The following is a 57,472-nucleotide window of genomic DNA, read 5'->3' on the forward strand; positions in this document are numbered from 1 at the left end:
GCCAATTCGGTGGCGAGAAGATCAGCATTTTCATGCATTATATCCTCACCCAATTGCCGGGCGGCCTGCGAGGCCTGGTGACGATCGGCATTTGCGCGGCGGCGGTGGCGACGACCAATTCGGCCCTCAACGCGATGTCGTCCGTCCTGGTGCAGGATTTCTACCGTCCCTGGCGTGATCGGCGTGGGCCGGTCGACGAGCATCATTTCGTCCAGGCGGGGCGCGCGGGCATGGGCGTTATCGGCTTTGCGATGTTCGTGATGGCCGTCGCGTCCTTCTATTGGCAGCGTTACAGCTCGATGGGTCTGCTGGAGTTCGCGCTTCAGGTCATGGTGTTCAGCTATGCCGGCCTGCTGGGTGTCTATTTCACCGCGCTGTTCACCACACGAGGGACGACCGGATCGGCGATCGCCGCGCTGCTGATCGGCTTTGTCACGATTGTGTTGCTGCAACCTGCCATTGCCAGGGCGATCGGTCTGCCCCTGGCCCTTAACGGGTTGTCCTTCCCGTTTCAGCTTTGTCTGGGCACGGCCGTCGCGTTTCTGGTCTGCGCCGCACCCGCTGGCACCGCTCCGCACCGAGGTCGTTGATATGATGAACACCGAAGCGCTCGATCCCCGTTTCCTCGATCTCGATCTCTGGCCGACCCAGTTCGCCGTCGAGGCGATGTTGGAGGGGCAGATGGCGGCCATCGCGGCCCTTCAGTCCCAGGTCGCCGCCATCGCGCACGCTGCCGAAGCCGCCGCCGCGCGATTGGGGCAGGACGGGCGGCTGGTCTTCGTGGGCGCAGGCACATCGGGGCGCCTCGCGGTCCAGGACGGGACCGAGCTTCACCCCACCTTCGGCTGGCCGATGGAGCGCATGATCTTTCTGATGGCGGGCGGCATGGGCGCACTGACCGAAGCGCGCGAAGGGGCGGAGGACGATGTCGACGCCGCGCGCAGGGACATCGACGCCTGCGGCATCACGCCGTCCGATGTCGTGATCGGCGTCGCCGCCAGCGGGCGGACGCCCTACACGGTCGCGGTGATCGAGCGAGCACGTGCGGTCGGTGCGCTGACGATCGGCATCACCAACAATCCGGGAATGCCGCTGACCGAGCGCGCCGAGCATGTCGTGGTCGCCGATACCGGCAGCGAGGTTCTGGCGGGCTCGACCCGGATGAAGGCCGGAACGGCGCAAAAGGCGGTGCTGAACCTGTTGTCGACTGCGGTGATGCTCCGGCTCGGTCTCGTCTATCGCGGGCGGATGGTGGCCATGCGCGTCTCCAATGCGAAGCTCTTGCAACGCGGTCGGCGCATGGTTCAGGATATTGCCGGAGTGGATGCCGAGGTGGCGACACGCGCGCTCGAACGGGCGGACAACGACATTCGACTGGGCATCATCGTCGCCAAGGGACTCCCCGTCGAGGAGGCTGCGGCGCTGCTCGACCGCCATCGCGGCAGCCTGCGCGGTGTCATGCGGGCGCTCGGCGAACGGGAGGCGTAACGGTGCGCGATATAGCCTGGACGCGAAGCGACGAAGCGACGCCGCTATACATGCAACTGGCCCAAAGCCTGCGCGAGCACATCAATGGCGGCGGCATCGATCCCGGCAGCGCTCTGCCCTCGGAACGCGAACTCAGTGAAATGGCGGGCCTGTCGCGGGTGACGGTCCGCAAGGGCCTCAAGCAGTTGATCGACGAAGGGGTGCTCATCAGCAAACATGGCTCGGGCACCTTCGTCGCGCGGCAGATCGAAACGGCGGGGGCGAAGCTCACCAGTTTCAGCGACGACACCCGGTCGCGCGGACAGGATCCGGGCGTCGTTTGGATATACAAATCCTATGCGTTGCCGACCGAGGAGGAAGCCGCCGCGCTGGAAGTGGCGCCCGATGTCCGCGTCGCGCGGCTTGGGCGTGTCCGTCTGGCGGGCAACGAGCCGCTGGCGATCGAACATGCGGTGATCCCGGCCATTTTCATGCCCGATCTCGATGCGCTGGGCGACTCGCTCTATCAGGCGCTGGACGTGCATGGTTTCCGACCGACATCGGGGACGCAGCGTATCCGCGCCTCGCTCGCGACCGAGACGGAAGCCGGAATCCTGAGCGTGCGACAGAATTCCGAGGTGTTGCGGATCGAACGTTGCACGCGGATCCCCGACGGCCGCGTCGTCGAATTCACCCGTTCGGTCTATCGCGGCGATCGCTATGAGTTCGTGACGGATCTGAACGTCGTGTGATCCCGCGCCTGCGCCGATCCGTTGGACGGCCCGGCGAGCGGGGCCATCATGGAACGGTTTGCGCGCCGCAACGCTTTTGTGTCGCGGCGCTGATGCTGCGCATGGGAAGGCTTGGCATGGCGGACGACAAGGTTGCGACCCTCTACCGGATGGTGCTTCCCGAGCATACATGCCCCTTCGGTGTCCGGGCGAAGGCGATGCTGGAGGCAGCGGGCTTTGAGGTGGAGGATCATATCCTCTCGACCCGCGAAGAGGTGGAGGCTTTCAAGGACGAGCAGGGCGTCGCCACCACGCCGCAGGTCTTCATCGGGAGCGAACGCATCGGCGGGAGCGATGCGCTGGAGGCCTATCTGGCCGGATGATCGCGGCGGCCCGATCACGCTGGCTGTGCCGCCAGGACGGACGCCGGCAAATGGCCCCGCCCTGCGGCAAGTGGCGGTTGAACGGACGAGAGCGCGGCATCTAGGGCGGCGGCGAGCGCCAGCGCGGCATTGCCCCGCACCATGGTTTCATGGTCTCCGGCGATTTCCCGAACCGTGATCCGGCCTTTCAGAACCGCGTTCCAGCCCGAGTCGCCATGCCGTGTCGTCGGCTGCATCAGCAGGACGTTTCCGCAATAGGGGGCGGCGACATAGGAGCGCGTCGCCTGCTCGACCCGCTGGCTGAAGCTGGCATCATCGGGCCGGATGCCGACCCGCCGTCGCAGCAGTTCGGCCATCCGCCGTCTCATCCCGCCCGCCCCAGGCCGATCCGCATCCAGCAGGGCGAGCAGGCCGACCTCGTGGCCCGCTTCCGTCAATTGCCGTGCCAGTTCATAGGCGACGATTCCCCAGCGGCACCACCCGCCCAGATAATAAGGGCCGTTCGGTTGCGCTGCCAGCAGATGACGCCGCAGCCGGGCCGCCACCGCTAAGATCGATAGCGGTCCGCCGCCCAAGGCATCTTCGTCAACGGGATCGATGTTGAGCGCGAAGACGGGCTGGTCGGCGGACAGGCCCCGCAGCATCGTCCGCATCAATGGTCCGGTGTCGAGCCAAAAGAGTGGCGGTCGATGGCCGTCAGGGTTGAGCAGCATCGCAGCCCCGTCCATCGGCTGGTTCCCCGCTGCGATGCGTGCCGCCATCGCCGACAGGGTGGAATGGCGCATCAACTCGATCAGCGGCAAGCGCACGCCAAAGACCGTCTCGATCCGGCGGCTGAGCCGCACCGTCATCAGCGAATAGCCGCCCAGATCGAAGAAATCATCGTCATCGGCGACGCGCGCCAGGCCCAGCAGGTCGCACCAGATCGCGCTTAATCGTCGATCGATGGCGTCGACGGCCTCGACCGGCACCGATGCCGGTGCATCGGTGGAAGGATCGGGCAGGGCGGCGCGATCGATCTTTCCATTGGGGGTCAGTGGCATCATGGCCAGGAAGACGATCCGATCCGGGATCATATAGCCCGGCAGATGGCTCGCGAGGAAGGACTTGATCTCGCGGGCATGAAGCCCTTGTCGGCGCGGCACGACATAGCCGACCAGAAGCGGCTCGCCCGAGGCGTCGGTCCATAATCGCACCGCCCCCCATGCCGCGTCGGGATGGAGGGCCAGTGCCGCCTCGACATCGCCCAGTTCGATCCGGAAGCCGCGCACCTTTACCTGATCGTCGATCCGCCCCAGGCAATAGAGTGCGCCGCGCTCGTCGAAGCGCCCGAGATCGCCGGTGCGATAGACCCGCGTCCCGTCCGCCATCTGGACGAAACGCTCGGCGGTCAGGTCGGGGCGGTTGCGATAGCCGCGTGCGACGCCGGTCCCGCCGATCACGATCTCGCCCACTGTGCCGGTGGGGACGGGGTTCAACGCCGCATCGGTGACCTGCACGGCGATGCCCGCCATCGGCCAGCCGATAGGTATGGCGTCATGGCTGGGCGTCACGTGGCATGCGGTCGACCAGACGGTCGTCTCGGTCGGTCCATAGATGTTCCAGAGTTCGTCGCATCGGTGCAGGAGTCGGTCGGCCATTGGCCGCGTCAGCACCTCGCCACCCGCCAATATCCGCAATCCCGGCTGGCCGCTCCAGCCATATTCCAGCAGGGATCGCCAGGTAGACGGGGTTGCTTGGACCAGATCGGGGCGATAGGCATCGAAAGCCGCCGCGAGCCGCGCGGGGTCGGCCGCTTCCTCCAACTCGATCAGCGCCAGAGACCCGCCGACGAAGAAGGGCAGGAACAGGTCCGGCACCGAAAGATCGAAGCTGAGCCGGGTGATCCCCATGATCCGTTCGCCGGTGCGAAACCCCGGGATGGCCGCCATCGTCTTCAGAAGGGCCACCAGCGAGCCATGCTCGATCTCCACGCCTTTGGGGCGACCGGTCGAACCGGAGGTGAAGATGACATAGGCCAGCGTGTCGGGCGTGACCGGCGGCGTAGGGAGGCAGAGCACGGGATCACGGTCATCCTCGGCGATCATCATCGGCACGCCCAGATCGCCCAGCATCGCGGCATAGCGTTGATTGGCGACGATCAGCGCCGGGCGGGCATCCTCGACGATATGGGCGAGCCGGGTCGGGGGTGTCGTGGCGTCGATCGGAAGATAGGCCGCCCCGACCTTGAGCACGGCAAGCAGCCAGGCGGGCAGATCGACGTCGCGCGACAGACAAAGGCCGATCAGGGGATGGTCCTCGGTCAGGGCATGAGCCAGCCGGGCTGCCAGTCGCTCGACCCGTTCCGCGAGTTCGCGATAGCTATATCGTCTTCCTTGCGCCTCGACAGCGGTTGCATCGGGTTGGCACCGGGCATGATGCTGGAATGTTTCGGGAAGCGAGCGCCATGCCCGCGACGCGACATGCGTGACCGTCTCTTGCTGACGCAGCACCTTCATCCCCTTCCTGTTCCCTCGATCCGGTTCTGACCGGTGAGTATTTCATCGAAGGAAGCGCCGGTCCGCGATATGTCGAATGATGCATTGCGGGGGGAACATGGCGGCTAGGCGGGAACCATGGTGTTTCCCTCCCTTTCCCGCGATGCGCTACCCCGCGAAGAGGCAGGGGCCGAGCGGCCGAAACTCTTCCTCAACGGCAAATTCTATTCCGGCGGGACGAACGGCGTTCACCGGGTGGCCGACCGGCTGCTGCGCGAACTCGATGCGCTGGCGATCGCGGGGGCGGCTCCGGCGCGATGGGACATGCGGCTGCTTCTGCCGCAGGGGGCCAATTGGGCCCCGAGCTTCGCCGCGATCACCCCGATGCCCCAGCGGCGCGGCCATAGCCAATATTGGGAGCAGGCGATCCTGCCTTTCACGGCGCGTGGCGGTGTGCTGGCCAGCTTCGCCAACCTCGCGCCAGGATGGCACCCGCGTAAGGTGACGATGGTGCATGACGCGCAATTCCTTCTGTCTCCCGAAAGCTATGCGCGCAGATTGCGTTGGGGATATCGGCTGCTCGTGCCACGGGGTGCGCGGTCGAGCCGGGTCGTGCTGACCGTATCCGACTATGCGCGCGACAGCTTGGCGACGTTCGGCATCGCCCCTGCCGCGCGCACCCAGGTGGTTCATAACGGGGCGGACCATATTCTGGACGTTCCGGCCGATCAGTCGGTGCTGGTCGAACATGATCTGGTGCCCGGCGCTTATGCCGTGATGTTCGGATCTGCCTCTGCCTATAAGAATGTCCGCATCGTCTTTGCCGCCTTTGACGATCCGCGACTGGCCGCAATGCCGCTGGTCGTGATCGGTCCTTCACGCCGGACGCTGGAGGCCGCCGGATTGCGGCCGCCAGCGGGCGCGGTGTTCGTCGGCGGGGTCGACGATGCCGGTCTGCGCGGCCTGTACGAAGGCGCGCATTGCCTGCTCTATCCCTCCCGCACCGAAGGTTTCGGCCTGCCCCCGGTCGAGGCGATGCTGTGTGGCTGTCCGGTCGTCGCGGCCCCGGCGGGGGCCATTCCCGAGGTGTGTCGCAACGCCGTGATCTATGCCGGAATGGACGATGTCGGCGAATGGGTCGGCGGCGTCCTGGCCCTGCGGGAGCCGGACCGGCGTGCCGCCAGGATTGCCGCCGGCCGGGAACGTGGTGGGCAGTTCACCTGGGCGGCGGCGGGCATCAGGCTGGCGGAGATATTGAACAGGGTCCTGACGTCCTGACGCGACGATCGGCCCCGCGCAGGTCGAGACCGAAATGGCTCTCGGCCAGCTGGAAGAGGCGCGCCGCATGACGTTCGGGCGACAAGAACTGGCGCAGCTCTTCCCGCCGCCGCGTCGGGGCGGGGGGCGAGCCCAGCATATGGTTCAGGCGTGCGGCGAACAGGTCGGGCTGCCCCGGATCGAATAGCTGTCCGCCGCCGAACCGGCGGACCAGTTCACCCGCGCCCGCGCGGGCCGAAACCAGCACCGGCACGCCGGCCGCCATCGCCTCGGGGACGATCAGCCCCCAGGTCTCGTTCCACAGCGAGGGCAGGACGACGACGGCGCAGGATCGCATCGCCGCCGCCATTTCCTCGCGCGGCTGCCATGGCCGATGGGTGATCCCCGATGTGGTACCAAGCAGCGGCTCCAGCGATCCCTGGCCGACGAACAAGCCCGTCCGGCCCGTGGTTCTAAGCGTCTCGACGAGCAGCGCGACGCCCTTGTCCGGTTCCAGCCGTCCGAAATAGCCGACATCATAGGCCGGTTTCGGCGCGGAGGCGGGCGCGGCGTCCGGGAATTGCAGGGGGTTGTAGAGCACGGCATGGCGCTGATCGGGCAGCAGCGGCATGGCGGTTCGCTGCGCATGTTCGGACAGGTGCAGGAAGAGGCGACGGTCGCGCGCGACCGGGATCGACATCTGCCGGACGGCGTGCCGCGCGAGGCGGCCGAGCTTCTGCACCCGACCCTGTCGGTCGCAGTTGGTCGTCAGGCAATGTCCGCTCATCGGCCGCCGGGCGCAGGGCTGACCTTTTCGAAAGTCGTAATAAATGCCGTTCGGACACGCCCAGAAATAGTCGTGCATATAGACCATGGTCGGAAACCGGCTGGCGATGCGCAGTCCGGCGGGGGACAGATAGCGCGTCCATTGGTGGAGGATGACCAGCGTCGTGTCACGATCCATTCCCGCCAATTCGCTCGCCAGCGCGGCGTTGGCCCGCGAGTTGTATATGGTGCGCAGCATCGATCCGGCACCGCCGCCACGCAGGTCGCCGCCGCGCAGGTCGCTGAACCGATCGGGCTCGATCCCCGCATTGCCGCCGAAGCCCGCAACGGCATGGACGTCCGCGCCCGCCGCTCGCAGCGCTCGATAACTGTCCAGCGCAGCATGACCGGCTCCGCCGCTGCCCGGCCCCTCACCGCCGATATAATCGGACAGCAGGATGACCCGTCCTTTACGCATGCGCCACCCGCCCCAGCCCGCTCGGCCCGCCTCGGGGTATCGGCGACAATTCGGCATAGAGCGCCGCCAGTTCGGCATTCATCCGCCCTGCAGTGAACATAGCCTCGTAACGGGCACGGCCCGCCGCACCCATGGCGCGCCAGGTCGGACGATCGTGGCGGGCGAGCGTCCGCATCAGCCGCGCCGGATTGTCGGGCGGCACGAGATAGCCGGTCTCTCCATCGACCACGATCTCCCGCAATCCCCCGACGTCCGAGGCGACGACCGCACAGCGCCCGCACATGGCCTCCAGCGCGACGAGGCCGAAACCCTCCCAGCGCGAGGGGACGACGACGACATCGGCGGCGGCGATCTCGGTCGCGACCTCGGACAGGGAACGCCAGCCCAGATATTCGATCTGCGGGCTGCGTTTGCGCGGGGCGGTGGCGGGACCGGCCACGGCCTTGCCGATGACCCGTACCGCGACCCGGTCCTGGATCGGCTCGACCGCATCGAGCAACGTGTCGAAACCCTTTTGCGCATCGAGTCGCCCGACGAATAGCACGCGAACCCGCTCATCCTGCCAACGCGCCGGACGTTCGCTATGCAGGTCGGTGATACCGTTCAGGACCAGCGTCAGCGAGGAAGGGGCGATACCGATCCGCGCACCCTCGCGCCGTTCATGGTCGGAGATCAGCACGATCCGGTCGGCGGCGGGGGCGAGCAGGCGTTCGATCCCCTCGACCAGACGCCGTTTCCACGCCGATGATCGTCGATCGAACGCCCAGCCATGCGGGCAATAGATGATGCGGAAGGGCGCGCGTCCCCAGGCCCCGTACATCAGCCGAAGCACCGCGCCCGCGAAGGTGGAATGCGCATGGACGATGGTCGGTTCGAACCGCTGGATCGCATGGCGGATCGCGGCGGCCAGCGACATCATGCCGAAGATCGAACGATGGCGCCGCCGCCAGGGCATCAGCATCCGCCGGTCGACTCCGCTCAGATGCGCGGCATGCTGTGCGGGGACCAGCGCGCGGACATGTTCCGCACCATAGCGCCGCGCCTGATCGTACAGGATTTCCGTCAGATAGGTCCCAACCCCGCCCTGCGCGGACTCGGCAATGTGAAGAATCCTCATCATGCCCTCCGAAAAGCCGGTGATGACCCAGGGCCTAACCATGGCCTGCGGCGGCAACCCCATCATTTGACGTGACCGTGCGAGGCCCGGCGTGATCGGATGGCGCATGACGCATTATGATGTCGGAGGAGGAATGGAGGGGGCGGTTCATCCGGTCGGGGTGGTGCCGACGCGGCGGACCTTGTGGACCGTCCAGGCGATGCGCGGGATCGCGGCGCTGATGGTCGTGATCGGTCATAGCCAAAGCGCGGCCGGACGGCTCATGGCCGCATCGGGCGAGCACTTCGTCCGGTCGACCGTCATGCCATGGGGGGCGGGGGTCGATCTGTTCTTCGTCCTGTCGGGCTTCATCATGGTCCACGCCTCGACCCGCCTGTTCGGGCGGCAGGGGGCTCGCAGCGAATTTCTGCGGCGGCGATTGGTGCGGATCGTGCCGCTCTATTGGCTGGTGACCACGCTGTTCCTGATACTGCTGGCGGCGGCGGCGCTGAAGGGCGGCGATCCTTTCCCCGGCATGGGGGCGATCCTCGCCTCCTATGCGTTTTTTCCGGCGGACACCTATAGCGACGGGCGGTTCTTTCCGGTCTTCGATCTCGGCTGGACGCTCAATTACGAGATGTTCTTCTATACGCTGTTCGCGCTTGTCGTGCCGCTGGCCCGTCGGCGAGCGCTGGCGGCGGTCGGGGGCCTGTTGTCGGTCGCCGTCGTCATCGGCATGTTCGCGCCGGGGCCGTCGCCGCTCTGGTTCTGGACGCGACCGATCATTCTCGACTTCGGGCTGGGGTTGATCGTCGGTGCGCTGGCGGGGCGGGGGGTGAGGCTTTCGCGCGGCGTTCGTATGGTCCTGGCGCTGGTCGGCGTCGGCCTTCTGGTGGCCGATCCGTTCCGGATCTTCAACGGGCCCGTCGGCATAACCGTGGGCAATGGCTGGCCGCGCGTGCTGTGCGCCGGGCTGCCGATCGCGGCGATATTGGCGGCGGCGGTGCTGGGCCCGGAACCGGCGACGCCGCGCCTCCTAAGGCCTGTTTCGCACCTGGGAGATGCCTCTTATTCCCTGTATCTCTTCCACCCGTTCGCGCTGATCGTGACCGAAAAGCTGGTGCAGAAACTGGCCTTCGCGCGCGGTGTCGAGGGGTGGCAGTTGGTGCTGTTCATGGTCGCCGTGGCGCTTGGCATCGCGCTGTGCGTCCATCGCTGGATCGAGCGGCCCATGACCGCCGAACTCGCGCGTCGCTTATCGCGCGCGGTCCCGCCCTTGCCGCGAACCGTCGCGGCGCATTCAGGAGAGTGACGATGCAGAGCCTGCGCCATCGATTGCGCCATTGGACCGGACGAGCCGACGCTTTCGCACCGGAGCCGGGGCTGGAGGCGATCTATCGCGATCTGTTCCTGCGCGAGCTGGCAATGCTGGGGGAGCGGGACCGGTTCTTCCCCACCGGTGGGGCGGCCAATTACAGTCTTCTCTATCTGATCCTGCGGATCGGGTTGGAGTTCCGGCCCACGTCCGTCCTCGATGTCGGGGCGGGGCAGAGCAGCCTGCTCTGGGCGATGCTGCAGAGACGCGGGCTGGTCGGCGAGGTGCTGACGCTGGAGAATGACGTTACCTGGGGTGAGCGGATCGCCGCACAGGTGACGCATGAGGTGTTGGTGACGCCGCTGACCACGCGTCAGGTCGGCGGACGTGCGGTGACGACCTATGACTGGGCTGCGGCGAAGGCTGGGCGCCGGTTCGAGGTGATCGTGTGCGACGGTCCGCGTGGTACGCCCAGCTATTCCCGTGCCGGTGTCTTGGCGATGCTGGAGGATCTGCCGCCCGACTTCGCGCTGATCCTCGACGATGCTGAACGCGACGGTGAGCAGGACACGGTGTCGGCGATCCATGCCCGGCTTCAGGCGGAGCGGATTGCCTATGGTGTCGGTGTGGTGCGAGCCGCCAAGACGCAGGTCGTCTTCGCGGGCGGACGATTCCTGCCGGCTACCTTCCTGTAACCGCCGTCTCCGGCGCCGTGCCGCGTGCCAGCAGCGCGGAGAGCGTGCGCCGGACATGCAGGTGAAGTGCAGCATAGCTGGCGAGCACCGTTGCGCCATATATCGCGGTCGCCCCGATCCAACCCGTCCAACTGCCCGGATGCGTGCCGCTGGTGACGGCGACCGCCAACACACCCGCGCCGGTCGCCAGAAGGGCAGGGGCCAGCGCCTTTGCGAGCCGGTCCGGGGTCAATCCGGTCAGGGCCACGGTCATCGTCAGGAAAACGAGGCTGAGCAGCGAGATGGCGGCGGTATAGGCCTGGACCATCGCCATCAGGCCATGCGGCAGGGTGAGGACGAAGGTCGCGATCAGGATCGCGGTGTTGGCGACGCTCAACAGGAATTGCGCGCGCACTCGCCCCGCGATCATCAGCAGGGCCCCGTTATACGACGCGATCGCCTGCAACGCCCCCGCCGGGGCCAGCCAGGCGACGATTGCGGGCACCGCCGCCCAATGGCCGGACAGGAGGCTATGCACCGGAAAGGCCAGACCGAAGGTCAGATAGATCATTGCGGGCGTGACAATCAGCGCCGTCGCGGACAATACGCCCTCCACCGTTGCCTGGGTTCGGGGCCCATGCGGGTCTTCGCCGCGCAGGGTAGAGAGGAGGATACCGCTGGTCGGCCAGGTGATCGCCATCAGCGGTGCCAGCATGAACTGATAGGCCAGCCCATACACGCCGACCGCCGCCGACCCCAGCCATGCGCCGATCAGCAGATTGTCGCTGTTCCGTGCCAGGAAGTTGAGGATGTTGTTCGCCAGCACCCAGGTGCCGAACGACAACAGCCCGCGTAGTTGCCCGAAGCCCATATTCGGCCGTAATTCCCGGCGCGTCGACCAGCAGAACGCCGCGACCCGCATCGCCTGGACCAACAGATTGTAGAGGACAAGCGACCAGACGCCCGCTCCCTGCCACGCCGCGGCCAGTCCGGCGGCGGCGGCGATGGCGATGGCGGCGGCCTCGATCTGCGCGATCCGGGCGTAACGAAGCTCGCGTTCCATCAGCGCGCGCGGGGTCGCGGCGGAGATGGAAAGGACGACCACGCCCGCCATCCCGGACATGATCGGGGCCAGCCCCGCCATGCCGATCGCCTGTTGCAGCGGCCAGGCCCCTGCGATTAGCAACCCGGCGCAGCCCACGCCCCCGGCGATCATCGCCCCCATCGCGGCCCCCGCCTCGTCGCGCGAAAGGGTCGGGGCGCGGGTGATGGCGCTGGTCATCCCCAGATCGGTCAGCATCGCGATCAGCACAAGGAACGGCGTGGTGAAGACGATCAGTCCGTAATCGCCGGGAAGGACGAAGGCGGCGATGACAATGTTCATCCCGAACTGAACGGCGTTGCGATACAGGCTGAGCCCCGACATCGAGAGCATGTTCTTGGCAAGCATGGCGATCTCCCCGCTTGCCCATGCCCTGACCATGGCGCGGCCCCAGGCCATGCCTCATTTGAGGCAATGGGGGACAGGCGGTGGCGTAAGCTCGGCGACATGGGCATCTCGACAAAGGGCGGCGTCGCCACGCCGATGGATCGCGATGGTCCGGGGCCGCGTCCGCTGCCGCTGGGCGCGATGGTGGCGCTGGCCGCCGCACTGGCCCTCAACTGGGCACTGGCGGCGGCGCTGCCCAGCACCCTGTTCTCGGGTCTGTCGCTGTTGCTTTTCGTGGCGTTGCTGCTGCTGGTGGGGCGGATCAGCGCGGCGGGACTGATCCTGCTTCTCCCGCTGGTCATCACACGCGGCGCGACCCTGGTATCGTTGTTCGTGATCGAAGCGGGGGCCTATATGCCCGAGGTCAACCGGGCAGGGGAGGCGGGGGACGCCAGTGCGTCCTTCGTCGCCTTCACCGCCTTGTTCTTCCTGATCTTCGCGCTGGTCTTTGCCCGGATGGAGCGGTGGTTCCTCGCCTACGCGCGATCGCCGCTCCTGGATCGGTTGGTGGTCTGGCTCGGCTGGCCGGTGGTCGGGCTATGCATGGCATTGGGCGGACTGGCTTTCCTGCACGGGCTGCAAGGCGGTTTCCCATTGCTCGCCGGGGTGGACCGGTTTCTCTATCGCCGCGAATATAGCAGCGGGCTGGTCCTGATCCTGCTCGACAACAAGTTCCTGTTCGCCGCGATGCTGGGGGCGGTTGCCTTTGCGCCGCGATACCAGCCGCTGCTCAAGACGGCGGCGATCCTGACCTTTCTGGGGCTGACCGGGCTTTATTTCCTGTTCGGCGACAAGTTCTTCACCATCCTGGCCGAGGTCGCCTTCTTCGCCATGCCGTTGCTGCTCGCGCGGCAGGGGCGTCTGGCCGGCACGATGATGAGGCTGGCCGTGCCGGTGGTGGCGCTGCTGTGCGCGGCGCTGGGCGCGACGCTGTATATCTATTCGGGCTATGGCCGCTTGCCGCTCGACCGCACCGTCACGCTGGTCGGCGAGCGTATCGCGGGACAGGGCGAACTCTGGTTCGTCGCGACCCGTGACGCACGCCGGATGACGCAGTGGGATGCGCATCTGGTCGACCGGAACCTCGATGCGCTGGGCGACAAGTCGCCGCCAGCCTCGGCCTTCGCCAATGGTGTCGAGACCTATTATTTCATCCAGCGTTATGCACCCGCCAAGCTGGCCGCCAGTTTCCGCAAGAATGGCGGCTGGGTTCAGTTGACCATGGGCACGGAAGCGATGGCGCTGGTCATGTTCGGCTATGCCGGTGTCGCGGCGGTCATGGCGTTTCTGGGCCTGCTGGTGGCGTTCGCCGCTTTGTATCTCCGCCGGGCCTTTGCGTCCGGCTTTCCGCTCAGCCTGTTCTTCGCGGTCTGGACCTTCCTCCAGGTCTATTTCTCGGCGCAACAGGCCTCGCTCTGGACCATCGCCGCGCCGGGGCAGATCAACCGCTTGCTTCTGTTCGCAACCATCGAGATCGTCCTGCTCGCGGTCAATCGGGCGCAGATCCTGTCCTATTGGGAGCGGGCCAGAGCGGCGATGTTCGCGGCGGGGCGAACGGCATGAGGGTCACGCGGCGGCTGATCCTCGGGGGCGGGCTGGCGCTCTCGGCGATGCCGGGACTGGCGGCGGCGCGGCGCTATCCGCGACAGGTGCTGGCCTTCTATTATCCCTGGTATGGCAACCCGAAGACGAGCGGGCGATGGGTCCATTGGCAGGGCCCGCATGGCGAGGCGCCGCGGCAGAGCCCGACGCTGAACCACCCCATTCTGGGCTTCTACGACAGCCACGACCCAAAGGTCATTCACACCCATATCGCACAGGCCAGGGCCGCGGGGATCACGGCGCTGATCGTCAGTTGGTGGGGCGAGGGTTCGTTCGAGGACAAGGCGATGCCGATGATCCTTGCCGCCGCGCAGGCCGCCGGCCTGCATGTCACCGTCTATCTCGAGCAACAGAAAGAGGGCGCAAGCGGCGCGGCGCGCGACATCGCCTATCTGACCCGAAGCTATGGCGACCATCCCGCCTGGTTGCGGGTGCGAGATCGGCCCGTGCTGTTCCTCTATCTGCAAGCGCTGCGCGACCTGCCCGCGCGGGACTGGCGAAAGGCGGCCGGGCGGGCCTTCCTGATCGGTGACGTGTCGCCGCGCGAGACTCAGGACTTCGCGGCTTGGGCCCCCTTCATGGATGGCATCCATGTCTATGTCCTTGCCCCCTATCTGAAGGGCATGACGCCGCGGCAGATAACGGCCTGGGCCGATAGGACCTATCCTGAATGGCGGCGCAAGACGGGGGGGAGGCTGTTCTGCGCGACGGTCATTCCCGGCTTCGACGACACGCATGTACCCGGCCGTCCTGCACCGCGCCCGACGGTCGACCGCCATGACGGCGCGACCTATCGCCTCCTTTGGGATGCCGCGATCCGCCACGAGGCCGACTGGGTGCTCGTGACCAGTTTCAACGAATGGCATGAGGGTTCCGAGATCGAACCCTCCACCGAATATGGCGACCGCTATCTGTCGCTCACCGCGCGTTTCGCGCGCCGGTTCATGGAAGGCTGAGCGATGCGCATTCTTCATATCAGTTCGGTCTATCCCCCCCATGTCGTCGGCGGCGCGGAAAAGGTCGTCGCGATGCTCGCCGAGGCGCAGGTCGCGCGCGGACATCAGGTAGGCGCGGCCTATCTCTCGCGGGACGCCCAGGCCCCCGGCGAGCGTCACGGCGTGACCGTCCTGCCACAGCGAAGCCGCAACCTCGTCTGGATGGAGGAGGTCTTCGCCGCACCCCGTCCGATGCGGACCGCGAACAAGCTGGGTCAGATGGTCAATTATCGCTGCACCGCCGATGTGGCGCGGGCGATCGGCAGCTTCAGGCCCGACATCGTCCACACCCATTCGATGGTCGAACTGCCGCCGATGATCTGGGCCGCGATCGCGGGCAGCGGCGCGCGGAGCGTCCACACGCTGCATGACTACGACCTGATCTGTTCGCGGGCGACCATGTTCCGCAACGGTCGCTCCTGCGACGGGCGACATGCCGCTTGTCGGATCACCGGCGCCTGGAAGGCGCGGTTCGCGCGCCGGATCGACGCGGTCGCGGCGGTCTCGCAACCGGTGCTGGACGAGCATCGGCGCTTCGGCCTCTTCGCGGATATGGACGGGACGCGAGCACGGGTGATCTGGAACGGCGTCGAGACCTCCCCCGATCATCGGCATACACCCAGGACCGGCGGTTTCGTTTTCGGCTTTCTGGGCCGGCTGGTCCCCGAAAAGGGGATCGAGACCCTGCTTGCGGCGTGCCGCCTGTTGCCCGGGTCCGGGTGGCAGTTGCGGGTCGCGGGCCGCGCACAGGAGGGCGATGCCGCCTATCGGAAGCTGGCCGAGGGGATGCCGGTCACGTTTCTGGGCTTTACGGATCCGGCCGCCTTCCTGCGCGGCATCGACCTGTTGGTGGTGCCGTCCATCTGGCGCGAGCCGTTCGGGCTGACGGTGGTCGAGGCGTTCGCCCAGTCGGTGCCGGTCATCGGATCGAGGCTGGGCGCGCTCGTCGATCTGGTCGGCGCTGTGGGCGAGGAATGGCTCGTCCCGCCGGGCGATCCCGCCGCCCTGGCCGAGCGGATGATGGCGGTGATGCGAGCCGGTCGGGCGGCCTTGCCGCCGCCAAGCGCTTTCGAGGGTGTGTTGTCGGTCGTGACCCCCGATCGGATGCTCGACGCGTACGACTCGCTCTACGCGGATGTCATGGCGTGAAGCCTCGCATCCTGCATCTGTCGAGCCTCTATCCACCCCATATCGTCGGCGGCGCAGAGCGGTCGGTCAGCATGCTGGCGGAGGCGCAGGCGGCGGATGGCTGGGACGTGGCGGCCGCTTGCCTCACTCCTGGCGAGGCGGTGGAGGAGGAACGACACGGCGTCACCGTCTTTCGCATGCCGCACGGCAACGACTTCTGGCTGGAAGACTGGCTGGCCTATAGCCCGCGCCAGCGTGAATGGGCCAAGTTCAAGCAACAGGCCAATTTCGCGATCGAACGCCGCTTCGGCGAGGTGCTGGACCGCTTTCGGCCCACGATCGTGCATACCCATTCGATGGTCGATATTTCGACCCGCGTCTGGCACGCGGCACGCGCCCGAGGCATTCCGATCGTGCATACGTTGCGCGATTTCGACCTGCTCTGCGCGGCCAGTTCGATGTATCGCGAGACCGGGCCATGCGCCGGACGGCATCTGAAATGCCGTGTCCTGACCTTCGCCAAGCAGTTCGACCAGCGGCTGGTCTCGGCGGTGACGGCGGTGGGGGAGGAGGTGCTGTCACGCCATCTCCGCTACGGCTTTTTTCGGCAAGTGCCCGTATCGCGGCGGCGGGTGATCTGGAACACCGCGCGGGTCGAGGGAGTGGGGCCGACCTATATCAAGCCGCCGCTTCGGGGGCCGGTGACCTTTGGCTATCTTGGTCGGATCAGCCCGGAAAAGGGCGTCGATACGCTGTTGCAGGCGGTCCGGCATTTGCCGCCGACCGGTTGGCGCATGCTGATCGCGGGCAAGGCATTGGGGCCGATCGAGCCCTATCGGGCCTTGGCCGAGAATCTGCCGGTGGAATTCATCGGGTTCCAAACGCCCAAGGCCCTGTTCGACCGGATCGATTGCCTCGTCGCGCCGTCCCTATGGGCAGAGCCGTTGGGGCGCACCGTGCTGGAAGCCTATCAGGCGCATGTGCCCGTCATCGGCGCGCGGAGCGGCGGGATTGCCGAGATCATCGCCGATGACGCATGGCTGGTGCCGCCGGGTGATGTTCGGGCACTGGCGGACCGCATGCGTGCGGTGCTGGAGGGCGGACGCCCCGGACCGCCCGAGGGGCGCGAGCGGGTGGTCGCCCGCACGACCCCCGAAGCGGTCGCGCGGGCCTTCGCTCAAGTCTATGCCGACCTGCTTCAATAAGCGCCCTGACCGGTAACGACGCTGCGCGCGGTGCCGAGCAGCACGCGAGCGTAAAGGCGCGGCGACATGTGGCGGGCCATCAGACAGTCCATCGCGACCCGGCGGCGATAGCCGGTGTCGTTGCGTCCGCTGATCTGCCAGATGCCGGTGATGCCGGGCCTGACCGAGCAATAGGCCACGAAATGGCGGCCATAACGCCGCACTTCGGCCGCGACGATGGGGCGCGGGCCGACCAGGCTCATCTCGCCGCGCAGGATGTTGAAGAGCTGGGGCAATTCGTCGATGCTGGTCTTGCGGATGAAGCGACCGATCCGCGTCACGCGCGGATCGTGGCGCAGCTTGTGGTCGCGCTGCCACTCGATGCGCGCGTCGGGATCGCTGGCGAGAAGGCGGGCGAGCCGGGCATCCGCATCCAGCGCCATCGAGCGGAATTTGTAGCACAGGAAGGTGCGACCATCTTTGCCGTAGCGGCGGTGGCCGTAAAGCGCCGTGCCACCGCTTTCCAGCCGGATCAGCAACGCGACGGCCAGCATGAGCGGCGATACCAAGACCAGGACGAAGAAGGCGAGGCCGATGTCGATCACCTGTAAAAATCGGGCGCGACGTCGGAGAATGGAGGCGTGATGGCTGTCGAGTCGCATGGTAACTCCCCTTTTGAGGATGCGAGCACGCAACGCGCCGGAGACCCCCTTTCGCCAATCATTTGATGGGCCCGATCGCCGAAATTGCGGCGGCCATTCTCAATGCATCAAAAGACAAAAATCCTCCCGACAATCGAAGAGAACCGTATAGCAGGTTAGTGTTTGTAAATCGCCGATGACTAATATGATTAACAGATCGTTAAAAAGGCGTATTCAGCGGATTACATGCCGATCTGAGCTACGGAAGCTTGCAAACATAGCTTAACTTTGGCGGCAGGGTGCCGCCGCATGACGCAATCGACAATTCTAAAACGGTGAGACATCGTCAAAGGAGGACGTATGCGCAACGGCGTATCGCGTAGGGGTGCGGCATGTCTGATGGCGGTCCTGATGGCCATCTGCCCCGTATCGGTGGTCGGTGGGCAAAACACCCCGTCGTCCAAGACCAGTACCGCGACGAACCTTCCCATCTATAATTATGTCCTGTCGGGTGGGGACCGGGTGCGGGTGGTCGTGTTCGGCGACCCCGCGCTGGGCGGTGAGTTCACCATTGCGGGCTCCGGGCTGATCGCCCTGCCATTGATCGGCGAGGTGGACGTACGGGGGCTGACCTCGACCCAGTTGCAGGATCGGATCGTCGCGCGTCTGGCCGACGGCTATCTCAAGGATCCGCGCGTCGCCGTCGAGATCCTGACGACCCGGCCCTTCTATATCCTGGGTGAGGTCAACAAGCCGGGCCAATATCCCTTCGCCAACGGCCTGACCGTGCTGGGCGCGGTGGCGCAGGCGGGGGGCTATACCTATCGCGCCAAGACCAAGCAGGTGTTCATCAAGCATGTCGGCCAGGATGCCGAGGTCGCAGAAGCGGTGACCGCGACCACGCTGGTGGCGCCGGGCGATACGATACGGATCAAGGAACGCTGGTTTTGATCGGTGCGATCGCGGTACGACGGGGGCCGCGGCTGGCACTCCTGATCGCTGCGGGGGCGAGTACGGCCCCCGGCGGTGCACAGCTTTTGCAGGATGCACGAACGGTCGTCGTCCCGCCCGAGCCGGTGCCGACGAACGGACGATCGGCCTTTGCCCGCGATCGCGATGTGGGCGTCGCCGACCGCGCGCTGCCAGCCTTTACGGCACAGGGGATCACGGTCGGGGCGTTCGATGTGTTTCCGGCGGTATCGGTCGGCGGACTCTTCACGTCGAATGTGTTCGCCAACAACGACAACAGGCGCGGCGATTTCGCGCTGGTCGTGCGGCCGGAAGTGACCGTGCGGACCAGTGCCGGCCCCTATCAGGTCACGGCCTATGGCCGCAGCGACCTGCGGCACTATGCCCGGCATAGCAGCGAGAATAGCGAGGAGGGACTGGCCGGGCTGGAGGGCAGCGTCGCCATCGGTGCGCTCAGCAGCCTGGCGGCGGGGGCAAGCTATGGCTCCTTCATCAATCCCCGCTTTGCCGCGGACTCGCCGATCGATGCCGCCAAGCCGCTCGAATATAATGCCTTCAATGCCTATGGCGGCGCGACGATCGAGGAGGCGAACACCCGCGTCGTCCTTCGTGCCGATGTCGCCGACCTGCGCTTTCGCGATGCGCCCGCCATCGGCGGCGGCACGCTGTTCACGCGCGACCGGGATCGTACCCGGTTTCAGGCGCTGGTCCGGATCGAGCGGGCGATCAGCCCGGCCTTCTCGATCTATGGGGCGGCCAGCATCAACAAGATCGACTTCCGCCTCGCCTCCAACGGGTCCCGCGATTCCAAGGGCTATGGCCTGTATGTCGGGTCGAGCTTCGAGGTGACCGATCTGATCCGCGGCGATGTGCGGGTCGGCTATATCCGGCAGGATTTCGATCTGGCCGCGATACGCCCAATATCCGGGCTGGGGGCGCTGGCCCGTGTCGCCTATGCCCCGACCCGGCTCTGGACGCTGACCGCCACCGCCGAGAGCAGCGTGCAGGATAGCGGCGTGCCCGGCACCGGCGGCTTCCTGCATCGCGGCGGATCGCTCCGATCCGATCATGAGCTTCGCCGCTATCTGATCGCGTCGATCGAGGGCGGCTATTACCGCGACACCTATCGCGGACTGCCCCGGCGGGACTCGCTTCCCTTTGTCGATGCCAGCCTGACCTATTTGTCGCGCAGCCATTGGAATGCGCGCCTCGGCTATCGCTACCTTTCGCGCAACTGCACCTGCTGGGCCGGGGTGACTAATTTCGACGATCATCGCGTCTCGGCGACGCTGACCCTTCAACGATGAGAAACGGGAGAACGAGCGATGGCTAGCCTGCCGATCCGTTACGAAAACGCCGCGCTGGACGGCGCGCGTTCGATGCCCGCCTATCTCGACCGAATGCCCAAGCCGCAGACCGGGCTGATGGACCTGATCAAGGCCTATCGCCGTCACCTGACCCTGTTCCTGGCCGTGGCGGGCGGGATCATGCTCATCGTGTCCGCCTACACATGGCTGCAAACGCCGCGCTATACCGCGACCGCGACGCTGGTCATCGCGCCGCACCCCGCCGAGATCGGATCGGAGCGGACCAGCGCGCTGAGCGACCCGGCCGCCGATTCCAGCGTCGATACGCAGGTGGAATTGTTGAAGAGCCAGACGCTGGCCGCACTGGTCGTCGATCGGCTGGGGCTGGCGGAGGAGCCACGCTTCACCGCGCTGGCTCACAATCCCTCGCCACTCGAGCGCATTCCCGGGCTGGCCCGCACCGTGCCGGCCTTGCCCGCCTCCGCCCGGCGGGATGCGGCGATCGACCGGCTGGCAAGCGGGATCCAGGTTCACCGCAATGCGCAGACCTTCATGCTCAGCCTGTCCTTCGAGCATCACGGCCGGCAACTCGCCACCGCGATCGTCAACACCTATGCGCAAAGCTTCGTCACCCAATCGGGGGCGGTGAAGCGCGAAGGGTCGGACGCCGCCGCCAGCCTGTTGCGCAGCCAGCTCGACGATGCGCGTCGCGAAGTCGAGGAAGCCGATGGCGCGCTTGGCCGGTACAAGGTGGCGCACAATCTGATGAGTGTGCAGGGCGGCACCATCGCGGAGCAGCAGCTCTCCTCGCTCGATGGCCAGGTGGCCCTTGCCCGCGCGGGAGAGGCGGAGGCCAGCGCCCGCCTGCAAACCGCCCGCCAGCAACTGGCACGCGGCTCGGCCGGCGACGATCTGGGGGAGGCGCTCGGGTCGCCGGTGATCCAGCAATTGCGCAGCCAGCGCGCGCTGGTCAGCGCGCAGGTCGCCGATCTGGGCGGGAAATACGGGCCCAAATATCCGCCGCTCGCCGCGGCACAGCGGCAGGTCGCGGACATCGACTCGCAAATCCAGGGGGAGATCAAGCGCACCATCTCCAATCTGGAGGCGCAGCGTGACGTGGCCGCCCGGCGTACCGCTTCGCTCGCGGGCAGTGCCGCCGGGGCCCGGTCGCAGGTCGTGACGAACAATGTCGCTTCGATCGCGCTTGGCGGGCTTCAGCTTCGCTCGGACACCGCGCATCAAAGCTATGCCCAGCTTCTGACCCGGCTGAATGAAATCGGGGTGCAGGGTGCCTCCAGCCAGTCGGATGCGCGCATCGCCAGCCTGGCGGCCGTGCCGGTCCAACCCAGTTCGCCCAATCGACCGATCAACATGCTGGTCGGCGCGCTGCTGGCGGTGGCGACGGGCTTGGGCGTCGTCTTCATGCGGCAGGGCACGGATCGCGGCATCCGTACGCTGGAGGATGTCGAGGGGCGGTTGCAGCTTCCCTATCTGGCGGGGCTACCGACGCTTCACTCGGCAGTCCGCCATATCGGTGGAAGCGACCCGATCAGCGCCCTGGTCGATCATGAGGGCTCCGCCTATGCCGAGGGGTATCGCAACCTCGCCGCATCCGTGCTGCAATCTGCGGCGGCGGGGACGGTGCGGACCATCGCGCTGACTTCCGCGCTGCCCAATGAAGGCAAGACCACGGCGGCGATCGGCCTGGCCCGCATCGTGGCGATGAGCGGGGTCAGCACCGTGCTGGTCGACGCGGACATGCGGCACCCCAGCATCGCCAATGCCCTGGGCCTGCGTCCCGCCGTCGGGCTACAACAGGTGCTGGAGGGCGAGGCGCCGCTGGCCGAGGCGTTGATCCGCGATCTGGACTCGCCGCTCACCATCCTGCCGATGCTGCGCGCGGGGCTGGGCGGATCGGCGGCGCTGGGCAATGGCAGCTTCGACGCCCTGATCGAGGATCTGAAGGCGCAGTTCGATGTGGTGATCTTCGACGCGTCGCCCGTCCTGCCCGTCGTCGACGGGCGATTGGTCGCAAAGAAAGCGGACTCGACCGTCTTGCTGGTCCGTTGGCGCAAGACGCCCGACGCGGCGGTCGAGATGGCGGTGCATCTGCTTCAGACATTGGGGGTGAAGATGACCGGCGTGGCGCTCAGCCGGATCGATCTCCATGCGCTGGCACGCTCGGGCTATGGTGACCCGGCCCAGTTCATGGGGGCCTATCACAACTATTATGCGAATTGATCATGGCCAGCCTCGCCTTGCGCCATCAGCCCGTGCCCACCCGCGCGATCACCAGCGAATTGCTGCTTCACCGCCTGCGCGTGTTTTCGCCGCTCGCGCCGCATGAAGTGGAACTGGTGCTTTCGCTGGCGGAGCAGCCCAAGAACCATGCCGCCGGCACCAGCATCTGTCCGCACGACGATGGCAGCCCCCATGCCAGGCTGATCGTCGGCGGCTGGGCCTGTCGCCCGCGCATCCTGCCCGATGGCCGCCGCCAGATGCTGGGGCTGCTGCTGCCCGGCGACATGATGGGCGACCGGGGGGAGCGGCGTCAGCTGGCGCTCAATCCGGTCGTGGCACTGACCCCGGTCCGCACCATCGGCATCGGCCGATTGATCCATGCGGTCCGCCACCAGCCCCAGGATCATCCCGGCATCGTCCGGGCGCTGGCCGCGATCGATCGATGCGAGGAGACGGCCCTGCTCGATCATGTCGTTCGTCTGGGGTGTCAAAGCGCATTGCAGCGCACGGCGCATCTGCTGCTCGAACTCCATCATCGTCTGTCGGTGATCGGGTTCGTCCATAACGGCACCTATCCCATGCCGCTGACCCAGGACACGCTCGGCGAATTGCTGGGCCTGAGCCTGGTGCACATCAACCGCATCGTCTCGCAGCTCCGGCGTGAGAAGCTGGCCGCGATACGTGGCGGGGTGGTGACGATCGAGGATTTCGCGCGGCTCGCCCTGCTGGCGGATCGGGTGGATCCGACCAGTCAGGTCGGGGATGGTTGAACGGTTCGGCCCGCTGCTGCCCTGCCTGACCACCCTGGCGGTGAACGACGGCAGGAGGGCCGATCTGGGGCGGGGACTGGCAATGGTTTTCGCCTCGTCGGCCCAGGACCGGGATATGGCGACCGCCCGCTTGGCCAGCGGATCGGTGGCCATAAGCCGAAGCAAGGCCTCGGAGTACCATGCCGCGGCATGGGCGCGGCGTGGGCGGATCGGTCTGGACATCGAATCCTTCGCCCGCGTCGCGTTGAACGCCAGCCCGGACGATCCGTGGCTGGCGGATGGCGAACGGCGGATGGTTATCGCCTCGTCCGACCCGGTGACCGAACTCGCCTGCCACTGGGTGCTGCGCGAAGCCTATGGCAAGGCGCTGGGCGTTGGGCTCGCCTTGCCGCTCGACCGGCTGGTGTTTCACGGCCGGGCGGGGCGGATTCGGCTCGACCTGCCTGGATGCGATGCCGGATGGGACTTCCGGCTTTATCGCCGGGACGATCTGATATGCGCCGTCGCCTATCATGCCGGGCCGGTCATGCCCCCTGCGGCAGGAATCCCCCTGGGCCGCTGTCCGACAGATAGAGCGCGGTCAGCACCTGTCGATCGGCACGGGTAAAGGGAATGGGGCGGCCTCCGGCGTCGAGCAGGTTGGAACTCGTCATGTCGCCACCGGGCAGGATCTGGTCGCCACTTTTGGTGCCGTCCAGGGTTGCCAGCATCACGCCGATCTTGTCGAGCATCGCATCGATGGCGGGATCGGCGGTGGACCGGTCATCGAGCAGCGCCCGGATCACGCCGCCATGATAGATGGAGTCACCCAGATGTGCGGTGACGGTCGCGGCAATGGACGCCTCCGGCTCGGCCAGCAGCAACCGGCGATAGGTGGCCGCCACCGCATTCTCCACCAGCAGTGCGCCGATCAGGAAATGGCTGTCGTCCGCATAGGGATCAAAACTCTCTCCCCCGGCGCTGATCCCAGCGCGGCGGGCGGCGAGCGAAAAGGCACCCGTGGGAGACGCCGACAAATCGATTGCGGGCTGACTCGCCGCCGCCGTGCCGATTTGCGCGCGAAGGGCGGTGATATGCGCGGCCTTGTCATCCGCCAGATCCGCAGCCAGTCGGCCGACCACCGGGTCGGCAAAGGCCAAAGACCGCCCGCCGGACACCGCCCCTCCTTGGCCGGTCAGCACCTGGGGCAGTCCGGCACCGCGCGACGCATAGGAGAAATACTGCCCCCCCAGATAGGCGAGGGTCAGGGGCACGCTCAAAGGATGCACTGGAGTAGCGGGTGGCGGGACGGCCGCAACAGGCGGTGCTGCAACGATCGGATCATCGCCGCCACCCCCGCCGCAGCCAGCGAGCAGGGCACCGGCGGACAGCGAGGTCAGAAGTTGCAGGACATGGCGGCGATTACGGGAAAGGTCGAGGCTTTTCATGGCCGCGTGCCCTTTGGTCGAACTCCTTGACGCAAGATTAACAAGCTTAAGAATGGCGTCTAACTACATCAAAAGATGCAGTAAATCGTGATTTTCTTCTATCCCTTCTGGAACTTCTCCACCGACGCGCTCTAGGGGGCGCCGATGACCGTTCCCATGAGCCTTGCCGATATGACCGGCACCCTGCAGACCGCGCTCGACGCCGCTTCCGCCTCCCGCAGCTCCTATACGATTCCGCCGGGCGGACACCGGCTGCTATCGACCGGGCTGGGCTATGCCAGCAATGCCCGCATCCTGGTGGCGGGCGATCTGTATAACGATCACGGTCCCGCCGTGGGCACGCATTACTGCCTGACCAACCGCTCGGGCCGGCGCATGTCGAACGTCACCATCATCGGTTCGGGCGGCGCCTTTGTGGGCAGCGACTCCGATCCGGCGGGTGCCACGCGCAAGGGGCTGGGAATTGTCGGCACCGATGGTTTCACCGTCATCGGCGTCCAGACCGCCGGGCCGCTCACCGGTTTCGGAATGGAGGTCAAGAATTCGACCGGCGGGCACCTCAACGGCCTGAAGCTATTCTCGGGCGTCAATCGTCCGGGGGCGGACGGCCTGCATTTCTTCGGCGCGTGCAGCCGGGTCAGTGGGTCGAACATCGTCGTTCGCAGCGGCGATGATGCCTTATCCTTCACCTCCGAAAACCACGAGTCCATCGATGCGGTGATGGCGCGGATCACGCTGACCGGCATGACCCTCGACACCGCGGCCTTTTCCTGCATCAAATTCTTCACCAGCACGACGACGGGCAAGGCGACGATCCGCAACATCACGCTCAGCGGTATCAAGGGACGGATCACGCAAGGGCCTACCGGATGCCCGCTGATGATGCAGAATAACGGCGTCGCGCAAGGCTGCGAAATTGCCGACATCACCATTGCCAATGCCGATCTGGATTTCGGTGCCGCGACGCAGGAGGGCCCCACGGCCTATCTGACCGACTGCCGCAACGTGACCCTGCGGAACGTCACCCTGCGCGGGCGCCGCAACGGGCAGTTCCTACGGGCCATCCGCTGCACCGGCCTCCGCGTCACGGGGGAGGTGTGGGACACCATCCCCGGCAATCCGATGAACGGCCTGGTCCAGTTGGAATATTGCAGCGATTACGACATCAACCTTGTGGTCCGCTCGGCCAGCGGTGCCCGGCTGGGGTCGCTTCGAGTCCGGAACAGCGGCGGCGACAGCATGATACGCTATATCGGCATGACGGGGGCCTGATCGCGTCCGAGCCACTTTTCGTGCGTCGGCATGTCGATTAAGCCATCGCCCATAGCGTCCCGGCGGTCTGCCGATCGGCGCTAAATGACGCCCATCTCAAGCCGCTCCGATGCGAGGGCTGCCATGCAAGGACTTCCGATGCGTCTTCCTCTTGCCCTTCTCCTCGCTTCGACCATGGTGCTTCCGGCGCAGGCGGCGGTTCATCGCTATGCCGGGTTGACGTTGGCGCCGTCGGGACGCGAAATCGCCACTGTCGAACTCGGCGAGGGCGGGCGTCCGGGCATCGTGGTTCGCAGCGCGCGCGACGGTCGGGTGGAGCGTCGGCTCGATCCTTGCGCGACCTGTAGCTATTCCGGCTTGACCTTCGCGCCGCAGGGCGAAGGCCTGGCGTTTCTGGCGAGCGATCGCAGCCGGGGCGTCGTGACCCTGATGATTGCGCGCGGCGACGCGGTGCGCCCGGTTGCGACGGTCGAGGGATTGGCCTCCACGCCCCGTTTCTCCCCCGACGGCAAGCGGGTGGCGATGCTGATTACGTTGGGCGCGACCAAGGAAGTCGGCGCGACGCAGGCGGGGGCGCGGCAGGTCGGTGAGATCGGCGTCGCCAATGACGAACAGCGTCTGGCCGTCGTCTCCGTCGGGGAAGCGGCGAACGCCAAGGTTACGCCGCTGTCGCCGCAGGGACGCTATATCTACGAATATGACTGGACGCCCGATGGATCGGCGCTGGTCGTGACGTCGGCACTGGGGAATGGCGATGCGAACTGGTGGGTTGCGACGCTCGACCGGGTGGACGCGACCACCGGCGCGGTGACATCGATCGCCAAGCCCGAGACCCAGATCAATATGCCGCGTGTCTCACCCGATGGGAAGAGCGTCGCCTATATCGGTGGATTGATGAGCGATTTCGGTTCGATCGGCGGTGATGTCTGGACGGTGCCGCTGGCCGGGGGCATGCCGACCAACCAGACCAAGGGGCAGCCGATCACCTTCACCTCGCTGAGCTGGACCAAGGGAGGGCTCCGCGCGGCCACGCTTCAGAACGACAAGATGGGTGCGGTCGCGATCGAGCCCGGCCGGGCTCTCCGCCCCTTGTTCGCGAGGCCGGTCGGCCTGTCCGCCGGAGACGGCCGGATCGCCTGGAATGCGAAGGGCGACATGGCGGCCAGCGTCGTCGAGGACTTCACCCATGCGCCTGCCGTCTATGCCGGACGCCCGGCGGCGTGGCGGCAGATCACTCATGACAATGATGCGGTCGAGCCCGCCGTCCAGGCGCGCAGCGTGTCGTGGACGAATGAGGGCTTTACCGTTCAGGGATGGCTGTTGTCGCCGCTGAACGCCACGCCCGATGCGAAGGCGCCGATGATCGTGCAGGTGCATGGCGGACCCGCAGCGGCGAGCACGCCGCGCTTCATCGAGAAGGGACTGGCGAGCGCGTTCGAGGATGCGGGCTATTACCGTTTCCTGCCCAATCCGCGCGGGTCCTATGGCCAGGGCGAGGCGTTCACGGCGGCCAACAAGCGCGACTTTGGCGGTGGCGACCTGCGCGACATCCTGGCCGGGATCGATGCGGTCGAGAAACTCGCTCCCGTCGACGAAGCACGGCTGGGGCTGACCGGTTGTTCCTATGGCGGGTTCATGGCGATGTGGGCCAATACCCAGACGAACCGCTTCAAGGCCATCGTCGCCGGGGCAGGGCTGTCCGACTGGGTCAGCTACTATGGCACCAACGGCATCAATACGTGGATGATCCCGTTCTTCGGCAAGTCCGTCTATGACGATTATCAGGCCTATGAGGACGTCTCGGCGGTCTATCATGTCAAGACCGCCCGCACCCCGACCTTCATCTATGTCGGCGAGCGCGACATAGAAGTGCCGCCCACCCAGTCGGTCGAATGGTGGAATGCCCTGAAGAGCCAGAACGTGCCGACCAGCCTCGTCATCTATCCCGATGCGGGGCATTGCGTACCGACCCAGGCTGCCGATGTGATGAAGCGGCAGCTTGCCTGGTTCGGCCAATATCTGCGCGAGCCCGTCCGGTAACCGCAAGGAGGATGTCCTCTGCGATCACCCGGTTCTGCCGTCGCTATGGTCAGGTCTGGAGACGGCCTGAGCTGTCCTGGAGCAACCAGAACCGGGTATGGCGCTGAAGGCGCGGCAGGATCAACCATTGCAGGATTGCGGTCAGCAACAGGGAGGATGGCAAGAGCTGGAGCGGCAAGGGCGCGTCCCTCAAGACCGTCCGAACCGCGAGGCTGATTGCCAGCAAGACCGGAAACACCGCCAGCCATGTCGTCACGAAGCGTTTCCACTTGGATGCGCTTGCGTCGCTCGGCAGGTCGAACGTGACGCTGGTGCCGGTTTCAGTCTGACGAAGCGCGGTCGAAAAGCGGTCTGCCACCGCGACATGGGCGACGACCGGCTTGTCATTATGCCAGGCGTCTGCGGCCTCTCGATCATCGAAGCGGAACAGCAGATGCTGAAAACCCGCCGTCTGTCCCAAACGGATCGCCGCACGGAAACCCGGTGCGGCACGGGCGAGACGGTCCAGTTCCGTCACCCAGCGTTCGAACTCCTGTTCGTGGCCAGCGCGTATGGCCCGGCTGGTGATGACGGTGGCGGTCTGTTCGGGATCGGCTGGCATGGACAGCGCAACGCGTCAAATGGCGTTCACGTTTCGCGAATATCCGGGAAGCTATAGGGGGACGGCGCGTCTTCCGCCGTTCCCCTCGCAAACACCGCCATATCGCCCGGTACTACCTCCAGCCTGGCCCAGCTGTCCCAGCCGATATGGATGAAGTCCGGTTCGCCGAACAGTCGCACGGCCCGGCCATATTCGTCGCCGCGAAAGCCCACGAAGTGCAGCGCCATCCGCGCGGCTCAACCGCCTTCGCGGCGGGCACCGACGATCATGCGGCGTGCGATTTCGCGAACCGCCTCGTCATCCTTGTCCGTGCCATGTGCCGGATCGCCCAGATGGTCCAAACTGGCCTCGAGGAAGTCGAGCAGACCGGGATGCTGCGCCTCGACATATTCCATCGTCTTGAACAGCAGATGCTCGGTCGCGATCTCGCGGCGGCGGGTCTGTGCGCTCGTGTCGTTCATTATCGCCTCCGTTCGATCAGCGGTTCGGGCGGGCAAGAAGGCGGGAAACGCCCAGACTGGCCAGCGCGCCGGCCCCTGCGAGGCCACCCGCAATCCCCAGCTTGAACAGGTCACGCTGCCGCGAGGTGAAGAATTCGCGCCGATTGTCGATGGCGCGATCGGTCGAGTCGCCGTCGATACGGGCGGGCCCCTTTACCGGTTCATCGAGATTGCCGGTCTTTGCGCCGACGGGATCGCCCAACTGATCCTCGGCAAAGCTGCTCGCCTGCCGATCGGCGAACCCCGGCGCCAGCGCCTGGGCGACCGCCATCTGAAAGGTCGATCGCCCGACCCAGATTTCGCGCTGGGGCTTTTCGATGGCGGAGACGATCGCCTCCGCGCAGACCCGGGGATCGAACAGGGGATCGGGCAGTATCTGCTTGCGCCCGGTGTGGTTGCGCGCCCATCCGGGTTGCGGTGTGTTCACGGCCGGCAGATAGACGACGCTGAGCGTCACCGGCACCTTGTCGCCGATCAGCTCGGACCGCAGCGAGTCGGTGAAGCCGGAGACCGCGAACTTGGCCGCGCAATAGGCCGCCTGAAGCGGAACCGCGCGAATGCCCAGACCCGACGACACCTGGACGATGGCGCCGCGCCGACGCGGCTTCATATGCCGCAACGCGGCGAGCGTCCCATAGACTTGGCTAAGATAGGTGGTCGCGGTCACCCGCTCATATTCGCTGGCGGTGATCCGGTCGGCGGGCGCGACCACCGTCGACATGGCGTTGTTGACCCAGGCATGGATCGGGCCGACTTCGCGTTCGATCCGGTCGGCGGCGGCGTCGATGGCGGCTGCGTCAGCGACGTCGGCACTGATCGCCAGAACCTTCCCGCCATGTTGCTCCAGCATGGCACGGGCCTCTTCCAGCCGGGCGGTATCCCGCGCGATGATCGCGACGTTCCATCCGGCCTTGGTCAAGCGTTCGGCCGTCGCCAAACCGATGCCCGCGCTGCCGCCCGTCACTACTGCCGTGCTCGCCATCATCCATCCTTTTCCCGTTGAAAGGATGGGACGCGTATGATCCAAATTGGTTGCCAAAGAAAAACATTAGCCGTCCGTGCGATCTTCGTCCGCTCCGAGCAGCGAAGATCAATGCAATATGCTTTTGAGTGAACGCAACAATTGTCGGCTGACGAAGGGTTTGGCGCAGTTGACCACGCCGGGATAGCGGTTCTTGATGACATCGTCGCCATATCCGCTGGCGAAGAGGAAGGGGATTTGCCGCGCGCTCAATTCATCCGCCACGGGAAAGGCCATCTCGCCGCCAAGATTGACGTCCAGCACCACGGCGTCGATCCGGTCCTCCCGCGCGATGCACGTCAGCGCGCACGCGACCGAAGGCTCGGGGCCGATCACGACGGCACCGGCATCTTCCAGTTCGGACCGAAGGCCCTGGGCGAGCATATACTCGTCCTCGACGACCAGGATCCGGTAGTTGGTGAGTGGCATGACCTATCTCCACTGGGCGCCGATTCGACACCGGCGAGTCATTGGAGCAGCGAATGGCATTCCCTGCCATAACGTAGGTCGGCTTTGCTTTTTGATGGATCCGAAACGGTTTTCCGATCCGCAATTTGCCGGAACGCGGCCTAGGCCGATGGTCGGGCGAGCCGATGCCCCCATAAGGCCAGGGCGGCAAAGCAGAATAGACTGGCGCCGTGCAGAAAATAATGAATCCCTCGGCCCGATCCCGAGAGGATCAGTAGCGCCATGTCTCCGATCGGGATGACGATCGTGGTTGCGAGTATGATGGTCAAAACCCGAAGCCGCCCCAACGCCATCAGCCCCATCAGATAGGCCGATACCGCCAAATCGCGAAAGCCGATGGCGCGAACATAGAGCAGGGCGGCGGGATCGCGGCTTGGGATTCCATAGAATGCCGACGCTGGCTCCGGCAGGCAGATGAAGGCGGCTCCCAGGACCACGAAAACGGCCGAGAAAAGTCCGGTCAGGATCAGGAAAGCGGACCTGCGGCACATGGATGGGCATCCGGAAAAGACCTTGCTTCGTAGGAAACAAGGGCTTGGTGGAACTTATGTTCCATGGCTTCGCTGGTCTGCCATGACACAGGACAGACAGGCATGGTCGGGGCGCGGCAAGCTGCTGCTCGGCGCGGCGATCGGGACTGGAACGGCGGGCATATGGTGGCTGATGCGGGGCGCGGCCTCGGACGCATCGGCCATTGCCTATCCCCCGGTCGACATGCCCAAGCGGCTGGCGGACAATGTCTGGATCGTCGACAGCGGACCAATCAGCGCGATGGGGATGAAATTGCCTATCCGCATGACCATCCTCCGTCTCGGCGATGGCGGCCTCCTGCTCCATTCCCCCACGCCGTATAGCCCCGCGCTGGGGCAGGCAGTCGAGGCACTGGGGCCGATCAAGCACCTCGTCGCGCCGACCGTGGCGCATTGGATGTTCCTGAAGGACTGGCAAAAGGCCTATCCCGAGGCGACGAACTGGGCCGTCCCCGCGCTTCGTCACCGGCCTGCCGTTCGGAAGGCGGGGGTGCGGATCGATACGGATCTGGGCGACGAAGCCCCGCAGGCCTGGGGCGACTCGATCCGGCAGGGCCTGGTGCGCGGTGGCGGTGGCTTTGAAGAGGCGTGTTTCCTCCATTCGGAGAGCCGGACGCTGGTGCTGGCCGATCTGGTCGAAAATCTGGAGCCGTCCAAGTTGCCCCCGGTGACGGCGGCAGTGATGCGGGCGACCTTGGCCACCAACGGAACCACCGGGCTCCATGTACGCGCGGCTATTCGCCTCGGCGGTCGCCAAGCCAAAGAAGCGGTCACGGCGTTGCTCGCCACCGATCCGGCACGCGTCGTCTTCGCGCATGGTGCTATCTTCGCGGCCCATGGCGCCGCACGGCTTCGTCGCGCTTTCGCCTGGCTGGTCTGACTTACGGTCGCGCCATCGGATCGGGCCACAGGAATTACCGAACTATCGTTTTAAGGCGATCCCCATTGGCATGAGCGAAGCCCCGGCGCGTGGCACCATCGAGCGCCAGACCCTACAAGAAATGACGGGTACCGCCCCCGGGGCTTGTATTAATATGGAAAGTCTGTCGAGAAGAGCAATCGTTCCGGTGCGACGATCTCCTGACAGAGCCGAGTATAGGCCTCGCTCCACATGCCGCTGCCCGTGACATGGAGAGTGTGCCGCGCATAGTCGGTCAACGGACGTTGTAACATAAGGGCGCGGTCGAACACGGCGGAAGTCCGCCCAAGACAGAGAAGCACCACTTCGCGCCAATGCTCCAGAATGATGGACTTTGCGGCCGGTGTCTTGCTGTCGATGCATCAGACTGGAATATCATAGGCGACGACAATCATCCCCAACTGATCCGGCGGCGGGCGGAAGTGAAGCGCCGCTCGACGGTGCGGCTGGGCGTCCGGCCATCGACGCTTCCGCGCGGAGTAACTGCCTTCCTCGGTGCGGCGCTTTTCGGGGCCGGTCGCAGGCCCTGATAGCCGCCTCAGGCGGTCTTCTGGATCAGCGGCTCGACCCGGAGATTGACGATGTCGCAGGTGGCGGGACGGGTGAGGATGAATAGGATCGTCTCCGCGACATCCTCGGCCGGAAGCATCCGGCCCTCGGCCACGGCGGCCTTTTTTTCCTCGTCGCTGCATTCCTGCATCTCGGTATCGATCGAGCCGGGCTGGATCACGCTAACCCGAATGCCTTTTTCAGCCACCTCTTTGCGCAGCGTTTCCGCAAAGGCCTGAATGCCCGCCTTGGTTGCGGCATAGACGCTCTCGCCCGCCGCCTTGATCTCCGCGCTGATCGATCCGACGAACACCAGATGGCCGCCGCCCTGGCCTTCCATGCGCAGGATGGCACCACGAGCGCAGGCCAGATAGCCGGTCAGATTGGCATCGATGACATAGCGCCACTCCTCGTCCGCCATCTCATGGATCGGTCGGGCCCCCAGGGCGGCGCAGGCCACGAGCATGTCGATGCCGCCCAGACGTTCGTCGACGGCGTCGAAGACGCGCTCGATCCCCTGCGCCGTCGCGGCATCCTCCGCGATCCCGGTCACGTCGCCATCGATGTCCGATAGCGCCGCGTCCAGCGCGTCCTGATGTCGCCCGAAGGTCAGGACGCGCGCGCCTTCCGCCGCCAGCATCGATAAGGTGGCGCGGCCGATGCCGGTGGTTCCGCCGGTCAGGAGGATGCGTTTGCCCGATAGGCTGGTATGGCGGCTGTCGGTCATGGTCATTCCCAGGTGAGGATCAGGCGTCCCTGTGCGGGGACGCGGTAATCGATGCGATCGGGGTCGGTCGCATCGGGCGCGATGATGTCGCCGCTGGCGGTGCTGAGCTTGCTGTCGGTTAGCTTGCGACGCTTCAGCCGGACGAGACGGAGATTGGCGATGCGTGTTTCCCCGCCGTCGAGCATGATGGACAGGGTTCGATCCCCGATCCGCTCCACGGTGCCGACCAGCATGTCGCAGTACAGATGGAACGGCGCGCCATCGACATGGTGGAACGCCCGCGATGCGAAGATGAAGGCGGCGCCCGCGCCATAGACCTCTTGCCCCACCTGTCCGGCGGGTTGCCCGTCGGGATAGAGGTCCTCGACGGGAAAGGAGAGGGTGCGATCGATATGCCCGTTCGCCTCGCGCTGTTCCTCGGCGATGGCCTCGGCGGGCAGCGCGTCGGGATAGTAGAACCAGGCCCGCGACAGCGCATAGCGGCAATATTCGTCGATCAGCATCCGCGCCCCGGGCTCCAGGTCGGGGCCGCCGTCATTGAGATATTGCTCGAACGCCAGGACGCTGTCGAAACATTCGTACAAGGCCATATAGGGCGCATCCTGGAGACAGGTGACCGCCATGAACGTCTCGTAGGACGCGGCATGGCCGATGTGGCTGTCCCAAATCACCGCATTGTGCAGGAAGCTGGCAAGATAGACGTAACTCTGCTCGCGATAGACGTCGCGATTGGTGATCCGCCACAGCCGCATACAGGCGGCCGCGCCCCAGGCGGTCAGATTGGCCTGGTAATTGATGTTGAACCGCAGGCCGATGGCGGCGTCGATCGCCGCGCGCGCCTCGTCCAGATAGGTCTTCTCGTCGGTGAGCTCGAACGCCAGCAGCATGACCCAGGCATAGACGCCACCCACGTCGGTCTGTCCGCGCCCGTCGACCGGCGCCGCCTCGGTAATGACGGAGAAGTCGGTCACGTCATATTGGATCGGCCAGCGATATTCGAAATGGCGCGCAGCCTTTACGCCATAGTCGAGCGATTTCAGGAACAACTCGCGCGCCTTGTCGTCGCCGAGCAGCGCCAGACCGCCGAGATTGAGCAGCGGGTGATAGAGATACCAGCTATCGACCGCATCGGCATCCTTGTCCTCCCCGACATTGGGCAGGTAACGCCGCAAGGTCCCCAGCTTGTCGTCGTAGAAACGCGACAGACCCGCCTTCAGTTCGGCCTCTAAAGGCACTGCTTCTCCCCGCCAGCGCCCCCATTGGTGCAGCGAGGCGATTACCGTCATCTGGACCATGATGTCGGGATATTCGGCACCGGTATAGGGGTGGATGTAACGGTGACCATAATGGCGGATCGTCGCCTCTGGAGCATTCTCCAGATCGCGTAGCGTGCGCTCGGCGCGGTCGATCCAGTCGCGATACGCGACCGGCGGCGGATCGAGCAGATCATAGGCATTGTCCAGCATCTGGATGAACTGGCGTGCGGACTCGCGCTCGTGCGGCGGGGCCTCGTGACGAAAGACCAGGATCACGTCGGACAGGGTGATGGTCTTCCGCGGTTCCAGCGCCACCTCGGCGGGGTCGGACTTGGGATCGGGGACGGGCAGCGCATAGCCGAGTTCGGGCCACGCCCCTGCCACCACTTCGCGCGGCACGGTGCCGGTCGCGCGGAAATAGTCGTTCGAGGCGGTCAGGTTCTGGATATAGAGGACATTGCCGAACGCCGGTTCCTCGATCCGGAAATAGAGCAACCCGGTGTTCAGCCCACGCTGAGAGGCCTCGACCTGTCCGACAGCATTCAGGGGATCGTCGCCGCTGCCCAGCGGATAGAGGTCGCGCGGGGCGAAGGGCAGGATAGTGGGCTGGGCAGGGGTGAAGCGGGTGATGATCCGAACTCGCTCGACCGCGTTGCGGTCCGCCACACAGGTCACGATGTGCTCGCCCATCGCGCTGGTCAGACGAAATCGGGCGGCTTCGCCTGGTCCGGCCTCTTCCGCATGGCATTCGAAAGAAGTCGGCAGAAAGGCGGTGCGCACCGCCAGGCCGCCGCGCCCTTCGCGCCGGATGATCGCGAACATGGAGTCCGTCGTCCGCTGCATGTCGACCGTCAATTCGCCGATGGCGAACTGACCGAGCGGCTTGGGGGCGGCGCGAAGCATTTCGCGCAATTCGAGCAGATGGGGGCTGATCGGTGGCAGCGTCTCGGCGGTTGCCGTTCGGGGCATGGGACCACTCCGACAAGGGAAAAGGGTGGTCGAGAAACCGGCCAAAAAGCGTTGGAGTTCCAGCAATGTCGTTACAAAACAGAAGGTTGGTAACCTGAGTCAGTGCATTCACATCCCTCGCGCCTGCTGCGCCCGTTTGAGCCGGATACGAAGCCGTGCGTCGCGCAAAAGAGCGCCGGGCAGATCGGTCGCGGCACGCATTCCGGCGACCGAGGAAATGTTGCGGATCGTCCGGCGCGTCTCGTTGAACAATTGTCCGACCATCGCCCTGCAATCGATCTCCCCTACCTCGCGCACCAATGACAGGCGATGAATGGCATAGGTGCCGATCAATCCGGCGATCAGAAAGTAGAAGTCCCAGGCGGTCAGCGTGACGGGCAGGGTGAAGACGCCATTGGGGCTGCGCCATCGCGCGACCAGTTCGAACTGGCGGGCGGCGAAGAACTGCGCGAGCAAGCCACCCAGGATCGGCGCGATGCCCGCGGCCAGCGCGGTGGTGATCGCATGGGTCGCCACATAAGCGGTCGCAGACCCCTTGGGCGAGAGTTTCAGCGCGATATTGGTGCTCGACAAGGTCACGCCGGCAATGGTCGCCCCCATGATCAGGTGCAACGCGATCAGCCAAAGCGCGACGATGGTGCGACCTTCCAGTTGCGACGCGCCGACCATCGCGACGATCGCCACGATATAGGCGGGCGCGCAGACCGCCAGCACCGACTTGTTCGCGAAACGGTCGCTCAGCCGCCCCCAGAGCCGCAGGGCCAGGATATTGGCGATCTGGCTTGCGACGCTGAGCAGCAGCACGAAGCTGACCGCAAAGTGCAACTGGCGGACGATGAACACGGTGAAGAAGGGCGTCGCCAGATTGATCGCGAACTGCCAGCTTGCGACGAACACTAGCAGACGGCGGAAATTGGGATCGCTTAGCGGTTGGCTCAACAGGGCGCGAAGATCCACCGTCCCTTGGGCGGGCGGCATCAGCGGCTCGGGCATCTTGGCAACGATCCGCGCGCTGATGAGGCCGGTCACGCATCCGGCGCCGAACATCGCGCCGAACACCATATCTCGTGCCGTCGATCCCGCCTGCGTCCGATCCAGCGCCAAGGCGGCGGCAAGGCCCAGCGCCAGGCTGATGACCGTCAGCCAGACCGTGCGCTTGGCGAAGACCTCGCCCAATCGCTCCTGCGGCGCCAGGTCGCGCATCCAGGCATTCCAGGCGCAACTGCCCACTGCGCCCAGTCCGCAGAGCAGCATCTGTGCCGCCAGAAAGAGCAGGAGTGCGGTGGTACCACTGGAAAAGGCCAGCACCGCCATCACCGCCAGCATCGTCCGCCCGATCAGGCTGGTGACGACCGCGATCTGCTTGCGCCGCCGCCATCGCTCGACCAGCTGGATGGCAGGGAGTTGCAGCAGTTGGGCCAGAAACGGCATGGCGGCGAGGAGGCCGACCATCACGTTCGACGCGCCGAGATGCAGAGCGAAGGCGGTCAGGATCACCCCGCTGGTGAGCGCCGCCGTGCCGCCGGAAAAACACGCTTCCACGATCAACAGCCGCAGTCCACGCTGCTGATCGGCGGCGGTCAACTCGGGTTGGGGCAAGAGCGACATCGGGACACCACAACGTGCCATGCGCGACGCGGGTTGCGCCCCCGGCCAGCAACCGCTGATCTATATCATTGAGAATGCTGGATATGATGGGACCGTCAATGCCACCTTTCGCGCGCTGATCGGTTTGCACCTTCAATGCCCATGACCCGCCCAACCCCGCCGAAAGTCCCTGTCATATGACGACGCTGCCGGATTGCCGGGTCACCCTGGTACTGGCCGGGGGCAATGCCCTTGGCGGCTATCAGGCGGGCGTCTATGAGGCTTTGGAGGAAGGCAGCGTTTCGCCCGACTGGATCATCGGGACGTCTGCCGGTGCCACCAATGGCGCGATCCTGGCGGGCAATCGGCTTGCCGATCGGCTCGACCGGCTGCGGGCGCTCTGGCGACCGGATCGGGTCCCATCGCTTGGCTATGGAGAGACCTTCGAAACCTGGCGGCGAAGTGGAGAAGCGATGGCGACGATGCTCGCCGGGCGGAGCGGTATGTTCGCGCCGCTCGGCAGCGCGCTGGCCGTTCGTGGTGAACCGGCGCTCTATGACACCGCCCCACTGGGGAGGACGCTGCAAAGCCTGGTCGATTTCGATGAGTTGAATCGCGGCGAGGTCCGCTTCACGGTCCAGGCCGTGACGCTCGACACCGGCCGGGAGGTGGTGTTCGACACGCGGCGCGACGTGATCGGACCGGACCATATTCGCGCCAGCGCCGCCATGCCGCCCGCCTTTCCACCGGTGGCGATCGAAGGGGTGACCTATGTCGATGGCGGGCTATCGGCCAATCTGCCGCTCGACCCGGTGCTTGCCGATCCTGGTGATAAGCCGCTGCTGTGCATCGCGCTCGACCTGATGCCGCTATCGGGTTCGCGGGACAGGACGATCGGACACATGATCGCACGGGCGCAGAACCTGGCATTTGCCGCCCAGTCGCAGCGGACGATCGCGCGCTGGCAGGATCGTTATGACCGTGATCCGACACTCGGCCGGCATGGGGTGACGCTCGCCCATCTGACCTATGCCGATCAACAGCGGGAGGTCGCGGGCAAGGCGATGGATTTTTCGGGTCTGTCGGTGCGGCAGCGCTGGGATGCCGGGCGTCGCGACGGGGCCGAACTGCTCGACCGCCTCCGCAAGGGCACAATCCCAATCGGCCGGGCGGGGCTTCACGTCATTCCGATTGCCGAAGGAGTATCGTCATGAAAGCCGCGCGCAAGACCGCCAATGGGCGTTTCGAGATAGCCGAGGTGGAGGAACCGAGTCTGCCCGCCGACGACTGGGTGAAGGCCCGGGTGCGTATGGCGGGGATTTGCGGCACCGACCTGCGCCATTGGGAGAAGGCGGAGGAGGAACTCCATTGCTGCATCATGGGCCATGAGCTGGCGGGGGATGTGGTCGAAATAGGGGCTGCGGTCGACCGGGTGGCGGTGGGCGACCGGGTGCTGATCGAGTCCGTGCTGGGCTGCGGGCACTGCGAATGGTGCCGCGTTCAGCAATATAATCGCTGCCCGGACCTTTATCCTACCCGCCGGGCCAGCGTCTCGCGCGCCTATGCCGAGTATGTCGTCGGACCTCAGCACAAGTTCCACAAGCTGCCCGACAGCGTCGGTTACGACGACGCCTCGCTGCTCGACACCTATGCCGTGGGGCTTCACGCCCAGCATCTGTCGGGGCTGACGATCGGAGCGCGGGTGGCGATCATCGGGGCAGGGCCGATCGGTCTGGGCCAGTTGATGCTCGCCAAGGCAAGCGGTGCGAAGGTCATGATCATCGACACGCTGCCCCATGCGTTGGCGCTGGCCGATCGGCTGGGCGCCGACCGGATCGTCCATTCGGAAGAAGAGGATCCCGAAGCCGCGATCCGGGCGATGAGCGACGGATGCGGAGCGGACATCGTGTTCGAATGCGCGGGCGGCACGTCGATGCCGGAAACGCTGCCGCTCGCCACACGGCTGGTCCGGCGCGGCGGAAGGGTCATCATCGTCGGCGGCTTCGACGAGGGAGAGATCGCGATCCCGCTGGAATGGCAGCGCATCCAGATGTCGGAGATCACCCTGATTCCCAGCGCCAGCTTTGCCTTTCACGACATCCATGCGGAACAGCTTGAAGTTCTCGACCTGCTGACCCGTGGGCTCCTCAAGACGCAGGAACTGATCACCCATCGCTTCCCGCTGGACCGGATCAACGAGGCGTTCGAAACCGCACAGGATCGCCGCCGGACCGAGGCGATCTTCGTCGGGCTTACCGTTTGAAGGGGGGGCGGCCGGGGATCGTGGCCCTAGGCCGCAGTGGGGCGTGACATCCGCGTTTCGAGCGCGGAGAGGCTGGCCGCCAGTTCCTCATTGCGGAAGGGCTTATTGAGCCGCGCCATGCTGGGGTCGATCCCATGGGTCTCGGCATAGCCCGACACGATCAGTGCCTTGAGCAGCGGCACCTGGGCCGTCAATTCGCGGACGAGTTGTGCGCCGCTGACACCCGGCATCAAATGATCGGTGACCAAGAAATTCGGCCGCAACCCGCCCCGAACGAGATCGAGCGCTTCCTGCGCGGAACTGGCCTCCACGACCTCATATCCCAGATCCGCGAGCATGTCGGCGGTGCTGAGACGAACCAGCTCCTCATCGTCCACCAACAGGACGATACCGCCATTGCGGACCTTGAATGCCTCGCGATCCTCGGCCGGTCGCTTCTCTTCCACCTTCAGATCGCTGAGCGGTAGCCACAGGACGATATGCGTGCCGATGCCCGCCGCGCTCTCGATCGTCAGGCCGCCACCGAGTTGGGCGGCAAGACCGTGCACCATCGATAGGCCAAGGCCGGTGCCCTTGCCCACGCCCTTGGTCGAGAAAAAAGGCTCGATCGCATGTTGGCGGGTCGCCTCGTCCATGCCGATGCCGGTGTCCCGTACGCCCAGGCAGACATAGGAACCGGCGGACAGATCCCCGGCGTCATGCGCCTCCACCACGCATTTCTGAGCCGTGACGATCAACTCGCCGCCGTCCGGCATCGCGTCGCGCGCGTTGACGGAGAGATTGAGTAGCGCCATCTCCAGCTGATTGGCGTCGGCCAGGGCAGGGGGCAGGTCGGGGTCGATGTCGATCTTCACCGTGATCGTAGGACCAACGGTCGATTCGATCAGGTCGGACATGCCATGGATAAGCAGGGCCATGTCGACCGCAATGGCCTGAAGCGGTTGGCGTCGGGCGAAGGCGAGCAGCCGCTGGACCAGCGTCTTGGCGCGTTCGGCCGATTGCAAGGCGCCATCGATCAGCCGCCGTTCCCGCGCGTTGCCGACACCTTTGCGCATCAGCATGTCGAGCGAGCCGATAATGGGCGTCAGCAGATTGTTGAAGTCGTGCGCGACCCCGCCGGTCAGGCTGCCCATCGCCTCGACCTTCTGGCTCTGCCGCAGGGCCTCCTGCGCGATTTCGAGTTCGGCCCGGGCCGCAAGCGCGGCGGAGACGTCGTTCGCCTGATGGAACGCGCCGATCACCCGTCCCGTATCGTCGCGCAGCGGGGTATAGGAAATCTCCCAGGCGGGTGTCCCGAACTCGGGACGCCCGAACGTTTCGGTCACGGTGAAGCTCTCGCCGGTCAACGCACGCTGCATCAACGCGCGCATCGTGGCGCCCTGATCGGCTTGGAACTGGTCGGGAAAGACATCGCCAATCCGTGTTTCGAACCCGTTGACGCGCCGGAATTCGCTTTGGTGCGCCCGGTTGAAGGCGATCAGGCGGTAGTCGGTGTCGAAGGCGCAGATGGGCGAAGAGGTCGCCTCGACGATATTGTGATAGCGTCGCAGGTCGGCCGTCCGCTCGATCACCTGCTGTTCCAGCGTGCCCTTGAGTTCGCGCAGGGCGGACTCCGCGCGGCAACGTTCGATGGCGACCTTGACGCGTTCGCCGACCTCCTGGACCAGGTCCTCCTCCGCCGAACTCCATATACGGGCGGTGGCATTCTGCACGGCGAGCAGGCCGACCCACTCGCTTTCCTGGAACAGCACCACGTCGATGAAGGCGCCCACCTCGCGCGCCTGAAGCCCGGCGCGAGCCCCGTCGCTCAGCCGTTCGTCCCCCGCCACGTCGCGGACCACGACCGGGGCACCGTCACGATAGGCGGCCAAAAGGTCCGGGCCAAAACTTTCCAGCGAATGCCGCCCGACGATCGAAGACACGCCGCGCGCATAGTCGCGCTCGACGGTCATCCACCCCCGCGTCGTGATCTCGGCATAGAAGACGCGGCTCGCACCCATCAGCCCGCCGACCCGTTCCGCCGCCAGCTCCATGATCGCGGTCGGATCTTCCAGCGCGCGCAGGTCGTCGGCCAGCTTGAGCAGAAAGGACGAACGCCGCCCGGCAATGACGCTCCCGGTCGTCTCGGTGACGATGCAGATCACCCCGGCCGGCGTTCCCGCGTCATCGATGACCGGCGAATAGTCGAGATGAAACCAGGCGGGTTCCGGGCGACCATTGCGGTTCAGCACGACTTCCCGGTCCCGATATTGCGCGGTCTCCCCCGCCATGCATGCCGCCATGGCGCGATCGTCGAACGCGATCCCGTCCGGCGAGCCATCCCCCATCCGGGATCCGAGCAGTTGCGGATGCCGATCGCCCAGAATGTCGGCATAGGCGTCGTTGTACAGCATGACGCCGTCGTCGCCCCACGTCATCGTCATGGGTACCGGCGAGCGGAGCACCATCGCCAGCACCGTCCGCAGACAGCCGGGCCATGCGTCGATCGGCCCGAGCGTCGTCTTGGTCCAATCGTAACGTCCGATGCGATCCGCACAGTCTCCGCTGCCCTGCAGGAACAGGGGAAGCCGCGATCCCGAAACCGCGGCCGGGCAGGGCCCGGCAGGCCCGCTCGACAAGGCGGCTTCGAAAGGACTGCGTGAGGACATACCAATCGATACCCTATCGCGGGCGAGGCCGTAACCCACTTTCCGTCGACCGGGTGAGGTACCGGGCTATTCGACCATGTGCCGCCGTCTTTGGGCGTCAGGAAAACGGACATCGATCAACGGTTGCAAATAAATAGATAGGCATCTATCTAAATTGCCGTGTCTGATTCCACCAGCCTTCGTCGCAACTTCTCCGCTCGGCTCGTTCCGATGGCGCGCGCCTATCGTCGTCACCTGGACAAGGGGCTGGCGGGCCTTTCCCTTTCTCATACGTCGGCGCTGGCCGTAATGCTCGTCGGACGGGCGGAAGATGGGATGCGGCAGGGTGCGCTCGCGGACCAGTTGGGGGTCGAAGCGCCGTCGGTGGTGCCGTTGCTCGATCAGCTTGAGCGGGCCGGTCTGGTCGAACGTCGAGTCGACCTGACCGACAAGCGCGCGCGGTTGTTGCACGTGACCGCGGAAGGTCGCGCGGTGGCCGCCGAGGTGGAAGAGCGCACCGCGACGATCCGGGCGGAACTGTTCGCCGGGGTGGACGACGCCGATCTGGTCGCGGCGACCCGCGTCTTCGATCATCTTTATGCCGTTTTTGGTGACGAGCGGGAATGATCGCCATGCCCCGCATCGGCCTGAGAGAGACGGTGTTCTCGGCCAACTGCTTCGCGGCGGCGATGCTCGCGCTGTTCGTGTCCTTTTCGCTGGGACTGGAACGGCCATTCTGGGCGATGGCCACCGTCTATATCACCAGCCAGCCCCTGAGCGGCGCGGTGCGATCCAAGGCGGTGTTCCGGCTTATCGGCACGATGATCGGCGGCCTTGTCACCGTGCTGTTGGTCCCGGCCCTGGTCAATGCGCCGGTTCTATTGAGCCTGGCGCTCGCGTTGTGGGTGGCGGGGTGTCAGTTCGTCTCGCTGCTCGACCGGACGCCGCGATCCTATGTGTTCATGCTGGCTGGCTATACCGCCGCGCTGATCGGCTTTCCCTCGGTCCTTCATCCGGAGGCGATTTTCGAGACGGCGGTGCTTCGCGTGCAGGAAATCGGGATCGGGGTGTCGTGCGCGGCGATCATCCATTCGGTGGTCTGGCCGCGCAGCGTCGCGGGCGTCTATGGCGCGCGCGCCAAAGCCGTCCTGGCGAATGCCGAAAGCTGGATTGCCGACATACTCGCCGTCGAGGAGACGGCGCGGACCACGCCCGAGCGGCGGCGGCTCGCGGCGGATGTCACTGATCTGCACGTCACCGCGACGCATATTCCCTTCGATACCGCGCGCATCCGGCCGACGCGCGGCCTGCTGACGGGTTTGCAGGATGTACTGGTCCAGCTGATCCCGCTCGTGTCCGCATTGGAGGACCGGCTTCGCAGCCTCTCGGCGGAGGGGGCGTTGCCGACCGATGTGTCGGTTCCGGTTGCGGAAGTGCGTGCATGGGTGCTCGATCCCACGTTGGATGCGCCCCGCATCCCGACACCGCCGATGGCGGCGGATTGGCGAGGCTTGCTGGTCTTCAACCTCAGCATCCGTCTTAATGAGCTGGTCGGCGCGCTGGGTGCGACGCGGGCGCTGGTCGCAGCGGTGGCGGATCCCGAGGCTCTGCGTCCGGTTGTCGCCCATGTCGGCGGGCGGCCATTGCATCGCGATTATGGGCTGGGCCTGCTGTCGGCGGCCGCGACGTTCCTGACCATCTTGGGCTGCTGCTGGGTCTGGATCGCGACCGGCTGGCCCGAGGGAGCGGTGGCGGCGATGATCGCGGCGGTGGTCTGCTGCTTCTTCGCGACGCTTGATGATCCGGTGCCGGCGCAACGGGGGTTCCTGATCTGGACGGTGTTTTCGGTGCCGCTCGCCGCAGTTTATCTGTTCGCGATCCTGCCGGCGATCAATGGGTTCGCCATGCTTTGCCTCGCTCTCGCTCCGCCGTTGCTGCTGATGGGCGCGATGATGGCGGTTCCGTCTTGGTATGGGCGGATGATGCCGATGCAGATCAGCTTTGCGAGCGGCCTGGCATTGACCAACCTCTACACGGTCGATGCGGCGAGTTTCTTCAACAGCAACGTCGCGCAGTTGATCGGGATCGTCGCCGCGATGACGATGACCCGGCTGGTTCGCAGCATGGGGGCGGGCACCGCGATCCGTCGTCTGCGTCGCGCCGGGTGGCGCGATCTGGCGGCGCTGGTCGAGCGTCCGTCGCAACTGCCGGTCTGGCGGAGCCGTATGCTCGACCGGGTAGGCTTGCTGGCGGGGCGTGTCGGGGAAGCGGAAGACGAGGATGCCGCGACGGCGGCTCTTCGCGAATTGCGGATCGGGCTTAGCCTGGCCCGGATCGCACAGGGGGAGCAACAACAGGCTCTGCGGGCTTCGCTGGCATATTGGTTCCGGCAATTGATGGACGGACGCGACCCTTCGCCACCAGCCGATCTCCTGGATGCGATTGACGGGGCGATCGAGGAAAGCCGCAGCGAAGGGGGCGACCCCGAACGTCTGGCGGCGCTGGTCGGCCTGCGCCGCAATGTCTTTCCTGCCGCGCCGGGCTGGTCGAACATGAGGCTGGCGGCATGACGGGGGATCTCGACCTGCTCGGCGTGTTCGTCCATCCGCTGCTCATCGCGGCCTTCCTGGCCTTTGTCGGGGCCGAACTGATCGGCTGGGCGCTGGCCAAGGCGCGTCTCTACCGCTTCGTCTGGCATCGCGGCCTGTTCGACGTCGCGCTCACCGTCATCCTCTGGGCCGGGATCGCCGGCCTCCTCACCGGCGGCAATCCCGCTTCGGCATTTTTCGGTTGAAACCCCTATGACTCTGCAACCCTCCCTGCGCGTCGCGGCGCGCATCGTCGTGACGCTGATCGTGGTGGCGCTGGCGCTGTTCGCCGCGCGCCACCTATGGGCGCATTACGAGACGGAACCTTGGACCCGCGATGGCCGGGTCCGCGCCGATATCGTCCAAGTCGCGCCCGACGTGTCGGGTCTCGTGACCGATGTTCTGGTCCACGACAATCAGCAGGTGAGCGTCGGCACCCCGTTGTTCCGCGTCGATACGCCCCGTTACCGCTTGGCGGTGTCGCAGGCCGAAGCCGCCGTCGCATCCCAGATCGCGCAGCTGGCCCAGGCGCGGCGAGAGGCGCAGCGCAATCGCGCGCTGGGCGATCTGGTGGCCGGAGAAGTCCGCGAGCAAGGCAATGCCAAGGTCGAGCAGCTCGCCGCCGCGCTCGACCAGGCCCGCGTCGCACTCGCCACCGCACGGCTCAATCTGGCCCGGACCGAGGTCCGCGCGAGCGTCGCCGGCACGGTCAGCAACCTCGACCTGCGGCCGGGCGACTATGCCAGCGCCGGCCACCCGGAATTCGCGATCATCGATCGCGGTTCGCTGCACATCATCGGCTATTTCGAGGAAACCAAGCTCCCCCGCGTCCATGTCGGCGATCCCGTGCGCGTCCGCCTGATGGGCGAGGATCGCGACATAACCGGCCATGTCCAGAGCATCGCCGGCGGCATCGAGGATCGCGATCGGAGCGCGGGCGCCAATCTGCTCGCCAACGTCAACCCGACCTTCAGCTGGGTTCGTCTGGCGCAGCGTATCCCGGTCCGCGTGGCGATCGATCGCCTTCCCGCCGGAGAGACGCTGGTGGTCGGTCGTACCGCGACCGTCGAAATCCTGCCGCGACAGGCGGGAGCGCACGCATGACGCTGCGTCGTTCCGCCGCGCTGCTGGCCAGCGGCCTGCTCGCCGCCTGTTCGACCGTGGGGCCGGACTATCATCGCCCATCGACCGCGGTGATCGACAGGCCGAGCGCGACCGCACCCTTTGTCGGCGGCGGCGAGGCGGCGTTCGCGGCGCTTCAGCCCGTGCCCGATCATTGGTGGCAACTCTATCGCGACCCCATGCTCGACCGGTTGGTGGAACAGGCGCTGGCGGCGAATACCGATCTGCGTGTCGCCGCCGCCAATATCGCGCGGGCACAGGCCTCGGCCGATCTGGTCGAGCAGGACCGTCGACCTCAAGCCAGTCTCCAGGCCGCGCCCGGCTATGCCCAGCGTTCGGCGGAGGAGGAATTGCTCCCCGGCGCGCCGTTGCCCAGCAACTTCGTCTATTCGGCCACCGCCGGAATTTCTTATCAGGTCGATCTGGTCGGTCAGGTCCGCCGTGCGGTCGAGGCGGCGAACGCCGATCTGGCCGCGACCCATGCCGCCTATGACGCGGTGCGCGTCACGGTAGTCGCGGATACGACGCAAGCCTATCTCGATGCCTGTTCGGCGGGGCGCGAAATCGGGGTGGCGGAGCGCGCGCTGGCGTTGCAGTCGCGCACCACTGCCCTGACCCGGCGGCTGGTACGCGGCGGCCGGGGTATCTCGCTCGACGCCACCCGATCCGCGGCGCAGGAGGCGCAGGTACGGGCCACCATGCCGGGGTTGCAGGCGGCGCGGCGGCTGGCGCTCTATCGCCTGGCGACGTTGACGGGACGACCGCCCGCCGAGTTCGACCGCACGGCGGCCGCCTGCGCCGTCGAGCCGCGCCTGACACAGCCCATTCCGATCGGTGACGGGGCCGCGCTGCTTCGGCGTCGGCCCGATGTGCGGCGCGCCGAATGGGAAATGCGCGCCGCCACCGCGCGGATCGGCGTGGCGACGGCGGCGCTCTATCCGCAAATATCGCTCGGCGCATCGATCGGTTCGGTCGGCCTGGCCGAACGGGCCTTGTCCAGCGACACCTATAAATTCTCGCTGGGGCCGCTCATCAGTTGGCAATTCCCCAATCGCGGGCGGGTCCGTGCCCGTATCGCGGCGGCTCAGGCGGAGAGCGACGCGGCCTATGCCCGTTTCGACGGTACGGTCCTGGGCGCGTTGCGCGAAACCGAAAGCGCGCTGACCGTCTATGCCCGCGATCTGGACCGCACCGCCGCGCTTCGCGATGCCAATGCCCAGGCAAGCAAGGCGGCCAAGGATGCCGAAACGCTGTTCCGGGCCGGGCGAACCGGCTTTCTGTCGGTCCTGGATGCGCAACGTACGGCGATCAGCGCCGAACAGACGCTGGCCGCCGCCGAGTCCCGGCTGTCGACCGACCAGGTCCGGCTGTTCCTGGCGCTGGGCGGGGGATGGCAGGAGGCTTAGCGGACCCAGTCCTGGCGCAGACGTGGTCCCGCAAGGCCCACCAGCAGCGCGGCGATGCCATAAAGGGCGAGTGCGTACAGCATCGAATGTCGCAGCGCGTCGTTGCCATAAACGGGCGTCAGCGCGTCGGACAGCGCGCCCAGTGCATAGATGCCGCCGCCCAGTCCGATCAGATTGTTGATGAGCAGGAACAGCGCGGCTGCGGTCGCGCGGGCATCGGGCGCCACCAGATGCTGTACCGCCGATACGACCGGGCCCAGCCATAGCAGGGACAGCGCCTGGGGCAGCAGGAACAGGACGAAGGCGATCCGCACATCGCCGCCATGGATGCCGCCCGCATAGAAGGGGATGCTGAGGCTATAGGCGATGGCGGGAAGATAGCCGAACCATGCCCGATCCCGCGCGCCCAGCCGGTCGGCCAGAAGACCCCCCGCCACGATTCCGCTGATACCTCCGATCAGCAGGATCGCGGCCAGGAAGTGTGACGTGCCGACCAGGTCCAGGCCGAAGCTTCGACGCAACAGGCTGGGCAGCCAGAAGGCGAGTCCATATCCGACCATCGAGCCGCTGGCCGCACCGAAGGATAGCAGCCAGAAGGACGGCTTGGCGGCCAGCGTCCGTGCGACGTCGGCAAAGCGCGGGGCGTCGGCTGAGGGCTCAGGGGGCGCGGCATTGGGTCGGTCGCGGACGATGTGGCGGACCAGCGGGGCGATCAGAATGCCCGCCAGCCCGACCGCGATGAACGCGGTTCGCCAATCCACCCGCGCGGCGATATAGCCCCCGGCCAGCACCCCCGCCGCCGATCCCAGTGGAATGCCCAGCGAATAGACGGCCAGCGCCAGCGCGCGGCGATGGGGCGGGAAATGGTCGCTGATGATCGCGTAGGAGGGAGCCACGCCGCCCGCTTCCCCGATCCCGACGCCCAGACGGGCGACGAAGATTTGCCAGAAGCCGCCCGCCAGTCCGCACAGCGCGGTGAACCCGCTCCACATGATCAGCGATCCGGTGATGATCCAGCTTCGGCTGGTCCGATCGGCCAGCCAGGCGAGGGGCACCCCTAGGGTCGAATAGAGAAGCGCAAAGGCGATGCCGCCCAGCAACCCCATCTGCCCGTCGCTCAGGCGCAACTCCTGCTGGATCGGTGCGGCCAGGATCGCCAGTATCTGCCTGTCGACGAAGTTGAAGATGTAGACGAGCAACAGCATCGCCAACACCAAGGGCGCGCGACGGTCGATGGGACCATGCGGGCCGATGATGGCGGCCGACGGGCGAGGGGAACCGTTCATCACCCGCCCATATGGCAAGATGGTGGTCGCGAACACCTGTCGTCGCGAGGGGTAGGGCGTTGCCGGATCAATCCGCCGGATAGGTGCTTCCGCCCGGCAGGCGCAGGCGAAAGGTCGCGGGCACCGCTGCCAGCAGATCGAGCGTACCGCCATGCCCCTGTGCGATTTGCCGGGCGAGGGTCAGGCCGATGCCGGTTCCAGTCGACTTGGTGGTCGCAAAGGGGCGAAAGATCACGCTGGCCTGTTCCGGCGCTATGCCCGGGCCGTTGTCGCTGACGTCGATGATCAGTGCGCCTTCGCGACAGTCGCCCGCGATCGTCATATGGGGCGTTGCGACTCCTGCCGCGTCGGTCGCCTCGACCGCGTTCTGCAACAGCGCCCAGATCGCCTGGTTGAGCTGGTCGCGATCGACGGCGGCATGCAGGCCCGGCGGCAGCGCGATCGCGAGGACGGCGTCGGGCCAGCGGCTGGCGAACAACCGCGCCAGGTCGTCGATCAACTCGTTGATGCATATCGGCTGTTTCAGCGGCGGGGGCAGGCGGGCGAGCGATCGATAGGCCTGGGTGAAGCGTTGCAAACCCTCCGCCCGGCGAGCGAGGGTCGTCAGGATTTCGGGTAACAGCGTCGGGTCGCTGTCCATCGTCTCCGCCGCAGCGATCCCGCATTCCGCCAGCGAGACGATGGGGACCAAACCGTTGAGCATCTCATGGCCCAGCACCTGGATCATCTCCGCGCTGGCCCTTGCCTCGGCGGTCTGCTCCTCGCTCTCCACGTCGATCAGCGCGACCACCGATTGCGCGCCGACATCGACACGGTCGGCGCGCCACGCACGACCGGCGTGACGAAGGTGCGAGGCTTGCCCGTCCAAAAGCGCGCCCGGGGGCGGAAGAACCCGGTCATCCGTATCGAACAGGCGTCGGGCGGCCCGGTTGAGGGCCCGCACCGCCGCGCCGTCGATCGACAGCAGCGGCGTGGGGGAAGCATCGAGTAACATCCGGTGAACCGCCCCCTCGCGCTCGTCCACGATCATGGGGGCGGGGGGCACGACCATGGGACGTCGCACCCTCGACAGGTTCAACAGCAGCAAGCAGCCCAGGGTCAGCACCCCGCCGGTCATCGCCAGCCACAGGCCATGGGCCCAGGCCAGTGCGATGACGGCTCCGGCGATTGCGAGCGACAGGCCGATCCCGACCGACGACCGCTCGGCCCTAGAGCCCATGTTGCGCCATGCGCCGGTAAAGGGTGCCCCGACTGATCCCCAGTGCGGCGGCGGCGCGCGAGACATTGTGACGATGCTCCTTCAGCGCGGCGACGATCATCAGTTTTTCCGCATCGTCCAGACGGAAGGGCGCGGCGCCCCCCGGCTCGGCGGCGACCGAGGCGGTCATCGCGGGTCGGATCGCCGCCGCGTCCACCATTCCGTCATCGGACAGCAACACCGCCCGTTCGATCGCCGCGGCCAGACCGCGCACCTCGTCGGGCCAATCGGTCGCGGTGACGATCGCCTCGGCGGCGGGCGTCAACCGGGCGGCGGCACGACCATAGCTTTCCCCAGCGATTTGCGCGAAGTGCCGGGCGAGGATCACCGCATCCTCGCGCCGTGCGGATAGCGGTGGCACCGCGATCTCCAGGGTGCACAGGCGCCGGCGCAGTGCGGGCGAAAGCGATGCTAGGTCGTCCGCCATGCTGATACAGCGCAACCCCGGCAACAGCCGATCGAGCAGGCGCGCCTGCGCCACCATATCGAGCCGATCGGGATGCCGCAGAAACACGGTGCGGTGCGCATCGTCGAGCAACCGCCACTGATCCGCGTCGCGCAGATCGATGCGAACCGGCGGCATCGCCGCATCACCCGATGCGGCATGGACCGCCATCGCCGCCAGCGTCCGGCCCGATCCCGACCGTCCGGTGACGCAGATATTGGCGACGGTCGGGCCGACCCGGTGGATCATCGCCCGTACCGCGTTGATCGCGGGGGAGTCGCCCAGCAGGATATTGCCGCCGCCACTGCCACCGGCGCGGGGTGGAGAGATTCTTCCCCCGGCCGAGCGCTGGCCGATGACGGCAGCGCATTTGGCGAGGAGATCGTCCTTGCGCCACGGCTTCATCAGGAAGTCGCGCGCACCCGCCTGCATCGCTGCGACGGCGATGCGGATGCCGCTATGTGCGGTGATGACGATGATACGGGTCCCTGGATCGTCGGCCATGATCCGCGCGATACAGGCCAGTCCTTCCTCGCCATTGGAACGGCCGGCGGTGAAGTTCATATCGAGCAGGATCGCGTCATAGCGCCGCCGCGCGAGCCGCGAATAAGCTTCATCAGGGCCGCCCGCGATGTCGATCTGGTGTCCGGCCAGCCGAAACAGGATATCCGTGGTTCTCGCAACGACCGGATCGTCCTCGATCAACAGGATATTCCACACGGTTGACACGTCCGGCGACTGTCCATCGGCGGACATATTGTTCGAACCTGCTCCGCCGTCCGGACGGTCCGTTGAATATAAGTCTTTAATCATAACGCGTTGGTATTTCCACCGCTGGACAGGGACAGTCGGACCATGATGACCGAACAGGCGATCCGCGCAAGTGCAGCCTAACCGATATGGGTCTCCGCATATTGGCAGCACTCAGCGCGCGACCGAAGAAGGAAGACGCCCCGCATGAACAGCTTTGCGCTTCTGTCGCTCTATCGTTCGCTGACCCGCCAAAAACTCTATACTGCGCTCAACATCGGCGGTCTCGCGGTGGGGATTGCGGTGTTCCTGGTGCTGGGCCTCTATGTTCGGTTCGAGACGAGTTTTGAGCGATGGGTGCCCGACCATGCCAAACTCTATCTGGTCGAGGAATATTGGGATCGTCCCGGTAGCCCCTCTAACGGCGCCAGCGATACGACCATGGGCGGGCTGATCGACCAGATCCGCGAGGATTTTCCCGGAACGGTCGCGACCCGGATGCGCTGGATGGGGGCGAACGTGATACGCGATGGCGTCGGAACGGCGGAAGGCTTCGCCTATGCCGATATCAACTTCCTTGATCTATTCCGATTGCCGATGGTGGCGGGCGATGGACGCGCGGCTTTGCGTGACCCGACCAACGTCCTGTTGAGCGAGACGATGGCGCGGAAATATTTCCCGGATGGTCATGCTATCGGTCGACCGCTGATTATGAACGTCGGGGGGACGACTTCGGTATACCGCGTGGCGGGAATCTTCCGCGACCTGCCCAAGGCCAGCGTCATGGATTTCACCTTGCTAGGTCGGATGCCAGCCGATCCGAAAGATCAATATTGGTATCATTGGGGAAGCGAGCGCGTTCAGACTTTCCTTCGATTCGACACGCCCGCCGCTGCGGAGGATTTTACGCGGCGCCTCCCGGGCTTCGTCAAGCGTCGCGGGGCAAAGGATCTGGGCGATGCGCTGGCGATATTCCGTTTGCAGCTGCTGCCCATCACCGATTGGCATCTTCAAACGCCGGGGCGCAAGCTGACGATGGTGACGTTGGGACTGGTCGGCGTGCTGACCCTGCTGATCGCCATCATAAACTACGTGAATCTCGCCACCGCCCGTTCGGGGTTGCGCGCGCGGGAGGTGGCGATGCGAAAGGTACTGGGGGCGAACAGAGGCGCGCTGATCCGTCAGTTTCTGGGCGAAGCCATACTGACCGTTGCGATCGCAGCGCTGGTGGGGGGAATGCTGGCGGAAGTCGGCTTGCCCTTCGTCAATGCGGCTGGCGGACTGGCACTCACAATCCCTTACGCTGTGGTGGTGCCGACGCTGGCGTTGCTGGTGCTGCTCGTCGGACTGTTGGCGGGAATTTATCCCGCGTTGCTCCTCTCGAGATACTCTGCTGCCGCCGTCCTGGCCTCGGCCAAGTCCCCAGGCGGCGGGCGAGCGGGTACCCGGTTGCGCGAGGGACTTGTGGTGCTTCAATTCGCACTCGCCACGGCCTTCATCATCGGGACGGCCGTTCTGATTGCGCAGACCCGGCATGTCCGCAATGCCGATCCCGGTTTCCGTCGCGATGGCCTGATCCTCGTCATGTCGACGGCGGAACCCGCCCTGGACAACAGTCAGCGTACTGCCTTTCTGGAACGGGTCCGCGCGGTGCCGGGCGTCCATGCAGTGTCCGGATCGGAGGCGGTGCCGGGCCTCAGCAATGGTAACAGCGCTCCCTTCGCCGTCCCAGGACGATCGGGGGAGGGGCCCTCGCTCCAGTGGTTTTACGTGGGCCCGCAATTCTTCGATGTTTCGGGCATTCGGTTGCTCGTCGGGCGCGTGTTCGATGATCGCCACCGCATGGACGATTTCAGCAGCGGCGACTGGAAGCGCCCAACCAATGTGGTGATCAATCGGCGCGCCGCCGAAGCATTGGGTTTCCCCACGCCCGAGGCTGCGCTCGGTCGAACCTTTGGCGGAGCGGATGGACCGCGCACGGTCATCGGCGTGGTCGAGAATGCCCGCTTCTTTGGCCCGCGCGATCCGGTCAACCCGACCCTTTATTATTATACTCCTCGCCCCTTGAGTTGGCGCACGGTCCTGCGCGTCGATGGCGATCCGGTCACGACGATGAATGCGGTGCGCACCGTCTGGCGTCAGGTCGCGCCCGCTGTACCGTTCGAAGCCAAGACCGTCGGACAAAACCTCGAGCGCTATTATGAAGCGGACGATCGTGCCACCCGCCTGTTCGGGATTGGGGCGGGGCTCGCGGTGCTGATCGGATGCGTGGGGCTGTGGGGTCTCGCCTCGTTCAACACCGCGCGGCGGGTGAGGGAGATCGGCATCCGCAAGACCTTGGGGGCATCGTCCACCGACATCGTAAGGCTGCTTGTCGGACAGTTCCTGCGCCCGGTGCTGGTCGCGAACCTGATCGCCTGGCCGCTGGCATTCCTTGCTATGCAGACATGGTTGGCGGGGTTCGACGATCGCATTGCCTTGTCGCCGCTTTATTTCGTCGGAGCCAGCCTCATCGCGCTTGTCATCGCCGGAGCCACGGTGTCCGGCCAGGCCCTGCGCGCCAGCCGAGCCACCCCGGCCTGGGCGCTGCGTCACGACTAGCGGGATCGATCACCCCCGGGCCGGGCCATAGCCGCCGCCCCCCGGGGTCTCGATCACGATCCGGTCGCCTGGTTTAAGCTCGACCTGATCGGTCCCCGTCATCGGCTCGCGGCGGCCATCGGCGCGCTCGACATGCTGGGTGCCAGCCGCGCCGTTTGCGCCGCCCTCAAGGCCGAAGGGCGCGATGGTGCGGCGCGAGGCGACGAGCGTTGCGGTCATCGGCTCCAGCGCGGTGATCGCCCGGATCGCGCCGTCGCCGCCACGATGTCGCCCGTCGCCCCCCGATCCGCGCCGGATGGCGAAGCGGTCGAGCCGAACGGGATAGCGGAGTTCCAATATCTCGGGATCGGTGATCCGCGTGTTGGTCATATGCGTATGCACGGCGGAGGCACCGTCGAAATCGGGCCCGGCGCCGGCGCCGCCGCAAATGGTCTCGTAATATTGGTGGCGGGCATTGCCGAACAGGAAGTTGTTCATCGTCCCTTGCGCAGCGGCGGACGCGCCCAGAGCTCCCAATAATGCGTTGCAAACCGCCTGGCTGACCTCTGTATTGCCCGCGACGACCGCACTGCCGGGCGGTGGCGACAGGAAGGACCCGTCGGGAATGACGATCGTCAGCGGTGCGAGGCAGCCTTCGTTGAGCGGCAGATCCGTCCCCACCAGGCAACGAAAGGCATAGAGCACCACCGCGCGCGTGACGGCGGGCGGCGCGTTGAAATTGCCCGTGCTGGCGGGACCGGTGCCGGTGAAGTCGATCGTGGCGGCCCGCACGGAGTGGTCGATGCGGACCTTCACCTTCAACGGCGTGCCGTCGTCCATCGCATAGTCGAACGCCCCGTCCCGCAGACGGCTCAACACCTGGCGAATGCTCTCCTCGGCATGCGCCATGACATGGCCCATATAGGCGCGGACCATGGGCCAGCCCTGCGTCGCGACCATCGCGTTCAACTCCGCAATGCCGGTGGCGTTGGCGGCGAGCTGTGCCTTGATGTCGGCGATATTGGTATCCGGGCTGCGTGCCGGATAGCGGGCTTGGTCGAGCAGGTCGCGGAACGCCTGCTCCCGCAATTCGCCGCCATCGACCAGCAGGAAGTCGTCGATGACCACCCCCTCGTCCTCCAGCGTCCGGGAATGGGGCGGGGTCGATCCCGGCGTCAACCCGCCGATATCGGCGTGATGGCCGCGATTGGCCACGAAGAAGCGAAGGGTGCCGTCTTCGCCGAAGACCGGCGATATGACGGTTACGTCGGGAAGATGGGTGCCGCCGTTGAACGGATTATTGAGCGCCACCGCATCGCCGGGCTTGAGCGTCGCACCGCGACTGGCGAGCACCGCGCGCACGCTCTCGCCCATCGCGCCCAGATGGACGGGCACATGTGGGGCGTTGGCGATCAGACAGCCCGAGGCGTCGAACAGCGCACAGGAAAAGTCCAGCCGCTCCTTCATATTGACGCTGACCGAGGTGTTGCGGAGGACGACCCCCATCCGCTCGGCAATGCCCATGAACTGGGTGTTGAACAGTTCCAGCCGAACCGGATCGACGATCGCCGGATCGGACGCGGTCCCAGCGGTTGCGCCGTCATGGGTCAGCAACAATTCCCCGCCCGAGCCGACTTCGAGCGCCCAGTCCGGCTCCACCATGGTCGTCGCGATCGCCTCGCGGATCAGCGCGGGGCCGGTGATGCGGTCGCCGGACCGCAGTTGCGTGCGATCATGGATCGGGGTTTCGTGCTCGGCCCCGCCGGTCCAGACCTTCGCCACGGCAAGCGGGGCAGTCATCGGCCCCTCGCGAGGCGGCAGCGGCGGGGGCGAGACGGGCTCGCCGGGCAGGATCGCCTCGACCACCAGTGTTTCGATCATGATGGCGCGATCGGGACTGATGAAGCCGAATCGCGCGCGGTGCGCCGCCTCAAAGGCGGTGCGCATCGTCGCTGGATCGGCCAAGTCGACGCCCAACGCGGTATCGGTGCCGGCATAGCGCAGATTGGCGGTGGCGACCCGCCGTGCGCCGGCGCCGACCTCGGCGGCGGCTGCGTCTCCCAGTTCAGCGGCGACCGCGTCCAGGGGCTCTCCCAAAGGTCGCTCGACCGACCGCTGTCGGATCGCGACCCGGTCGGCCAAGCCCATCCCATAAGCCGACAGCACGCCCGCCAATGGATGGATCAGCACCCGGCTCATCCCCAGCAGTTCGGCGACGCGACAGGCATGCTGGCCGCCCGCCCCCCCGAAACATTGCAAGGCGAAGCTGGTGACGTCCTCACCCCGCTCCAGCGCGACGCGTTTGATCGCCGCCGCCATATGCGCGACCGCCACCTCCAAAAAGCCCTCGGCCACCCGGCGCGGATCGTCCATGCCGGTCGCGACGGCCAGCTCGCTAAAGCCGCGTGCCGATGCCTCGGGATCGAGGCGCTGATCGCCGTTCGGCCCGAACACGGCGGGGAAGTGATCGGGCTGGATCTTGCCGACCAGAACATTGGCATCGGTGACGGTCAGGGGGCCACCGCGTCGGTAACAGGCGGGGCCGGGATTGGCGCCGGCGCTGTCGGGGCCGACCCGGAAGCGGGCGCCGTCATAATGGAGGATCGACCCGCCCCCCGCCGCGACGGTCTCGATCGCCATCATCGGCACGCGCATTTCCACCCCGGCGATCTCAGCATCCAGCACCCGCTCGAACCGTCCGGCATAGAGCGCGACATCGGTCGAGGTGCCGCCCATGTCGAACCCGATCACCCGCTCGATCCCGGCGCCTTCCGCCGTTCGTGCCGCTGCCACCACGCCCCCCGCCGGGCCGGACAGGATCGCGTCCTTGCCCTGAAACACCGATGCCTCTGCCAGTCCGCCGTTCGACTGCATGAAGTGCAGCGGCACGCCGTCCAGCGCGTTCGCGACCCGGTCGACATAGCGGCGCAGGACGGGCGACAAATAGGCATCGACCACGCTCGTCCGCCCGCGTGCCACCAGACCGATCAGCGGACTGACCGCATGGCTGGCCGAAACCTGCGCAAAGCCGGCGGTACGGGCGAGGGCGGCCACGCGTTGCTCGGCGGCAGGGTGGGCCCAGGCATGGGTGAGGGCGATGGCGACCGCCTCATAGCCTTCATCATGCCTGGCGGCGAGCAGCGCGGCGACCTCCGCTTCGTCCAACGGCGTCACCGTCCGGCCGTCCCGATCGATCCGGCCGCCAATTTCGATCACGCCATCATAAAGCGGCCGGGGCAGGCGGATGGCCAGATCGAACAGACGCGGGCGCGCCTGGTTGCCGATAGCGAGCAGGTCGGCAAAGCCCCGATCGACCACGAGCAGCGTGCGCGTCCCCTTGCGTTCCAGCAGGGCGTTGGTCGCGACGGTGGTGCCCATCTTGACCTCCGCGACGGAATGGGCGGGCAAGGGGGCGTCATCGGACAGGCCGAGGAGTTGGCGGATGCCCGCCACGGCGGCGTCGGCATAGCGTTCCGGGTTTTCGCTGAGCAGCTTGGCGGTGGTCAGCGTCCCGTCCGGCGCACGCGCGACGATGTCGGTGAAGGTCCCCCCACGATCGACCCAGAACGACCAGCGCACCATCGCCAACACCTTGTGTCTAAATTATCGATGAATCGTATGTATCATATTGACAGTGGGATGCGCTACCGCGATCCTCCCCAGCACTAAGGAGGGCCGTATGACGACTGGCAGGCGCGCGATCGTTTCCTCGGCGCATCTCGCCGACGGCTCGGCACCGGCGCTGTCGGAACTGGAGTTCAGCCTGACCCTGGCGGCGGCGGCCTATCAGCGCTGGATGTCGCGCTGTGCCGCCGCGACCGGATTGTCGCTGACCCCGATCGAGGTCCTGATCCTCCACACCGTCCGCCATCGCGACCGGCCCAAACGGATCGCGGACATCGCCCTGGTCCTCGACATCGAGGACACGCATCTCGTCACCTATGCCGTGCGCAAGCTGGAAAAGGCAGGGCTGATCGCGACGCGGCGGGAGGGCAAGGAAAAGCTTCTCGTCGCGACCGAGGCGGGGCGAGAATTTTGTGCGGGCTATCGCGACATTCGCGAGCGCATCTTGTCCAAGGCGGTCGAGGCCGATGGCCCCGATGCGGCCGCCCTGTCGGAGGCCGCCGATCTGCTGCGGCGCCTGTCGGGCCAGTATAACCAGGCGGCGCGCGCCGCCGCGACGCTGTAGGACGCGCCGACATGCTGGTCCTGTCGGGTATCGCGATCATCATCATCGGTTTTGCGCTGGGCGTGAACCCCTTGCTGGTCGTCACCGTCGCGGCTTTTGCCAGTGCGGCGGCCGCGGGTTTCG

At 66.1% G+C, this 57,472-nt stretch carries 49 protein-coding genes (2 of these 49 only partly in view); 29 read left to right on the forward strand and 20 right to left on the reverse strand.

The annotated features are described in order from the left end of the window. The 4 genes from NZL82_RS15955 to NZL82_RS15970 form a co-directional block, all read left to right on the forward strand. Window positions 1–590: the final stretch of a sodium:solute symporter gene (locus NZL82_RS15955; protein ID WP_261270739.1), read on the forward strand. It extends 967 nt beyond the left edge of the window; 590 of the gene's 1,557 nt are visible here — the last part of the coding sequence; its start codon lies beyond the left edge, outside the window; the stop codon is at window positions 588–590. A gap of 4 nt (window positions 591–594) precedes the next feature. Further along, window positions 595–1,488, forward strand: coding sequence for an N-acetylmuramic acid 6-phosphate etherase (locus NZL82_RS15960; protein ID WP_261270805.1), 894 nt, complete (start codon window positions 595–597; stop codon window positions 1,486–1,488). 2 nt (window positions 1,489–1,490) lie between these two features. Beyond that, window positions 1,491–2,219: a GntR family transcriptional regulator gene (locus tag NZL82_RS15965; RefSeq protein WP_261270740.1), complete on the forward strand. Its 729-nt coding sequence runs from the start codon at window positions 1,491–1,493 to the stop codon at window positions 2,217–2,219. A gap of 116 nt (window positions 2,220–2,335) precedes the next feature. Beyond that, on the forward strand, window positions 2,336–2,581 hold the full coding sequence (locus NZL82_RS15970) for a glutaredoxin domain-containing protein (protein ID WP_261270741.1): 246 nt from the start codon (window positions 2,336–2,338) through the stop codon (window positions 2,579–2,581). Window positions 2,582–2,595: 14 nt separating this feature from the next. Here the strand turns inward: NZL82_RS15970 and NZL82_RS15975 are convergent, their stop codons facing one another. Continuing rightward, a complete protein-coding gene (locus NZL82_RS15975; RefSeq protein WP_261270742.1) occupies window positions 2,596–5,073 on the reverse strand; it encodes an amino acid adenylation domain-containing protein in 2,478 nt (825 codons plus the stop codon). A gap of 123 nt (window positions 5,074–5,196) precedes the next feature. On the opposite strand from NZL82_RS15975, the gene NZL82_RS15980 reads away from it, so the two are divergent. After that, on the forward strand, window positions 5,197–6,336 hold the full coding sequence (locus NZL82_RS15980) for a glycosyltransferase family 1 protein (RefSeq protein ID WP_261270743.1): 1,140 nt from the start codon (window positions 5,197–5,199) through the stop codon (window positions 6,334–6,336). On the opposite strand, the gene NZL82_RS15985 is transcribed toward NZL82_RS15980, so the two are convergent. Both NZL82_RS15985 and NZL82_RS15990 read right to left on the reverse strand, forming a co-directional pair. After that, window positions 6,296–7,558: a glycosyltransferase family 4 protein gene (locus NZL82_RS15985; RefSeq protein ID WP_261270744.1), complete on the reverse strand. Its 1,263-nt coding sequence runs from the start codon at window positions 7,556–7,558 to the stop codon at window positions 6,296–6,298. The genes NZL82_RS15980 and NZL82_RS15985 overlap by 41 nt on opposite strands. Next, window positions 7,551–8,675, reverse strand: a complete 1,125-nt coding sequence (locus tag NZL82_RS15990) for a glycosyltransferase (RefSeq protein ID WP_261270745.1) — start codon at window positions 8,673–8,675, stop codon at window positions 7,551–7,553. Before NZL82_RS15990 ends, NZL82_RS15985 begins: the two co-directional genes overlap by 8 nt. A gap of 106 nt (window positions 8,676–8,781) precedes the next feature. Here NZL82_RS15990 and NZL82_RS15995 point away from each other — a divergent pair, with 106 nt between their 5' ends. Together NZL82_RS15995 and NZL82_RS16000 are read left to right on the forward strand one after the other, a co-directional pair. Continuing rightward, the gene (locus NZL82_RS15995) at window positions 8,782–9,966 is read left to right on the forward strand and encodes an acyltransferase (RefSeq protein WP_261270746.1); all 1,185 of its coding nucleotides are present in this window, start codon (window positions 8,782–8,784) and stop codon (window positions 9,964–9,966) included. A gap of 2 nt (window positions 9,967–9,968) precedes the next feature. Beyond that, window positions 9,969–10,664 carry a hypothetical protein gene (locus NZL82_RS16000; protein ID WP_261270747.1) on the forward strand — a complete coding sequence of 232 codons (696 nt, stop codon included), beginning with the start codon at window positions 9,969–9,971 and terminating at the stop codon, window positions 10,662–10,664. Here NZL82_RS16000 and NZL82_RS16005 read toward each other — a convergent pair. After that, window positions 10,651–12,144: an oligosaccharide flippase family protein gene (locus NZL82_RS16005; RefSeq protein WP_261270748.1), complete on the reverse strand. Its 1,494-nt coding sequence runs from the start codon at window positions 12,142–12,144 to the stop codon at window positions 10,651–10,653. The genes NZL82_RS16000 and NZL82_RS16005 overlap by 14 nt on opposite strands. A gap of 15 nt (window positions 12,145–12,159) precedes the next feature. Between NZL82_RS16005 and NZL82_RS16010 the strand changes: the two genes are divergently transcribed. The 4 genes from NZL82_RS16010 to NZL82_RS16025 are packed head-to-tail and all read left to right on the forward strand — an operon-like array spanning window position 12,160 to window position 17,062. After that, window positions 12,160–13,695 carry a DUF6418 domain-containing protein gene (locus NZL82_RS16010; protein ID WP_261270749.1) on the forward strand — a complete coding sequence of 512 codons (1,536 nt, stop codon included), beginning with the start codon at window positions 12,160–12,162 and terminating at the stop codon, window positions 13,693–13,695. Continuing rightward, window positions 13,692–14,690, forward strand: a complete 999-nt coding sequence (locus NZL82_RS16015; protein WP_261270750.1) for an endo-1,3-alpha-glucanase family glycosylhydrolase — start codon at window positions 13,692–13,694, stop codon at window positions 14,688–14,690. Before NZL82_RS16010 ends, NZL82_RS16015 begins: the two co-directional genes overlap by 4 nt. 3 nt (window positions 14,691–14,693) lie before the next feature. Continuing rightward, the gene (locus NZL82_RS16020; RefSeq protein WP_261270751.1) at window positions 14,694–15,878 is read left to right on the forward strand and encodes a glycosyltransferase family 4 protein; all 1,185 of its coding nucleotides are present in this window, start codon (window positions 14,694–14,696) and stop codon (window positions 15,876–15,878) included. Then, entirely contained in the window at window positions 15,875–17,062 is a 1,188-nt protein-coding gene (locus tag NZL82_RS16025) for a glycosyltransferase family 4 protein (protein ID WP_261270752.1), read from the forward strand. The genes NZL82_RS16020 and NZL82_RS16025 overlap by 4 nt, the downstream gene beginning before the upstream one ends. Here NZL82_RS16025 and NZL82_RS16030 read toward each other — a convergent pair. After that, window positions 17,056–17,703, reverse strand: coding sequence for a sugar transferase (locus NZL82_RS16030; protein WP_261270753.1), 648 nt, complete (start codon window positions 17,701–17,703; stop codon window positions 17,056–17,058). The two genes, NZL82_RS16025 and NZL82_RS16030, sit on opposite strands and share 7 nt — an antisense overlap. A gap of 378 nt (window positions 17,704–18,081) precedes the next feature. Here NZL82_RS16030 and NZL82_RS16035 point away from each other — a divergent pair, with 378 nt between their 5' ends. The 5 genes from NZL82_RS16035 to NZL82_RS16055 are packed head-to-tail and all read left to right on the forward strand — an operon-like array spanning window position 18,082 to window position 23,576. Beyond that, window positions 18,082–18,633 (forward strand): polysaccharide biosynthesis/export family protein, encoded by a 552-nt coding sequence (locus NZL82_RS16035; RefSeq protein WP_261270754.1) that lies wholly within the window; start codon window positions 18,082–18,084, stop codon window positions 18,631–18,633. Then, window positions 18,630–19,958 (forward strand): outer membrane beta-barrel protein, encoded by a 1,329-nt coding sequence (locus NZL82_RS16040; protein ID WP_261270755.1) that lies wholly within the window; start codon window positions 18,630–18,632, stop codon window positions 19,956–19,958. The genes NZL82_RS16035 and NZL82_RS16040 overlap by 4 nt, the downstream gene beginning before the upstream one ends. Before the next feature lie 18 nt (window positions 19,959–19,976). Then, window positions 19,977–22,199 (forward strand): polysaccharide biosynthesis tyrosine autokinase, encoded by a 2,223-nt coding sequence (locus NZL82_RS16045; protein ID WP_261270756.1) that lies wholly within the window; start codon window positions 19,977–19,979, stop codon window positions 22,197–22,199. Window positions 22,200–22,201: 2 nt separating this feature from the next. Continuing rightward, window positions 22,202–22,969 (forward strand): Crp/Fnr family transcriptional regulator, encoded by a 768-nt coding sequence (locus NZL82_RS16050; RefSeq protein WP_261270757.1) that lies wholly within the window; start codon window positions 22,202–22,204, stop codon window positions 22,967–22,969. Beyond that, window positions 22,962–23,576 carry a 4'-phosphopantetheinyl transferase superfamily protein gene (locus tag NZL82_RS16055; protein WP_261270758.1) on the forward strand — a complete coding sequence of 205 codons (615 nt, stop codon included), beginning with the start codon at window positions 22,962–22,964 and terminating at the stop codon, window positions 23,574–23,576. The genes NZL82_RS16050 and NZL82_RS16055 overlap by 8 nt, the downstream gene beginning before the upstream one ends. Here NZL82_RS16055 and NZL82_RS16060 read toward each other — a convergent pair. After that, on the reverse strand, window positions 23,494–24,396 hold the full coding sequence (locus NZL82_RS16060) for a ferritin-like domain-containing protein (protein WP_261270759.1): 903 nt from the start codon (window positions 24,394–24,396) through the stop codon (window positions 23,494–23,496). The two genes, NZL82_RS16055 and NZL82_RS16060, sit on opposite strands and share 83 nt — an antisense overlap. A 156-nt stretch (window positions 24,397–24,552) precedes the next feature. On the opposite strand from NZL82_RS16060, the gene NZL82_RS16065 reads away from it, so the two are divergent. After that, the gene (locus NZL82_RS16065; RefSeq protein WP_261270760.1) at window positions 24,553–25,668 is read left to right on the forward strand and encodes a hypothetical protein; all 1,116 of its coding nucleotides are present in this window, start codon (window positions 24,553–24,555) and stop codon (window positions 25,666–25,668) included. A gap of 138 nt (window positions 25,669–25,806) precedes the next feature. Beyond that, window positions 25,807–27,708 (forward strand): prolyl oligopeptidase family serine peptidase, encoded by a 1,902-nt coding sequence (locus NZL82_RS16070; RefSeq protein ID WP_261270761.1) that lies wholly within the window; start codon window positions 25,807–25,809, stop codon window positions 27,706–27,708. A 49-nt stretch (window positions 27,709–27,757) separates the two neighbouring features. On the opposite strand, the gene NZL82_RS16075 is transcribed toward NZL82_RS16070, so the two are convergent. The 6 genes from NZL82_RS16075 to NZL82_RS16100 all read right to left on the reverse strand — a co-directional run bounded on the left by NZL82_RS16075 (window position 27,758) and on the right by NZL82_RS16100 (window position 30,789). Next, the gene (locus NZL82_RS16075; RefSeq protein ID WP_261270762.1) at window positions 27,758–28,309 is read right to left on the reverse strand and encodes a hypothetical protein; all 552 of its coding nucleotides are present in this window, start codon (window positions 28,307–28,309) and stop codon (window positions 27,758–27,760) included. Between the two features lie 26 nt (window positions 28,310–28,335). Further along, window positions 28,336–28,536 carry a hypothetical protein gene (locus tag NZL82_RS16080; protein WP_261270763.1) on the reverse strand — a complete coding sequence of 67 codons (201 nt, stop codon included), beginning with the start codon at window positions 28,534–28,536 and terminating at the stop codon, window positions 28,336–28,338. Between the two features lie 9 nt (window positions 28,537–28,545). Beyond that, a complete protein-coding gene (locus tag NZL82_RS16085) occupies window positions 28,546–28,770 on the reverse strand; it encodes a hypothetical protein (RefSeq protein WP_261270764.1) in 225 nt (74 codons plus the stop codon). Window positions 28,771–28,786: 16 nt separating this feature from the next. After that, window positions 28,787–29,791, reverse strand: coding sequence for an SDR family oxidoreductase (locus NZL82_RS16090; protein ID WP_261270765.1), 1,005 nt, complete (start codon window positions 29,789–29,791; stop codon window positions 28,787–28,789). 108 nt (window positions 29,792–29,899) lie between these two features. Then, window positions 29,900–30,259 carry a response regulator gene (locus tag NZL82_RS16095; RefSeq protein ID WP_261270766.1) on the reverse strand — a complete coding sequence of 120 codons (360 nt, stop codon included), beginning with the start codon at window positions 30,257–30,259 and terminating at the stop codon, window positions 29,900–29,902. Between the two features lie 140 nt (window positions 30,260–30,399). Then, the gene (locus NZL82_RS16100; protein WP_261270767.1) at window positions 30,400–30,789 is read right to left on the reverse strand and encodes a DUF4267 domain-containing protein; all 390 of its coding nucleotides are present in this window, start codon (window positions 30,787–30,789) and stop codon (window positions 30,400–30,402) included. Window positions 30,790–30,871: 82 nt separating this feature from the next. On the opposite strand from NZL82_RS16100, the gene NZL82_RS16105 reads away from it, so the two are divergent. Further along, window positions 30,872–31,708 (forward strand): DUF4336 domain-containing protein, encoded by an 837-nt coding sequence (locus tag NZL82_RS16105; RefSeq protein ID WP_261270768.1) that lies wholly within the window; start codon window positions 30,872–30,874, stop codon window positions 31,706–31,708. 577 nt (window positions 31,709–32,285) lie between these two features. Here the strand turns inward: NZL82_RS16105 and NZL82_RS16110 are convergent. The 3 genes from NZL82_RS16110 to NZL82_RS16120 all read right to left on the reverse strand — a co-directional run bounded on the left by NZL82_RS16110 (window position 32,286) and on the right by NZL82_RS16120 (window position 36,856). After that, window positions 32,286–33,023: an SDR family oxidoreductase gene (locus NZL82_RS16110; RefSeq protein ID WP_261270769.1), complete on the reverse strand. Its 738-nt coding sequence runs from the start codon at window positions 33,021–33,023 to the stop codon at window positions 32,286–32,288. Between the two features lie 2 nt (window positions 33,024–33,025). Then, window positions 33,026–35,248 (reverse strand): hypothetical protein, encoded by a 2,223-nt coding sequence (locus NZL82_RS16115; protein ID WP_261270770.1) that lies wholly within the window; start codon window positions 35,246–35,248, stop codon window positions 33,026–33,028. Window positions 35,249–35,356: 108 nt separating this feature from the next. Then, a complete protein-coding gene (locus tag NZL82_RS16120; protein ID WP_261270771.1) occupies window positions 35,357–36,856 on the reverse strand; it encodes an MFS transporter in 1,500 nt (499 codons plus the stop codon). Between the two features lie 176 nt (window positions 36,857–37,032). Between NZL82_RS16120 and NZL82_RS16125 the strand changes: the two genes are divergently transcribed. Beyond that, window positions 37,033–38,049: a patatin-like phospholipase family protein gene (locus NZL82_RS16125; RefSeq protein ID WP_261270772.1), complete on the forward strand. Its 1,017-nt coding sequence runs from the start codon at window positions 37,033–37,035 to the stop codon at window positions 38,047–38,049. Next, window positions 38,046–39,098, forward strand: a complete 1,053-nt coding sequence (locus tag NZL82_RS16130) for a zinc-binding dehydrogenase (RefSeq protein WP_261270773.1) — start codon at window positions 38,046–38,048, stop codon at window positions 39,096–39,098. Before NZL82_RS16125 ends, NZL82_RS16130 begins: the two co-directional genes overlap by 4 nt. A 26-nt stretch (window positions 39,099–39,124) precedes the next feature. Here NZL82_RS16130 and NZL82_RS16135 read toward each other — a convergent pair whose 3' ends face one another. Then, window positions 39,125–41,716 carry a PAS domain-containing protein gene (locus NZL82_RS16135; RefSeq protein ID WP_261270774.1) on the reverse strand — a complete coding sequence of 864 codons (2,592 nt, stop codon included), beginning with the start codon at window positions 41,714–41,716 and terminating at the stop codon, window positions 39,125–39,127. Window positions 41,717–41,905: 189 nt separating this feature from the next. Between NZL82_RS16135 and NZL82_RS16140 the strand changes: the two genes are divergently transcribed. From NZL82_RS16140 to NZL82_RS16160, 5 genes are read left to right on the forward strand one after another with little or no spacing between them, the layout of a single operon-like run. Continuing rightward, entirely contained in the window at window positions 41,906–42,352 is a 447-nt protein-coding gene (locus tag NZL82_RS16140; protein WP_261270775.1) for a MarR family winged helix-turn-helix transcriptional regulator, read from the forward strand. Then, a complete protein-coding gene (locus NZL82_RS16145; protein ID WP_261270776.1) occupies window positions 42,349–44,295 on the forward strand; it encodes an FUSC family protein in 1,947 nt (648 codons plus the stop codon). Before NZL82_RS16140 ends, NZL82_RS16145 begins: the two co-directional genes overlap by 4 nt. Beyond that, window positions 44,292–44,519: a DUF1656 domain-containing protein gene (locus NZL82_RS16150; RefSeq protein ID WP_261270777.1), complete on the forward strand. Its 228-nt coding sequence runs from the start codon at window positions 44,292–44,294 to the stop codon at window positions 44,517–44,519. The genes NZL82_RS16145 and NZL82_RS16150 overlap by 4 nt, the downstream gene beginning before the upstream one ends. Window positions 44,520–44,526: 7 nt before the next feature. Then, the gene (locus tag NZL82_RS16155) at window positions 44,527–45,417 is read left to right on the forward strand and encodes an HlyD family secretion protein (protein WP_261270778.1); all 891 of its coding nucleotides are present in this window, start codon (window positions 44,527–44,529) and stop codon (window positions 45,415–45,417) included. Continuing rightward, window positions 45,414–46,841 (forward strand): efflux transporter outer membrane subunit, encoded by a 1,428-nt coding sequence (locus NZL82_RS16160; protein WP_261270779.1) that lies wholly within the window; start codon window positions 45,414–45,416, stop codon window positions 46,839–46,841. The genes NZL82_RS16155 and NZL82_RS16160 overlap by 4 nt, the downstream gene beginning before the upstream one ends. On the opposite strand, the gene NZL82_RS16165 is transcribed toward NZL82_RS16160, so the two are convergent. The 3 genes from NZL82_RS16165 to NZL82_RS16175 form a co-directional block, all read right to left on the reverse strand. Then, the gene (locus tag NZL82_RS16165) at window positions 46,838–48,046 is read right to left on the reverse strand and encodes an MFS transporter (RefSeq protein ID WP_261270806.1); all 1,209 of its coding nucleotides are present in this window, start codon (window positions 48,044–48,046) and stop codon (window positions 46,838–46,840) included. The two genes, NZL82_RS16160 and NZL82_RS16165, sit on opposite strands and share 4 nt — an antisense overlap. Before the next feature lie 148 nt (window positions 48,047–48,194). Continuing rightward, the gene (locus NZL82_RS16170) at window positions 48,195–49,346 is read right to left on the reverse strand and encodes a PAS domain-containing sensor histidine kinase (protein WP_261270780.1); all 1,152 of its coding nucleotides are present in this window, start codon (window positions 49,344–49,346) and stop codon (window positions 48,195–48,197) included. After that, window positions 49,336–50,586, reverse strand: coding sequence for a sigma-54 dependent transcriptional regulator (locus NZL82_RS16175; RefSeq protein ID WP_261270781.1), 1,251 nt, complete (start codon window positions 50,584–50,586; stop codon window positions 49,336–49,338). Before NZL82_RS16175 ends, NZL82_RS16170 begins: the two co-directional genes overlap by 11 nt. Before the next feature lie 201 nt (window positions 50,587–50,787). On the opposite strand from NZL82_RS16175, the gene NZL82_RS16180 reads away from it, so the two are divergent. Further along, the gene (locus tag NZL82_RS16180; RefSeq protein WP_261270782.1) at window positions 50,788–53,181 is read left to right on the forward strand and encodes an ABC transporter permease; all 2,394 of its coding nucleotides are present in this window, start codon (window positions 50,788–50,790) and stop codon (window positions 53,179–53,181) included. A gap of 9 nt (window positions 53,182–53,190) precedes the next feature. Here NZL82_RS16180 and NZL82_RS16185 read toward each other — a convergent pair whose 3' ends face one another. Further along, window positions 53,191–56,742: a hydantoinase B/oxoprolinase family protein gene (locus NZL82_RS16185; protein WP_261270783.1), complete on the reverse strand. Its 3,552-nt coding sequence runs from the start codon at window positions 56,740–56,742 to the stop codon at window positions 53,191–53,193. A gap of 97 nt (window positions 56,743–56,839) precedes the next feature. Here NZL82_RS16185 and NZL82_RS16190 point away from each other — a divergent pair, with 97 nt between their 5' ends. Together NZL82_RS16190 and NZL82_RS16195 are read left to right on the forward strand one after the other, a co-directional pair. After that, complete coding sequence (locus NZL82_RS16190) at window positions 56,840–57,349, forward strand: winged helix DNA-binding protein (protein WP_261270784.1); 510 nt, start codon at window positions 56,840–56,842, stop codon at window positions 57,347–57,349. 11 nt (window positions 57,350–57,360) lie between these two features. After that, window positions 57,361–57,472: the start of a DUF969 domain-containing protein gene (locus NZL82_RS16195; protein WP_261270785.1), read on the forward strand. 554 nt of this gene lie beyond the right edge of the window; the window shows 112 of its 666 coding nt (coding positions 1–112); the start codon lies at window positions 57,361–57,363; the stop codon falls past the right edge of the window.

The sequence above is a fragment of the Sphingomonas sp. LC-1 genome (assembly GCF_025371035.1).
Classification (GTDB): domain Bacteria; phylum Pseudomonadota; class Alphaproteobacteria; order Sphingomonadales; family Sphingomonadaceae; genus Sphingomonas; species Sphingomonas sanguinis_E.

Coding starts and splice junctions, on each gene's coding strand:
- NZL82_RS15960 (WP_261270805.1), top strand. CDS start 595: ATGAACACCGAAGCGCTCGATCCCCGTTTCCTCGATCTCGATCTCTGG.
- NZL82_RS15970 (WP_261270741.1), top strand. CDS start 2,336: ATGGCGGACGACAAGGTTGCGACCCTCTACCGGATGGTGCTTCCCGAG.
- NZL82_RS15980 (WP_261270743.1), top strand. CDS start 5,197: ATGGTGTTTCCCTCCCTTTCCCGCGATGCGCTACCCCGCGAAGAGGCA.
- NZL82_RS15985 (WP_261270744.1), bottom strand. CDS start 7,558: ATGCGTAAAGGACGGGTCATCCTGCTGTCCGATTATATCGGCGGTGAG.
- NZL82_RS15990 (WP_261270745.1), bottom strand. CDS start 8,675: ATGAGGATTCTTCACATTGCCGAGTCCGCGCAGGGCGGGGTTGGGACC.
- NZL82_RS15995 (WP_261270746.1), top strand. CDS start 8,782: ATGACGCATTATGATGTCGGAGGAGGAATGGAGGGGGCGGTTCATCCG.
- NZL82_RS16000 (WP_261270747.1), top strand. CDS start 9,969: ATGCAGAGCCTGCGCCATCGATTGCGCCATTGGACCGGACGAGCCGAC.
- NZL82_RS16005 (WP_261270748.1), bottom strand. CDS start 12,144: ATGGCCTGGGGCCGCGCCATGGTCAGGGCATGGGCAAGCGGGGAGATC.
- NZL82_RS16010 (WP_261270749.1), top strand. CDS start 12,160: ATGGGGGACAGGCGGTGGCGTAAGCTCGGCGACATGGGCATCTCGACA.
- NZL82_RS16015 (WP_261270750.1), top strand. CDS start 13,692: ATGAGGGTCACGCGGCGGCTGATCCTCGGGGGCGGGCTGGCGCTCTCG.
- NZL82_RS16020 (WP_261270751.1), top strand. CDS start 14,694: ATGCGCATTCTTCATATCAGTTCGGTCTATCCCCCCCATGTCGTCGGC.
- NZL82_RS16030 (WP_261270753.1), bottom strand. CDS start 17,703: ATGCGACTCGACAGCCATCACGCCTCCATTCTCCGACGTCGCGCCCGA.
- NZL82_RS16035 (WP_261270754.1), top strand. CDS start 18,082: ATGGCGGTCCTGATGGCCATCTGCCCCGTATCGGTGGTCGGTGGGCAA.
- NZL82_RS16045 (WP_261270756.1), top strand. CDS start 19,977: ATGGCTAGCCTGCCGATCCGTTACGAAAACGCCGCGCTGGACGGCGCG.
- NZL82_RS16050 (WP_261270757.1), top strand. CDS start 22,202: ATGGCCAGCCTCGCCTTGCGCCATCAGCCCGTGCCCACCCGCGCGATC.
- NZL82_RS16055 (WP_261270758.1), top strand. CDS start 22,962: ATGGTTGAACGGTTCGGCCCGCTGCTGCCCTGCCTGACCACCCTGGCG.
- NZL82_RS16060 (WP_261270759.1), bottom strand. CDS start 24,396: ATGAAAAGCCTCGACCTTTCCCGTAATCGCCGCCATGTCCTGCAACTT.
- NZL82_RS16065 (WP_261270760.1), top strand. CDS start 24,553: ATGAGCCTTGCCGATATGACCGGCACCCTGCAGACCGCGCTCGACGCC.
- NZL82_RS16070 (WP_261270761.1), top strand. CDS start 25,807: ATGCGTCTTCCTCTTGCCCTTCTCCTCGCTTCGACCATGGTGCTTCCG.
- NZL82_RS16075 (WP_261270762.1), bottom strand. CDS start 28,309: ATGCCAGCCGATCCCGAACAGACCGCCACCGTCATCACCAGCCGGGCC.
- NZL82_RS16080 (WP_261270763.1), bottom strand. CDS start 28,536: ATGGCGCTGCACTTCGTGGGCTTTCGCGGCGACGAATATGGCCGGGCC.
- NZL82_RS16085 (WP_261270764.1), bottom strand. CDS start 28,770: ATGAACGACACGAGCGCACAGACCCGCCGCCGCGAGATCGCGACCGAG.
- NZL82_RS16090 (WP_261270765.1), bottom strand. CDS start 29,791: ATGGCGAGCACGGCAGTAGTGACGGGCGGCAGCGCGGGCATCGGTTTG.
- NZL82_RS16095 (WP_261270766.1), bottom strand. CDS start 30,259: ATGCCACTCACCAACTACCGGATCCTGGTCGTCGAGGACGAGTATATG.
- NZL82_RS16100 (WP_261270767.1), bottom strand. CDS start 30,789: ATGTGCCGCAGGTCCGCTTTCCTGATCCTGACCGGACTTTTCTCGGCC.
- NZL82_RS16105 (WP_261270768.1), top strand. CDS start 30,872: ATGACACAGGACAGACAGGCATGGTCGGGGCGCGGCAAGCTGCTGCTC.
- NZL82_RS16110 (WP_261270769.1), bottom strand. CDS start 33,023: ATGACCGACAGCCGCCATACCAGCCTATCGGGCAAACGCATCCTCCTG.
- NZL82_RS16115 (WP_261270770.1), bottom strand. CDS start 35,248: ATGCCCCGAACGGCAACCGCCGAGACGCTGCCACCGATCAGCCCCCAT.
- NZL82_RS16120 (WP_261270771.1), bottom strand. CDS start 36,856: ATGTCGCTCTTGCCCCAACCCGAGTTGACCGCCGCCGATCAGCAGCGT.
- NZL82_RS16125 (WP_261270772.1), top strand. CDS start 37,033: ATGACGACGCTGCCGGATTGCCGGGTCACCCTGGTACTGGCCGGGGGC.
- NZL82_RS16130 (WP_261270773.1), top strand. CDS start 38,046: ATGAAAGCCGCGCGCAAGACCGCCAATGGGCGTTTCGAGATAGCCGAG.
- NZL82_RS16145 (WP_261270776.1), top strand. CDS start 42,349: ATGATCGCCATGCCCCGCATCGGCCTGAGAGAGACGGTGTTCTCGGCC.
- NZL82_RS16150 (WP_261270777.1), top strand. CDS start 44,292: ATGACGGGGGATCTCGACCTGCTCGGCGTGTTCGTCCATCCGCTGCTC.
- NZL82_RS16155 (WP_261270778.1), top strand. CDS start 44,527: ATGACTCTGCAACCCTCCCTGCGCGTCGCGGCGCGCATCGTCGTGACG.
- NZL82_RS16160 (WP_261270779.1), top strand. CDS start 45,414: ATGACGCTGCGTCGTTCCGCCGCGCTGCTGGCCAGCGGCCTGCTCGCC.
- NZL82_RS16165 (WP_261270806.1), bottom strand. CDS start 48,046: ATGCTGTTGCTCGTCTACATCTTCAACTTCGTCGACAGGCAGATACTG.
- NZL82_RS16170 (WP_261270780.1), bottom strand. CDS start 49,346: ATGGGCTCTAGGGCCGAGCGGTCGTCGGTCGGGATCGGCCTGTCGCTC.
- NZL82_RS16175 (WP_261270781.1), bottom strand. CDS start 50,586: ATGTCCGCCGATGGACAGTCGCCGGACGTGTCAACCGTGTGGAATATC.
- NZL82_RS16180 (WP_261270782.1), top strand. CDS start 50,788: ATGAACAGCTTTGCGCTTCTGTCGCTCTATCGTTCGCTGACCCGCCAA.
- NZL82_RS16185 (WP_261270783.1), bottom strand. CDS start 56,742: ATGGTGCGCTGGTCGTTCTGGGTCGATCGTGGGGGGACCTTCACCGAC.
- NZL82_RS16190 (WP_261270784.1), top strand. CDS start 56,840: ATGACGACTGGCAGGCGCGCGATCGTTTCCTCGGCGCATCTCGCCGAC.